Source organism: Paracidovorax valerianellae, assembly GCF_900102625.1.
GTDB lineage: Bacteria > Pseudomonadota > Gammaproteobacteria > Burkholderiales > Burkholderiaceae_C > Paracidovorax > Paracidovorax valerianellae.
In genome coordinates, this window is record NZ_FMZC01000003.1 from 113,479 (window position 1) to 169,806 (window position 56,328).

General features: G+C 64.0%; 52 protein-coding genes, 2 tRNA genes and 1 pseudogene (2 of these 55 cut by a window edge). 28 read left to right on the forward strand and 27 right to left on the reverse strand.

Going from position 1 to position 56,328, the window contains the following annotated elements:
• Both BLT03_RS05775 and serA read right to left on the reverse strand, forming a co-directional pair.
• Nucleotides 1-722: the 5' end (the start) of a DUF3683 domain-containing protein gene (locus tag BLT03_RS05775; protein ID WP_092741267.1), read on the reverse strand. Its footprint begins 3,193 nt before the window's first position; 722 of the gene's 3,915 nt are visible here — the first part of the coding sequence; it begins with the start codon at nt 720-722; its stop codon lies beyond the left edge, outside the window.
• Between the two features lie 237 nt (nt 723-959).
• The gene (gene serA, locus BLT03_RS05780; protein WP_092741269.1) at nt 960-2,189 is read right to left on the reverse strand and encodes a phosphoglycerate dehydrogenase; all 1,230 of its coding nucleotides are present in this window, start codon (nt 2,187-2,189) and stop codon (nt 960-962) included.
• 358 nt (nt 2,190-2,547) lie between these two features.
• Here serA and ugpB point away from each other — a divergent pair, with 358 nt between their 5' ends.
• From ugpB to BLT03_RS05815, 7 genes are all read left to right on the forward strand, one after another.
• On the forward strand, nt 2,548-3,858 hold the full coding sequence (gene ugpB / locus BLT03_RS05785) for a sn-glycerol-3-phosphate ABC transporter substrate-binding protein UgpB (protein WP_092741271.1): 1,311 nt from the start codon (nt 2,548-2,550) through the stop codon (nt 3,856-3,858).
• A gap of 99 nt (nt 3,859-3,957) precedes the next feature.
• Nucleotides 3,958-4,839 (forward strand): sn-glycerol-3-phosphate ABC transporter permease UgpA, encoded by an 882-nt coding sequence (gene ugpA / locus BLT03_RS05790; protein ID WP_092741273.1) that lies wholly within the window; start codon nt 3,958-3,960, stop codon nt 4,837-4,839.
• Between the two features lie 24 nt (nt 4,840-4,863).
• Entirely contained in the window at nt 4,864-5,715 is an 852-nt protein-coding gene (ugpE, locus tag BLT03_RS05795; protein ID WP_092741275.1) for a sn-glycerol-3-phosphate ABC transporter permease UgpE, read from the forward strand.
• A 44-nt stretch (nt 5,716-5,759) separates the two neighbouring features.
• Entirely contained in the window at nt 5,760-6,764 is a 1,005-nt protein-coding gene (locus tag BLT03_RS05800) for a sn-glycerol-3-phosphate import ATP-binding protein UgpC (RefSeq protein ID WP_092741277.1), read from the forward strand.
• A gap of 1 nt (nt 6,765) precedes the next feature.
• The gene (locus BLT03_RS05805) at nt 6,766-7,140 is read left to right on the forward strand and encodes a bleomycin resistance protein (protein WP_217640144.1); all 375 of its coding nucleotides are present in this window, start codon (nt 6,766-6,768) and stop codon (nt 7,138-7,140) included.
• Nucleotides 7,141-7,260: 120 nt separating this feature from the next.
• Nucleotides 7,261-8,100, forward strand: coding sequence for a glycerophosphodiester phosphodiesterase (gene ugpQ, locus BLT03_RS05810; protein ID WP_092741279.1), 840 nt, complete (start codon nt 7,261-7,263; stop codon nt 8,098-8,100).
• Nucleotides 8,101-8,213: 113 nt separating this feature from the next.
• Complete coding sequence (locus tag BLT03_RS05815; protein WP_092741965.1) at nt 8,214-10,682, forward strand: DUF3772 domain-containing protein; 2,469 nt, start codon at nt 8,214-8,216, stop codon at nt 10,680-10,682.
• Between the two features lie 121 nt (nt 10,683-10,803).
• Here BLT03_RS05815 and BLT03_RS05820 read toward each other — a convergent pair whose 3' ends face one another.
• A complete protein-coding gene (locus tag BLT03_RS05820) occupies nt 10,804-11,769 on the reverse strand; it encodes a Bug family tripartite tricarboxylate transporter substrate binding protein (RefSeq protein ID WP_092741281.1) in 966 nt (321 codons plus the stop codon).
• Nucleotides 11,770-12,025: 256 nt separating this feature from the next.
• Here BLT03_RS05820 and BLT03_RS05825 point away from each other — a divergent pair, with 256 nt between their 5' ends.
• Nucleotides 12,026-12,664 (forward strand): LysE family translocator, encoded by a 639-nt coding sequence (locus BLT03_RS05825; RefSeq protein ID WP_092741283.1) that lies wholly within the window; start codon nt 12,026-12,028, stop codon nt 12,662-12,664.
• Between the two features lie 31 nt (nt 12,665-12,695).
• Here BLT03_RS05825 and BLT03_RS05830 read toward each other — a convergent pair whose 3' ends face one another.
• A complete protein-coding gene (locus BLT03_RS05830) occupies nt 12,696-13,004 on the reverse strand; it encodes a hypothetical protein (RefSeq protein ID WP_434802333.1) in 309 nt (102 codons plus the stop codon).
• A 40-nt stretch (nt 13,005-13,044) separates the two neighbouring features.
• Between BLT03_RS05830 and hemA the strand changes: the two genes are divergently transcribed.
• The 6 genes from hemA to paeA all read left to right on the forward strand — a co-directional run bounded on the left by hemA (nt 13,045) and on the right by paeA (nt 19,589).
• A complete protein-coding gene (gene hemA, locus BLT03_RS05835; RefSeq protein WP_092741285.1) occupies nt 13,045-14,343 on the forward strand; it encodes a glutamyl-tRNA reductase in 1,299 nt (432 codons plus the stop codon).
• Nucleotides 14,344-14,443: 100 nt separating this feature from the next.
• Nucleotides 14,444-15,535 carry a peptide chain release factor 1 gene (gene prfA, locus BLT03_RS05840; RefSeq protein WP_092741287.1) on the forward strand — a complete coding sequence of 364 codons (1,092 nt, stop codon included), beginning with the start codon at nt 14,444-14,446 and terminating at the stop codon, nt 15,533-15,535.
• Nucleotides 15,536-15,631: 96 nt separating this feature from the next.
• Entirely contained in the window at nt 15,632-16,480 is an 849-nt protein-coding gene (gene prmC, locus BLT03_RS05845; protein WP_092741289.1) for a peptide chain release factor N(5)-glutamine methyltransferase, read from the forward strand.
• A 158-nt stretch (nt 16,481-16,638) separates the two neighbouring features.
• Nucleotides 16,639-16,965: a Grx4 family monothiol glutaredoxin gene (grxD, locus tag BLT03_RS05850; RefSeq protein ID WP_092741291.1), complete on the forward strand. Its 327-nt coding sequence runs from the start codon at nt 16,639-16,641 to the stop codon at nt 16,963-16,965.
• Nucleotides 16,966-17,131: 166 nt separating this feature from the next.
• Nucleotides 17,132-18,139 carry an AAA family ATPase gene (locus BLT03_RS05855; protein ID WP_092741293.1) on the forward strand — a complete coding sequence of 336 codons (1,008 nt, stop codon included), beginning with the start codon at nt 17,132-17,134 and terminating at the stop codon, nt 18,137-18,139.
• Between the two features lie 124 nt (nt 18,140-18,263).
• Entirely contained in the window at nt 18,264-19,589 is a 1,326-nt protein-coding gene (paeA, locus tag BLT03_RS05860; RefSeq protein WP_092741295.1) for a polyamine export protein PaeA, read from the forward strand.
• 69 nt (nt 19,590-19,658) lie between these two features.
• On the opposite strand, the gene BLT03_RS05865 is transcribed toward paeA, so the two are convergent.
• Together BLT03_RS05865 and BLT03_RS05870 are read right to left on the reverse strand one after the other, a co-directional pair.
• Complete coding sequence (locus BLT03_RS05865; RefSeq protein ID WP_092741297.1) at nt 19,659-20,327, reverse strand: lytic transglycosylase domain-containing protein; 669 nt, start codon at nt 20,325-20,327, stop codon at nt 19,659-19,661.
• A complete protein-coding gene (locus tag BLT03_RS05870) occupies nt 20,324-22,066 on the reverse strand; it encodes a proline--tRNA ligase (RefSeq protein ID WP_092741299.1) in 1,743 nt (580 codons plus the stop codon). Before BLT03_RS05870 ends, BLT03_RS05865 begins: the two co-directional genes overlap by 4 nt.
• A gap of 91 nt (nt 22,067-22,157) precedes the next feature.
• On the opposite strand from BLT03_RS05870, the gene BLT03_RS05875 reads away from it, so the two are divergent.
• Nucleotides 22,158-22,865 (forward strand): RNA pyrophosphohydrolase, encoded by a 708-nt coding sequence (locus BLT03_RS05875; RefSeq protein WP_245711258.1) that lies wholly within the window; start codon nt 22,158-22,160, stop codon nt 22,863-22,865.
• 51 nt (nt 22,866-22,916) lie between these two features.
• On the opposite strand, the gene proB is transcribed toward BLT03_RS05875, so the two are convergent.
• The 4 genes from proB to rplU all read right to left on the reverse strand — a co-directional run bounded on the left by proB (nt 22,917) and on the right by rplU (nt 25,920).
• Nucleotides 22,917-24,062: a glutamate 5-kinase gene (gene proB / locus BLT03_RS05880; protein WP_092741301.1), complete on the reverse strand. Its 1,146-nt coding sequence runs from the start codon at nt 24,060-24,062 to the stop codon at nt 22,917-22,919.
• 84 nt (nt 24,063-24,146) lie between these two features.
• On the reverse strand, nt 24,147-25,217 hold the full coding sequence (gene cgtA, locus BLT03_RS05885) for an Obg family GTPase CgtA (RefSeq protein ID WP_092741303.1): 1,071 nt from the start codon (nt 25,215-25,217) through the stop codon (nt 24,147-24,149).
• Between the two features lie 119 nt (nt 25,218-25,336).
• The gene (gene rpmA, locus BLT03_RS05890) at nt 25,337-25,594 is read right to left on the reverse strand and encodes a 50S ribosomal protein L27 (protein ID WP_092741305.1); all 258 of its coding nucleotides are present in this window, start codon (nt 25,592-25,594) and stop codon (nt 25,337-25,339) included.
• Nucleotides 25,595-25,608: 14 nt separating this feature from the next.
• On the reverse strand, nt 25,609-25,920 hold the full coding sequence (gene rplU / locus BLT03_RS05895; protein ID WP_092741307.1) for a 50S ribosomal protein L21: 312 nt from the start codon (nt 25,918-25,920) through the stop codon (nt 25,609-25,611).
• Nucleotides 25,921-26,163: 243 nt separating this feature from the next.
• Here rplU and BLT03_RS05900 point away from each other — a divergent pair, with 243 nt between their 5' ends.
• From BLT03_RS05900 to BLT03_RS05935, 8 genes and pseudogenes are all read left to right on the forward strand, one after another.
• Nucleotides 26,164-27,093 (forward strand): polyprenyl synthetase family protein, encoded by a 930-nt coding sequence (locus BLT03_RS05900; protein ID WP_092741309.1) that lies wholly within the window; start codon nt 26,164-26,166, stop codon nt 27,091-27,093.
• 12 nt (nt 27,094-27,105) lie between these two features.
• Nucleotides 27,106-27,182 (forward strand) — tRNA-Pro (locus BLT03_RS05905).
• A 113-nt stretch (nt 27,183-27,295) separates the two neighbouring features.
• Nucleotides 27,296-29,030 (forward strand): annotated as a pseudogene (gene pilB, locus BLT03_RS05910) (type IV-A pilus assembly ATPase PilB).
• A 20-nt stretch (nt 29,031-29,050) separates the two neighbouring features.
• A complete protein-coding gene (locus BLT03_RS05915; protein ID WP_092741311.1) occupies nt 29,051-30,268 on the forward strand; it encodes a type II secretion system F family protein in 1,218 nt (405 codons plus the stop codon).
• Nucleotides 30,268-31,152: a prepilin peptidase gene (locus BLT03_RS05920; protein ID WP_092741313.1), complete on the forward strand. Its 885-nt coding sequence runs from the start codon at nt 30,268-30,270 to the stop codon at nt 31,150-31,152. Before BLT03_RS05915 ends, BLT03_RS05920 begins: the two co-directional genes overlap by 1 nt.
• A gap of 1 nt (nt 31,153) precedes the next feature.
• The gene (gene coaE / locus BLT03_RS05925) at nt 31,154-31,774 is read left to right on the forward strand and encodes a dephospho-CoA kinase (protein WP_092741315.1); all 621 of its coding nucleotides are present in this window, start codon (nt 31,154-31,156) and stop codon (nt 31,772-31,774) included.
• Between the two features lie 63 nt (nt 31,775-31,837).
• Nucleotides 31,838-32,593: a cell division protein ZapD gene (zapD, locus tag BLT03_RS05930; protein ID WP_092741969.1), complete on the forward strand. Its 756-nt coding sequence runs from the start codon at nt 31,838-31,840 to the stop codon at nt 32,591-32,593.
• Nucleotides 32,594-32,606: 13 nt separating this feature from the next.
• Nucleotides 32,607-32,864 carry a DNA gyrase inhibitor YacG gene (locus tag BLT03_RS05935; protein ID WP_092741317.1) on the forward strand — a complete coding sequence of 86 codons (258 nt, stop codon included), beginning with the start codon at nt 32,607-32,609 and terminating at the stop codon, nt 32,862-32,864.
• Nucleotides 32,865-32,904: 40 nt separating this feature from the next.
• On the opposite strand, the gene BLT03_RS05940 is transcribed toward BLT03_RS05935, so the two are convergent.
• From BLT03_RS05940 to BLT03_RS05970, 7 genes are all read right to left on the reverse strand, one after another.
• The gene (locus tag BLT03_RS05940; protein WP_092741319.1) at nt 32,905-33,360 is read right to left on the reverse strand and encodes an NUDIX domain-containing protein; all 456 of its coding nucleotides are present in this window, start codon (nt 33,358-33,360) and stop codon (nt 32,905-32,907) included.
• Nucleotides 33,353-34,225, reverse strand: a complete 873-nt coding sequence (locus tag BLT03_RS05945; protein WP_092741321.1) for an ATP-binding protein — start codon at nt 34,223-34,225, stop codon at nt 33,353-33,355. Before BLT03_RS05945 ends, BLT03_RS05940 begins: the two co-directional genes overlap by 8 nt.
• 23 nt (nt 34,226-34,248) lie before the next feature.
• The gene (gene argJ / locus BLT03_RS05950) at nt 34,249-35,478 is read right to left on the reverse strand and encodes a bifunctional glutamate N-acetyltransferase/amino-acid acetyltransferase ArgJ (RefSeq protein ID WP_092741323.1); all 1,230 of its coding nucleotides are present in this window, start codon (nt 35,476-35,478) and stop codon (nt 34,249-34,251) included.
• Nucleotides 35,479-35,547: 69 nt separating this feature from the next.
• A complete protein-coding gene (locus tag BLT03_RS05955) occupies nt 35,548-36,879 on the reverse strand; it encodes an ABC transporter ATP-binding protein (RefSeq protein ID WP_092741325.1) in 1,332 nt (443 codons plus the stop codon).
• A gap of 22 nt (nt 36,880-36,901) precedes the next feature.
• Nucleotides 36,902-38,629, reverse strand: coding sequence for an ABC transporter permease (locus BLT03_RS05960; RefSeq protein ID WP_092741327.1), 1,728 nt, complete (start codon nt 38,627-38,629; stop codon nt 36,902-36,904).
• A gap of 145 nt (nt 38,630-38,774) precedes the next feature.
• On the reverse strand, nt 38,775-41,531 hold the full coding sequence (gene secA, locus BLT03_RS05965; protein ID WP_092741329.1) for a preprotein translocase subunit SecA: 2,757 nt from the start codon (nt 41,529-41,531) through the stop codon (nt 38,775-38,777).
• 135 nt (nt 41,532-41,666) lie between these two features.
• On the reverse strand, nt 41,667-42,674 hold the full coding sequence (locus tag BLT03_RS05970; RefSeq protein ID WP_092741331.1) for a M23 family metallopeptidase: 1,008 nt from the start codon (nt 42,672-42,674) through the stop codon (nt 41,667-41,669).
• A 4-nt stretch (nt 42,675-42,678) separates the two neighbouring features.
• On the opposite strand from BLT03_RS05970, the gene BLT03_RS05975 reads away from it, so the two are divergent.
• Nucleotides 42,679-42,978, forward strand: a complete 300-nt coding sequence (locus tag BLT03_RS05975) for a hypothetical protein (RefSeq protein WP_092741333.1) — start codon at nt 42,679-42,681, stop codon at nt 42,976-42,978.
• A 41-nt stretch (nt 42,979-43,019) separates the two neighbouring features.
• On the opposite strand, the gene BLT03_RS05980 is transcribed toward BLT03_RS05975, so the two are convergent.
• The 6 genes from BLT03_RS05980 to petA form a co-directional block, all read right to left on the reverse strand.
• Nucleotides 43,020-43,095: transfer RNA gene (locus BLT03_RS05980), tRNA-Thr, on the reverse strand.
• Nucleotides 43,096-43,144: 49 nt separating this feature from the next.
• On the reverse strand, nt 43,145-43,675 hold the full coding sequence (locus tag BLT03_RS05985; RefSeq protein ID WP_175537693.1) for a ClpXP protease specificity-enhancing factor: 531 nt from the start codon (nt 43,673-43,675) through the stop codon (nt 43,145-43,147).
• 33 nt (nt 43,676-43,708) lie between these two features.
• On the reverse strand, nt 43,709-44,320 hold the full coding sequence (locus BLT03_RS05990; RefSeq protein ID WP_092741337.1) for a glutathione S-transferase N-terminal domain-containing protein: 612 nt from the start codon (nt 44,318-44,320) through the stop codon (nt 43,709-43,711).
• 98 nt (nt 44,321-44,418) lie between these two features.
• On the reverse strand, nt 44,419-45,174 hold the full coding sequence (locus BLT03_RS05995; protein ID WP_092741339.1) for a cytochrome c1: 756 nt from the start codon (nt 45,172-45,174) through the stop codon (nt 44,419-44,421).
• 16 nt (nt 45,175-45,190) lie between these two features.
• The gene (locus BLT03_RS06000; RefSeq protein WP_092741341.1) at nt 45,191-46,606 is read right to left on the reverse strand and encodes a cytochrome b; all 1,416 of its coding nucleotides are present in this window, start codon (nt 46,604-46,606) and stop codon (nt 45,191-45,193) included.
• A 10-nt stretch (nt 46,607-46,616) separates the two neighbouring features.
• Nucleotides 46,617-47,216 carry a ubiquinol-cytochrome c reductase iron-sulfur subunit gene (gene petA, locus BLT03_RS06005; RefSeq protein WP_092741343.1) on the reverse strand — a complete coding sequence of 200 codons (600 nt, stop codon included), beginning with the start codon at nt 47,214-47,216 and terminating at the stop codon, nt 46,617-46,619.
• 136 nt (nt 47,217-47,352) lie between these two features.
• Between petA and mscL the strand changes: the two genes are divergently transcribed.
• Complete coding sequence (gene mscL, locus BLT03_RS06010) at nt 47,353-47,781, forward strand: large conductance mechanosensitive channel protein MscL (RefSeq protein ID WP_092741345.1); 429 nt, start codon at nt 47,353-47,355, stop codon at nt 47,779-47,781.
• A gap of 61 nt (nt 47,782-47,842) precedes the next feature.
• On the opposite strand, the gene pdxA is transcribed toward mscL, so the two are convergent.
• The 3 genes from pdxA to BLT03_RS06025 all read right to left on the reverse strand — a co-directional run bounded on the left by pdxA (nt 47,843) and on the right by BLT03_RS06025 (nt 51,032).
• Entirely contained in the window at nt 47,843-48,904 is a 1,062-nt protein-coding gene (gene pdxA, locus BLT03_RS06015; protein WP_092741347.1) for a 4-hydroxythreonine-4-phosphate dehydrogenase PdxA, read from the reverse strand.
• Nucleotides 48,905-49,003: 99 nt separating this feature from the next.
• The gene (gene lolD, locus BLT03_RS06020; RefSeq protein WP_092741349.1) at nt 49,004-49,786 is read right to left on the reverse strand and encodes a lipoprotein-releasing ABC transporter ATP-binding protein LolD; all 783 of its coding nucleotides are present in this window, start codon (nt 49,784-49,786) and stop codon (nt 49,004-49,006) included.
• Nucleotides 49,779-51,032 carry a lipoprotein-releasing ABC transporter permease subunit gene (locus BLT03_RS06025; RefSeq protein WP_092741351.1) on the reverse strand — a complete coding sequence of 418 codons (1,254 nt, stop codon included), beginning with the start codon at nt 51,030-51,032 and terminating at the stop codon, nt 49,779-49,781. The genes lolD and BLT03_RS06025 overlap by 8 nt, the downstream gene beginning before the upstream one ends.
• Nucleotides 51,033-51,113: 81 nt before the next feature.
• On the opposite strand from BLT03_RS06025, the gene BLT03_RS06030 reads away from it, so the two are divergent.
• The gene (locus BLT03_RS06030) at nt 51,114-52,082 is read left to right on the forward strand and encodes a phosphoglycerate mutase (protein WP_092741353.1); all 969 of its coding nucleotides are present in this window, start codon (nt 51,114-51,116) and stop codon (nt 52,080-52,082) included.
• On the forward strand, nt 52,079-53,794 hold the full coding sequence (gene recJ / locus BLT03_RS06035) for a single-stranded-DNA-specific exonuclease RecJ (RefSeq protein ID WP_092741355.1): 1,716 nt from the start codon (nt 52,079-52,081) through the stop codon (nt 53,792-53,794). The genes BLT03_RS06030 and recJ overlap by 4 nt, the downstream gene beginning before the upstream one ends.
• Nucleotides 53,795-53,968: 174 nt before the next feature.
• Here the strand turns inward: recJ and BLT03_RS06040 are convergent, their stop codons facing one another.
• Complete coding sequence (locus BLT03_RS06040) at nt 53,969-55,831, reverse strand: methyl-accepting chemotaxis protein (protein ID WP_092741357.1); 1,863 nt, start codon at nt 55,829-55,831, stop codon at nt 53,969-53,971.
• Nucleotides 55,832-56,013: 182 nt separating this feature from the next.
• On the opposite strand from BLT03_RS06040, the gene BLT03_RS06045 reads away from it, so the two are divergent.
• Nucleotides 56,014-56,328 carry the 5' end (the start) of a 3',5'-nucleoside bisphosphate phosphatase gene (locus BLT03_RS06045; RefSeq protein WP_092741359.1) on the forward strand. It continues 549 nt past the right edge of the window, so the window shows 315 of its 864 coding nt (coding positions 1-315); it begins with the start codon at nt 56,014-56,016; its stop codon lies off the right edge, out of view.

Consider the following 56,328-nt stretch of genomic DNA (forward strand, 5'->3'; position numbering starts at 1 on the left):
ATGGCCTCCAGCTTTTCGGTGTTGATGACCACGCTGCGCCAGGTGAGCGGGATCGCGCCGCCGGTGTAGCCGGTGCCGCCGCCGCGCGGAATGATGGTCAGCTCCAGATCGATGCAGGCCTTCACCAGCGCGGCCATCTCGGCCTCGGTATCGGGGGTGAGCACCACGAACGGGTACTCGACGCGCCAATCGGTCGCATCGGTCACGTGGGAAACGCGCGAAAGCCCGTCAAATTTGATGTTGTCCTTGGCCGTGTGCCGGCCCAGGCGCTTTTGCACCTGGCGGCGCAGCTGGGCGGCCTCCACGAACGTGGCGTCGAACTCGGCGATGGCGCGGCGGGCGGCATCCACCAACTGGCCCACTAGCTGGTCGCGGCTGGAGTCGTCGGCCGGCGTGCGGCGCTTGCCGATCTCGGCCAGGCGGTGCTCCAGCGCATCGACCAGAAGCTTGCGCCGGTCGGGATTGTCCAGCAGGTCGTCCTGCAGATAGGGGTTGCGCTGCACGACCCAGATGTCGCCCAGCACTTCGTAGAGCATGCGGGCCGAGCGGCCGGTGCGGCGCTCGCGGCGCAGTTGGTCGAGCACGTCCCAGGAGGGAGACCCGAGCAGCCGGATGACGATTTCCCGGTCCGAGAACGAGGTGTAGTTGTAGGGAATCTCTCGCAGGCGGGCGGGCTCGGCGGCCTGCGCCTGCAGGGCAGCCAGCGCTATGGGAACGTTCATGGGGTCAACCTGGGTCGGGCGCTGAAAAGCGCCCCTGTGCCTCGGGGCCGCGATTTTATGCCAGGGCCCAGGGAGGCCCGGGGCGTTACGGGGCGCGGCCCGAGACCATGGAAGCCCATGCGCGGCATTTGCTATTATTTTTATAGCAATACACCGGCGTATTCATTGCGCTGGAGCCCTTTTTGGCTCTGATGAAAAAGACCGGGCCGGCAGGCTGGGCCGCCGGCCCCGTGGGACTCAGAACAGCACGCGGCTGCGGATCGTGCCCGGCACCTGGGCCAGCTTGTCCTGCGCCAGGTCGGACGACTGGGCATCGATGTCGATCACCACGTAGCCCACCTTCTCGTTGGTCTGCAGGTACTGGGCCGCGATGTTGATCTGGTTGTCCGAGAAGATCTGGTTGATCTGCGACAGCACGCCCGGCACGTTCTGGTGGATGTGCAGCAACCGGTGCTTGCCCGGGTGAGCCGGCAGCGCCACCTCGGGGAAGTTGACCGACGAGATCGAGGTGCCGTTGTCGCTGTACTTGACCAGTTTTTCGGCCACTTCCAGACCGATGTTGGCCTGCGCCTCCATCGTGGAGCCGCCGATGTGCGGCGTGAGGATCACGTTGTCCAGCCCGCGCAGGGGCGAGAGGAATTCGTCCTTGTTGGTGCGTGGCTCGACCGGGAACACGTCGATGGCGGCGCCCAGCAGCTTCTTGGCCTTGAGCGCCTCGGCCAGCGGTTCGATCTCGACCACCGTGCCGCGCGCGGCATTGATGAGAATGCCGCCCGGCTTCATGGCCGCGATCTCGGCCGCGCCGATCATCCACTGGGTGGACGGCAGCTCGGGCACGTGCAGGCTCACGATGTCGGCCTGGCCCAGCAGCGCGTGCAGCGAAGGCGCCTGGCGCGCATTGCCCAGCGGCAGCTTGTTGACCACGTCATGGAAGATCACGTGCATGCCCAGGCCTTCGGCCAGCACCGACAGCTGCGTGCCGATGGAGCCGTAGCCCACGATGCCCAGCGTCTTGCCGCGGATTTCGTAGGCGTTGTCGGCCGACTTGAGCCAGCCGCCGCGGTGCGCCACCGCGTTCTTCTCGGGAATGCCGCGCAGCAGCAGGATGGCCTCGGCCAGCACCAGTTCGGCGACCGAGCGGGTGTTGGAATACGGTGCGTTGAACACGGCGATGCCGCGCTCGCGGGCGGCGTTCAGGTCCACTTGGTTGGTGCCGATGCAAAAGCACCCCACGGCCACCAGCTTGTGCGCATGGGCGAAGACCTCGGCCGTCAGTTGCGTGCGCGAGCGGATGCCCACGAAGTGCGCATCGGCGATCTTGCGCTTGAGTTCATCGTCGGGCAGCGCCCCGGAGAGGGCCTCGATCTGGGTGTAGCCCGCGCCGCGCAGCACGTCGAGCGCGGAAGGGTGGATGCCCTCGAGCAACAGGAACTTGATCTTGCTTTTGTCCAGAGATGTTTTGGCCATGGAAAGGTCCGGGAGGATCGTGAAACGAAGAAGCGGATGGGGCGGGGGCACGGGCCCTCCACCCAGGGCCCCAGAACGGGGACACAGATCATTGTGCACTGCACAAAACCCTGCTGGCATCCCCGCAATTCGCCAATCTGGTGCGACCGATGAGTCGCCAAGGTGACTTGCCGTGTCACGGAATTGTCACGAAATTGCCATTGTTCACGGCCGCTTAGGTGCGATTTCGGCTACTTCGGCGCGACGGGTTTCCCCGCTTGATCGCCATGCAGGCCTATGCGACAACGACACATTCGTGTCACGAAATGCGTCCTACCATCGGCGCTTCGTGCATTTCGTATCGATTCGAGGAGTTTTCATGCAATTCAAGCATTTGGCAGCGGCTGCTGCCATTGCCGCGTCGTTCTGCGCCACGGCGCAGGCACAGACCGAGATCCAGTGGTGGCATTCGATGACTGCGGTCAACGGCGAATGGGTAAACGACCTGGCCAAGCAGTTCAACGAAAGCCAGAAGGACTACAAGATCGTGCCGACCTACAAGGGCACGTACGACGAATCCATGACGGCCTCCATCGCCGCCTTCCGCGCCGGCAACGCCCCGCACATCCTGCAGGTTTTCGAAGTGGGCACCGCCACGATGATGGCCAGCAAGGGCGCCATCGTGCCCGTGGGCAAGGTCATGCAGGACGCGGGCGCCCAGTTCGACCCAGCGGCCTACATCCCCGCCGTGGCCGGCTACTACACGGCCCCCAACGGCCAGATGCTGAGCTTCCCGTTCAACAGCTCCACGACCATCTTCTACTTCAACAAGGACGCCTTCAAGGCGGCCGGCCTGCCCACCGACAAGGCGCCGTCCACCTGGCCCGAAGTGGTCAACGCGGCGGCCAAGCTCAAGGCGTCGGGCCACAAGTGCCCGTTCACCACGGCCTGGCAGAACTGGACGCAGGTCGAAAGCTTCTCGGCCTGGCACAACGTGGAGTTCGCCAGCAAGTCCAACGGCCTGCAGGGCCTGGACGCGCGCCTGAAGGTGGATTCGCCACTGCACGTGCGCCACATCGAGAACCTGGCCAACATGGCCAAGCAGGGCCTGTTCGTCTACAAGGGCCGCGGCAACGTGCCTGAAGCGAGCTTCGTGTCGGGCGAGTGCGCCATGATCAACACGTCCTCGGGCTTCTACGGCAACGTGGCCAAGAACGCCAAGTTCGCCTACGGCCTGGCACCCCTGCCCTACTACCCCGATGTGCCGGGCGCTCCGCAGAACACCGTGATCGGCGGCGCGAGCCTGTGGGTCATGGCCGGCAAGAAGCCTGCCGAATACAAGGGCGTGGCGCAGTTCTTCCAGTTCATCTCGACGCCGGAAGTGCAGTCCGCCAGCCACAAGCGCACGGGCTACCTGCCCGTCACCAAGGCCGCTTACGAGCTGACCGAAAAGTCGGGCTTTTACCAGCAGAACCCCGGCACCGACGTGGCCGTGACGCAGATGATCCGCAAAGTCACCGACAAGAGCCGCGGCATCCGCCTGGGCAACTACGTGCAGATCCGCGCGATCGAGGACGAAGAGCTCGAACAGGTCTGGTCCGGCAAGAAGACCGCCAAGGAAGCGCTGGAGACGATCGTCAAGCGCGGCAACGAACAGCTGGAGCGTTTCCAGAAGGCTAACAAGTCGTAATCGTTTTAAACTGAACGTTTCGCCAACCGTAAAAAGCAGATGGGTCATCCATCTGCTTTTTGCTTTGGGAAGCGCCTATTTCTCTCAACCTTCCGCTCCATGGAAAAACGCGTCCGATTCAAATCTGCATGGCTGCCCTGGGTGCTTATTGCACCGCAGATGGCCATCATCCTGGTCTTCTTTTTCTGGCCGGCCAGCCAGGCGCTGGTGCAATCCATGCAGTTGCAGGACGCCTTCGGCACCTCCACCGAATGGGTGGGCCTGGAGAACTTCAAGCAGCTCTTCAACGACGGCAGCTATGTCGAGTCGTTCAAGACCACCGCGATGTTCTCCGTGCTGGTGGCGGGCATCGGCATCACGCTGTCGCTGATGCTGGCGGTCTTCGCCGACCGGGTGGTGAAAGCCGCCATGTTCTACAAGACCATGCTGATCCTGCCCTACGCCGTGGCGCCCGCCGTGGCCGCCGTGCTGTGGGTCTTCATGTTCTCGCCGTCGCTGGGCGTGGTCGCCTATGGCCTTGAAAAAGTCGGCGTGCACTGGAACCACCTGCTCGATTCAGGCCAGGCCATGACGCTGATCGTGATGGCCTCGGTGTGGAAACAGATCTCCTACAACTTCCTGTTCTTCCTGGCCGGGCTGCAGTCGATTCCGAAGTCGCTCATCGAAGCCGCGGCCATTGACGGTGCCGGCCCGTGGCGGCGCTTCTGGACGGTGCAGTTCCCGCTGCTGTCGCCCACCACCTTCTTCCTGCTGGTGATCAACGTGGTGTACGCGTTCTTCGACACTTTCGCCATCGTCGATGCGGCCACGCAGGGCGGCCCCGGCAAGGACACGGCGATCCTCGTTTACAAGGTCTATTACGACGGCTTCAAGGCCATGGACCTGGGCGGCTCGGCCGCGCAGTCGGTGGTGCTGATGCTGATCGTCGTCGCGCTCACGGTGGTGCAGTTCCGCTACGTCGAGAAGAAAGTCCAATACTGATGATGCCGTCCGGAGCACCCCACCATGGTTGAACGCAGCCCCACCCTCGGCATCCTCGCGCATGCCATCATGATTCTCGGCGTCGTGATCGTCGCCTTTCCGCTCTACCTGGCCTTCGTGGCCTCCACGCACACCGCGCAGGAAATCGTGCAGGCGCCCATGCCGCTGCTGCCCGGCACACACATGTGGGACACCTACAAGGCCGCGCTGTTCGGCCGCGACGCGGGTGCGGGCTCCACGGCCCCGGTCGCCCGCATGATGTGGGTCAGCCTGGTGTCGGCGCTGGTCATCACGTTCGGCAAGATCGCGATCTCGCTGCTGTCGGCATTCGCCATCGTGTACTTCCGCTTTCCCTTCAAGGGCCTGTGCTTCTGGCTGATTTTCATCACGCTGATGCTGCCGGTGGAAGTGCGCATCGGCCCCACCTACCAGGTGGTGTCCGACCTCGGCATGCTCAACAGCTACGCCGGCCTGACCGTGCCACTGATCGCTTCGGCGACGGCCACGTTCCTGTTCCGCCAGTTCTTCCTGACGGTGCCGGACGAGCTGGTCGAGGCCGCGCGCATGGACGGCGCCGGTCCCATGCGGTTCTTCAAGGACGTGCTGATTCCGCTATCGAAGACGTCGATCGCCGCCCTGTTCGTGATCCAGTTCATCTACGGCTGGAACCAGTACCTGTGGCCACTGCTCGCGACCACCAGCGAAGACATGTACCCCGTGGTGATCGGCATCAAACGCATGATCGCCGGCGGCGACGGGCAGAACGAATGGAACATCGTCATGGCGACGGCCATCCTCGCCATGCTGCCGCCCGCCGTGGTCGTCATGCTCATGCAAAAGTGGTTCGTCAAGGGCCTCGTGGACACCGAGAAATAACGATCAACGATCACCGATCGATCTGACAAGCATCCCAAAAAGATATGGCATCCCTCTCGCTTCGCAACGTCATCAAGCGCTACGGCGCAGGCCCCAAGGCCAACCAGGTCATCCACGGCGTGAACGCCGAAATCCAGGATGGCGAATTCATCGTGATCGTCGGCCCCTCGGGCTGCGGCAAATCCACGCTGCTGCGCATGGTCGCGGGCCTGGAAGAGATCAGCGGCGGCGAGATCGCCATCGGCCCGCGCGTGGTGAACGACCTCGAACCCGCCGAGCGCGACATCGCCATGGTGTTCCAGAACTACGCGCTGTACCCGCACATGACGGTGTACGACAACATGGCCTACGGCCTGAAGATCGCCAAGGTCCCCAAGGACGAGATCAAGACGCGCGTGGACAAGGCCGCCAAGATCCTCGAACTGGGCCACCTGCTGGAGCGCAAGCCGCGCGAGCTGTCCGGCGGCCAGCGCCAGCGCGTGGCCATGGGCCGTGCCATCGTGCGCCAGCCCCAGGTCTTTCTGTTCGACGAGCCGCTGTCCAACCTGGACGCCAAGCTGCGCGCACAGACCCGCCTTGAAATCCAGAAACTGCACCGCGAGCTCGGCATCACCAGCCTGTTCGTCACCCACGACCAGGTCGAGGCCATGACGCTGGCCCAGCGCATGATCGTCATGAACGGCGGCGTGATGGAGCAGTTCGGCACGCCCGAAGAGGTCTATCACACGCCCGCATCGACGTTCGTCGCCAGCTTCATCGGCTCGCCGCCCATGAACCTGCTGAAGAACGCCCCTGGCGGCAAGGACGGCGCCATCCTCGGCGTGCGCCCGGAGCACCTGGACATCGGCAGCGACGGCTGGGCCGTGCAGGTCGAGACGGTCGAGCTGCTGGGCGCCGAGCGCCTGGTGTACGCCCGCATGAATGGCGAATCGCTCATCGTGCGCGTGGAAGAAGGCACGCATTCGCCCCAGCCCGGCGACACCATCCACATCGCGCCCCGCATGGCTCGCCTGCACTGGTTCGACGCCGCCACCGGCAAGCGGATGTGACGTGACGCGCGCCGCGAGCGACACCGCACCCGCAGCGGGGCCCGTGCTGGCGACGGTGCCGGTGCTGGCGTCGCTCGACCTGGACGAAAGCGCGGCGTTCTACGCCGACCGCCTGGGCTTCGCGCCCCGGCTGCGCACCGAGGACTACCTCATCGTCGAGCGCGACGGCTGCGAACTGCATTTCTGGCGCTGCACCGAGCGTCACATCGCCGAGAACACCTCCTGCTACGTGCGCGGCGACACCCGCGCGCTGCATGCCGACTTCGCCGCACGCGGGCTCGTGCTCGATCCCCCGCGCGAGCAGCCCTGGGGCATGCGCGAGCTGTATGTGATCGACCCGCACGGCAACCTGCTCAAGTTCGGAGAGAGCACATGACGCTCCCCGCATCGCCTTCGGCGCCTTCTGGCGCGGCCTGCTTTGCGGCCACCAGACGGGAGACAGGCCGTGTGCCGGTCTCGAACGCCGCGACAGCGTTCCCACCCATCGCTCACTGACATGACTGCCCCTCTCGCTGCTCCTGCCGTTTCCGGTATTTCCGCCGTGTCTGCCGTGTCTGCCGTGTCTGCCGTGTCTGCCGTGTCTGCATCTTCTGCATTCGCCGCCGACTGGCCCTATCCCCGCTGGATCGCCCACCGCGGCGCCGGCAAGCTGGCGCCCGAGAACACGCTGGCCGCCTTCCGCCTGGGCGCGCACCACGGCTACCGCATGTTCGAATGCGACGCCAAACTCAGCGCCGACGGCGTGCCCTTCCTGCTGCACGACGCCACGCTGAATCGCACCACCAGCGGCACCGGCACGGCCGGCGACCTGGCCTGGAGCGACCTGTCGCGCCTGGACGCCGGCGCCTGGCACTCGCGCGCCCACGCGGGCGAGCCGCTGCCCACACTGGACAGCGTGGCCCGCTTCTGCCGGGCCAACGGCCACCTGCTGAACATCGAGATCAAGCCCACGCCCGGCACCGAGGAAGAAACCGGCCGCGTCGTGGCCTCGCACGCGTCCCGCCTGTGGGCGGATGCCACCGTGCCGCCCCTGCTCACGTCCTTCCAGGTGCGCGCCCTGTCCGGCGCGCGCGACGCGGCGCCGCTGCTGCCGCGCGGTCTGCTGCTGGACACGCTCACCCCCGGCTGGCTCGACACCGCGCAGCAGCTCGGCTGCGTGGCCGTGGTCTGCAATCACGCCCTTTGGACGGCCGAGACGGTGGCCCAGGTGCACGGCGCCGGCCTGCGTGCGCTGAGCTACACGGTGAACGACGAATGGGCCGCGCAGCGCCTGATCGAGCTGGGCACCGACGGCATCATCACCGACCGGGTGGACCTGTTCAGCCCCGCGCAGTGATACGCTTTCGGGTCCTCGTCAGCACGGACCCGCCCTTGCCTCCTTCCTTTTCACGCATCCCGCCCGGCCTGCGCGCCTGGCTCTCCGGTCTGGTGCTGCTGGCCTGCCTGCTCATGGGCCTGGCCGCAGTCCACCCCGCCTCGGCCCAGGACCGCGCCGGGGCGAATGCTCCCGCTTCCTCCGCCAGTGCCACCGCGTCCGCCCCGCGGGCCGGCGACCCGGTGCCGCGCTCGGTGGACGACCTGCGCAAGCAGCTCGACGCCGTTCCGAAGAAGCTCGATCCCGACGACGACGGCCGCAAGCGGGTCAACGAGGTCTATGCCATTGGCACCGCGGCCGAGCAACTCGTCGCGCAGCGCACCGAAGAGCTGGCCGACCTCGACACCCGCCTGGCCGGACTCGGCCCCTCGCCCGAAAAAGGCGCCCCCGCCGATGCCCCCGACGTGGCGCAGCAGCGGGCCGCGCTCGCCAAGCAGCGGGCCATCGTGGATGCCGACCTCAAGCTCGCGCGGCTCATCGTGGTCGATTCCGACCAGCGCAGCGCCGACCTCGTGCGCCAGCGCCGCCAGCAGTTCAAGGACGCGCTGACCGCCCGCATCGACTCCCCGCTCGGCCCCACCTACTGGCGCGCCCTGCGCAACGCCTGGCCTTCGGACACCGCCCGCCTGTCGATGCTGGCGATCGAAGCGCGCCAGGCCCTGGAACGGGCGATGGAGCCCGCACGGCGCGCCACCTTCCTCGGCAGCCTGGCCGGCGCGCTGCTGCTGGCCGTGCTGGGCAACTGGGTGGCCAAGCGCGTGCTGGTGCGCGTGGCGCCGACGCGGCTGCCATCGGGGCGCCTGCGGCGCTCCCTGCTGGCCGCGGTGTCGGTCGTGGTGCACGTGCTGCTCATCGGTCTGGCGGCGCAGTTGGCGCTGAGCGGCGTCGATGTGGGCGACAACCTGGGCGAGCGGCTGCACGGCCTGGGCAGCACCGCCGTTCGGCTGGCGATCTTTTCCTCGTTCGCCATCGGCCTGGGGCATGCGCTGCTGTCGCGCCGGCGCAGTTCGTGGCGGCTGCCTTCGCTGTCCGACGACCTGGCGCGGCGCCTGAGCCCCTATCCCTGGTGGATCGCCATCGTGGCCTCCACCAGCGGGCTCGTCACCGAGATCAACACCGCCGTGGGCGCGAGCCTCGCGGCCGAGGTGACCACGCAGGCCGTCACGGCGCTGCTCGTCGCGCTCATCGCCATCGCCTGTCTGCGGCACCTGCATTCGCCGCCCGTCGCCAACAAGGACGAACATGCCAGCGGCGACAAGGGCGCCGCGGCAGACAGCGCCCCCGCCGCCACGCCCCGGCCGCTGTGGGTGGGCCTGCTCGTGGCCTGCGCGGGCTTTGCCTCGGTGGCCACGCTGGTGCTGGTCGCGCTGGGCTTCGTGGCCCTGGCCAGCACGCTCGCGCGCCAGATGGTGTGGAGCGCGATCGTCTTCGCCACCGCCTACCTGCTCTACCAGTTGGCGGACGACGTGTGCGAAGCCGTGCTGTCGTCCAAGGGCAGCTTCGGCCGCCGCCTGCACTCGGGCATGGGCATCGACGCGAGCCTGCTCGACCAGGCCGCCGTGCTGGGCTCGGGCGTGCTGCGCGTGGTGCTGTTCTTCTACATGGTGATCGGCCTGATGGCGCCGTTCGGCACCGGGCCGGACGAAGTCTTCCGCCGCGGCAGCAGCCTCAACAACGGCCTGCAGGTGGGCAACTTCGCCTTCGCGCCCCAGGCCCTGCTGACCGCGCTGGCCGTGATCGCTGCGGGGTTCGTCGGCATTCGCGTGCTCAAGCGCTGGCTGAGCGACCGCTACTTTCCCAACACGACCCTGGAGCCCGGCATGCGCAGCTCCATCGTCTCGCTGCTCGGCTACGTGGGCGCGGTGCTGGTGGTGGCGGCCGCGCTGGCGGCCCTGGGCATCAGCGTGGAGCGCATCGCCTGGGTGGCCAGCGCGCTGTCGGTGGGGATCGGCTTTGGGCTGCAGGCCATCGTGCAGAACTTCATCTCGGGCCTGATCCTGCTGGCCGAGCGCCCTGTGAAGGTCGGCGACTGGGTGGTGCTGGGCGACACCGAGGGCGACGTGCGCCGCGTGAACGTGCGCGCCACCGAAATCCAGCTGGGCGACCGGTCCACGGTGATCGTGCCCAATTCGGAGTTCATCACCAAGACCGTGCGTAACATGACGCTGACCGGCGCGCCGGGCCGCGTGCTGCTGCGCCTGCCGGCCCCGCTCGATACCGACGCGCAGCGCATGCGCGAGGTGATCCTGCAGGCCTTCCACGCGCACGAAGGGATCATGGAAGACCCCGAACCCATCGTGCAGCTGGAGGGCATCCTGAACGGCACGCTTACCTTCCTGGCGATCGGCTACGTGAGCAATCCGCGCAACGCGGGCGGCGTCAAGAGCGACCTGCTGTTCACCATCCTCGACAACCTGCGCGGCGCGGGCCTGGCGCTGTCGCCGCCAGCGACTACCTCGCTGGCTCACCCCACGCTGGCGTCGCCCACCGTGGCGGTGCCGCAGCCCCAGGGCAGCAACGGCCCGGCCACCACGGTGGTCTGACCCGCCAGCGCGGCCAGCGCACCGTGGCCGGCTGAGCCGGCAAGCAGAATGCTATTAATTCAATAGCACACTGCCCTAGGTAATCATGCGCTGGAGGCCGATTTGACTTGAAGCCTTTCCATCAGTCCAGCTTGGCACCGGACTGCTTGACCGCGATGGCCCAGCGCGGCATTTCGCCCGCCAGGAACGCCGCGAACGCGTCCGCGCCCAGGTACGCCGGATCGGCCCCCTGCGACACCATGCGGTCGCGCACCTCGGGCGACTGCAGCACCTGGCCGAAGGCATCGCTCAGCTTGGCGACCACGTCCTTGGGCGTGCCGGCCGGCGCCAGAAAGCCGTAGAAGCCCACCACCTCGAAGCCTTTGAGCCCGCTCTCGATGGCCGTGGGCACGTCCGGCATGGCCGGGTTGCGCTGCCGGCTGGTGACGGCCAGGGCGCGCACCTTGCCCTGCTTGTGGTACGCGGCCGCCTGCGGAATGCTTTCGGCCATGAACTGCACCTGGCCCGCCATCAGGTCGGTGAAGGCCGGGGCGCTGCCGCGGTAGGGAATGTGCACCATGAAAAGGCCGGTGGCCGTCTTGAACATCTCGGGCACCAGGTGGCTGATGCCGCCATTGCCCGCCGAGCCGAAATTGACCTGGCCGGGCTTGCCGCGCGCGTACTGGATGAATTCGGGCAGCGTCTGCACCGGCAGCTTCGGGTTGACCAGCAGCGCCAGCGGCTGCATGGCGGTGCGCGCGATGGGCGTGAAATCCTTGAGCGTCTGGTACGGCAGCCGGCTGTACAGCGCGGGGTTGATCACCATCACGCCGGTGTTGGCGAGCATCAGCGTGTGGCCGTCCGGCGCCGCCTTCATCACGTCCTGCGCGCCGACCGTGCCGCCCGCGCCGGACTTGTAGTCCACCAGCACCGGCTGGCCCAGCACGGCCTGCAGCTTGTCGGTCAGCAGGCGCGCATGCTGGTCGAGCGGACCGCCTGCAGGAAACCCCACGACGATGCGGATGGGCTTGGAAGGAAAGCCCTGGGCCACGGTGGCCGCGGACAGACAGGCCAGGGCGGCGGCGGCAAGACAGTTGCGCAGGCGCATTCGAACGTCTCCTTTTATTTTTGCGAAGGCCGCAGCTTAGAACCAGCACAGCTCGCTGGGCAGGGGTGTTACCCGCAAAAAGCCCGGCGCTGGAAAGGGCCGTGGCGGCCTGCCCACTCAAGCACGGCGCACTGCCACGGGCGGTGGTCAGGCGGTGGACAAGCGGTGGACAGGCGGCGCTCAAGCGGCGCTTGGCCCCGGCCTGTCCGGCTCGGTGAAAATACCCGCTGTTCGCAGCGACCGAAGGCACCCCACCATGACTCTCACCCACTGGCTTCTTTTCTGCGGCGTCTCGCTGATCATGTGCTTCACCCCCGGCCCGGCGGTGCTGCTGGCAGTATCGAACTCGGTGGACGTGGGCGCGCGGCGGACGGCGTTCAGCTCGCTGGGCAGCTCGGTCGGCATCTTCGCGGTGTCGGGGCTGGCGATGATCGGCATGGGGACCATCCTCAGCATGTCCGCCAACGCGTTCCTGGTGATGAAGGTGGCCGGCGCGATGTACCTGATCTGGCTGGGCGTCAAGCGCTGGCGCAGCAAGGACGCGCTGATCGGCAGCGATGCGGGCCTGGCGCCCACCGAGCGGCGCGAGCGCAAGAACTGGCAGTTGGTGGCGCAGGGGCTGGGCGTGTCGCTGACCAACCCCAAGGCCATCCTGTTCTTCTCCGCCCTGTTTCCGCAATTCGTCGTGCCGGGCGAGCCGCTGGTCACGCAGTACCTGCTGCTGACGACCACGTTCGCCGTCTGCGCGCTGATCTCGCACGCTTTCTACGTGGTGCTGATCTCGCTGGTCAAGGGCCACATCGTGGCGCGCGCCAAGCTGTTCAACCGCATCGTGGGCGGCACCTTCATCGCGCTGGGCCTGGGCCTGCTGAAGACGCGGCACAAGCTGGGCTGACGACCGGGGCCGCCGAAGAAAGCGGCCTTTTTCAGCGCCAGCCGCGCAGCAGGAACCACTGGGTGCTGGCGCAACCGACGGCCAGCGCCGCGTAGGTGAGCATCTTTCCGTCGCGTCCCCACCACGCCAGCCCCGCCGCGAGGATGAGGCAGCCGACCGCGAAATTAAGGGCCACCTGGACCGTCATCCCGCGCGTGGCGGCACGCTTTCGCAGGAAGAGCTTGCACCCGCCCACCAGCAGCAGCGCTACGGCGAAGGCGGGCAGCACGAAATTCAGCAGATGGTTGACGGCGGACAAAGCATCCATGGACATGACCCAGATCAAGACTATTACGAGCATAGCCCCCTGCATGGGGCCGGCAATTTTATAATCGCGGCTTATGGCAGTCTGGGCCCTTGGCATCAACCACACGACCGCGCCGCTCGATCTGCGCGGTCGTTTTGCGTTCGCGCTCGATCAGATCGCGCCGACGCTCCAGGGTTTGCGCCAGTCGCTGGGCGGCGCGAACCGCCACCCCAGCGTCGAGACGGCCATCATCTCCACCTGCAACCGCACCGAAATCTACTGTGCCGGCGGCGAGCCCGCGCTGGACCACACGCTGGGCTGGCTGGCCGAAAGCGGCGGCGTCAGCCCCGCGCTGCTGCGCTCGCACTCCTATTCGCTGGAAGACGGCCTCGTGGCGCGCCATGCCTTCCGCGTGGCCAGCGGGCTCGATTCCATGGTGCTGGGCGAGGCCCAGATCCTCGGCCAGATGAAAGACGCGGTGCGCGCCGCCGAAACCGCCGGCGCCCTGGGCACCACGCTCAACCAGCTTTTCCAGCGCAGCTTCGCCGTTGCCAAGGAAGTGCGCACCAGCACCGAGATCGGTGCCCACAGCATCAGCATGGCCGCCGCGGCCGTGCGGCTGGCGGGCCAGCTCTTCGAGGACTTGTCCGAGATCCGCGTGCTGTTCGTCGGTGCGGGCGAGATGATCGAGCTGGCCGCCACCCATTTCGCCGCCAAGAACCCCAAGGCCATCGCCGTGGCCAACCGCACGCTGGAGCGCGGCGAAAAGCTCGCCACGCGCTTCGGCGGCGAGGTCATGCGGCTGGCCGACCTACCCGACCGCCTGCACGAGTTCGACGCCGTGGTGAGCTGCACGGCCAGCAGCCTGCCCATCATCGGACTGGGCGCCGTGGAGCGCGCCCTGAAAAAGCGGCGCCACCGCCCCATGTTCATGGTCGATCTGGCCGTGCCGCGCGACATCGAGCCCGAGGTCAAGGCGCTGGAGGACATCTACCTCTACACCGTGGACGACCTGGCCGGCGTGGTGCAGACCGCGCAGGCCCACCGCCAGGCCGCCGTGGCCCAGGCCGAGGCCATCATCGACGCGGGCGTGCAGAGCTTCATGCACTGGATGGACCAGCGCAGCCCCACGGGCGGCGTGGTGCCGCTGATCCAGCAGCTCAACGCGCAGACGGACGAGTGGCGCGCGCTGGAGATCGCCCGCGCCAAGAAGCTCCTGGCCAAGGGCGAAGACATGGATGCTGTCCTGGAGGCGCTGTCTCGCGGCCTCACGCAGAAGATGCTGCACGGCACCCTGGCCGAACTGCGGGCCGGCGACGCCGAAACCCGCGCCCAGACGGCCCAGACCGTCTCGCGCCTGTTCCTGCGCTCGCAAAGCAAAAGCGGCCTGTAGCGACGCGGCCGCGCGGCCTTCGGGCCAAACAAGCCTCCAGCGCTTTATCCATAAGCGCAAGCAGCTACAAAAATCGTAGCAAACCCAATTTTCCCCGACGATGAAGCCCTTTCTCAGAACCCAGCTGGAGCGCTATGCCCAGCGCCTCGAAGAGCTTGATTTCCTGCTCTCGCGCGAGGACATCATGTCCGACATGGCCCAGTACCGGACCATCTCGCGCGAGCATGCCGAAGTGACGCAGATCGCCGGCCGCTACGTGCGCCACCAGCAGCGCGAGGCCGACCTGGCCGGCGCGCGCGAAATGCTCGCCGACCCCGACATGGCCGAGATGGCGCAGGAAGAAATCGCCGCCGCCGAGGCCGAGCTGACGCAGCTGGAAGACGAACTCCAGCGCCTGCTGCTGCCCAAGGACCCCGACGACGCCCGCAATGCCTTCGTCGAAATCCGCGCAGGCGCGGGCGGCGACGAATCCGCCCTGTTCGCGGGCGACCTGGCGCGCATGTACACGCGCTATGCGGCCACGGTGGGCTGGAAGGTCGAAATCATGAGCGCCAACGAGAACGAGATCGGCGGCTACAAGGAAGTCGTGCTGCGCGTGGAAGGCGCGAGCGACAGCGGCGTGTATGGCGCGCTGCGCTTCGAATCCGGCGGCCACCGCGTGCAGCGCGTGCCCGCCACCGAAACGCAGGGCCGCATCCACACCAGCGCCTGCACCGTGGCAGTGATGCCCGAGCCGGACGAGCACCAGGCCATCACGCTCAACCCCGCCGACCTGCGCATCGACACCTTCCGCGCCAGCGGCGCGGGCGGCCAGCACATCAACAAGACCGACTCCGCCGTGCGCGTGGTCCACTTGCCCACCGGCATCGTGGCCGAGTGCCAGGATGGCCGCAGCCAGCACAGCAACAAGGCCAAGGCGCTGCAGGTGCTGCAGGCCCGCCTGCAGGAAAAGGAACGCAGCGAGCGCGCCGCCAAGGAAGCCGCGCTGCGCAAGGGCCTGATCGGCAGCGGCGACCGCAGCGACCGCATCCGCACTTACAACTTTCCGCAGGGCCGGTTCACCGACCACCGCATCAACCTCACGCTCTACAAGCTGCTCGCCATCATGGAAGGCGACCTGGGCGACGTGCTGGACGCCCTGCGCCACGCGCGCGAAGCCGAGCAGCTGGCCGATCTGGAAACCTCGGCCTGAGCAAGCCTTGGCGGGCACGACGGGCCTGCGCGAGCAAGTTGAGAGCCGAATCGCCCCTCTGCCGCCGTATCCATTGCCTGTACTGCTATCGATTTCATAGTGACCACCTCCCTCACACTGGCTCAGGCGCTGGCGCAGGCCCACACCCTGGGGCTGGCGCGCATCGACGCCCAACTGCTGCTGCTGCACGCACTCGACCGTCCCGACGCCGGCCGTGCCTGGCTTCTGGCGCACGACACCGATGCACTGTCCGCCTCCGCACAGGCGAATTTTCTGGCGCTGTGCCAGCGCCGTGCGGCCGGGGAGCCGGTGGCCTACCTCACGGGCCGCAAGGAGTTCTACGGGCTGCCGCTCCAGGTCGATGCCCGGGTGCTCGACCCACGCCCCGACACCGAAACGCTGGTCGACTGGGCGCTGCAGGTGCTGGAGCCCATCGCTACCCCTCGCGTGGCCGACCTGGGCACCGGCAGCGGCGCCATCGCGCTCGCGCTGCAAAGCCAGCGGTCCGATGCGCAGGTGCTGGCGGTCGATGCCAGCCCCGAAGCGCTGGAGGTGGCCCAGGCCAATGGCGAGCGGCTGGCCCTGCCGGTGCGCTTCGCGCAGGGCGACTGGCTGCTCGGCCTGGGGGAAGGCGCCGTGTTCGATGCCATCGTCTCGAATCCGCCCTACATCGCGGCGGACGACCCGCACTTGGCCGCCCTCACCCACGAACCGCTGGATGCCCTGGCCAGCGGCGCTGACGGGCTGGACGATATCCGCACCATTGCGGGGCAAGCCCTGCCCCATCTGGTGCCGGGCGGCTGGCTGCTGCTGGAGCACGGTTGGGACCAGGCCGACGCGGTGCAGGCACTGCTGCGCGCCACCGGCTTCGCCGAGGTGCAAAGCCGCACCGATCTGGCGGGCCATGCCCGCTGCACCGGCGGGCGCCGGCCGGCCGCCGAATGAGGGCTGGTGCGGGATTGGAAAGCGCGCGGCCGTCCCCATGTGAGCGGGAGCGCTGCTGGCCAGGCCTTGCCGCGGATGACCGCGGCCCCCAAAGCCTTCGCCGACAGTGAAATAATCACGCCTTGCCGCCGATCCACGGCCATTTCCAGGAGCAACCCATGAGCGACACCCAGCAACGCATCGACGCCCTCGTCAAATCCAACGACATCCTGCTGTTCATGAAGGGCAGCGCGAGTTTTCCGATGTGCGGCTTCTCCGGCCGCGCCATCCAGCTCCTGAAGGCCTGCGGCGTGGACCCGAAGAGCGTGGCGACCGTGAACGTGCTGAACGACCCGGAAATCCGCCAGGGCATCAAGGAATACAGCAGCTGGCCCACGATTCCCCAGCTCTACGTGAAGGGCGAATTCATCGGCGGCTCGGACATCATGATGGAGATGTACGAGTCGGGCGAGCTCAAGCAGGTGCTGGGCGCGCAAGGCGAATGACCCGGCGGCCCGCAAGCGCCGGGCTGCACCACTGACCGAAAGCCGCCTCAGGGCGGCTTTTTGCATGGGCGCAACAAGGCCGGGTTGACGGGGTTTTTCCGCCGTTGAGGGCAGGCATGTTGTGTGCTTGAATGGATGCGTGACTTCCCTGAAACAGGAGCGCGCCATGACGACACACAGCCTTGTTCCGCAAACGCCGGCCCTGAGCATGCCGGTCGCCCAGATGCGCAACGTGTTCCACCCCGGCGACGTCGAGCGCAAGCTCACGCGGATGCAGGACAGTGGAAGCCAGCGCGAATACGAGAATCTACGCTCCGTCTATGAACGCATGCTGGAACGCGGCCCCGAACGCTTCCAGGTCAAGCCCGCCGGCGTGCCGGACATGGCCCACCTCTACGACCAGTTGCCCAACTTTACCGATGTGCTCGACGACGTGAAGCGCCATGTGGCCCTCGCACAAGACAGCCGCGATGGCCTCGAAGTCACGCCCATGCTGCTGCTGGGCCCGCCGGGCATCGGCAAGACGCATTTCGCACGGCATCTGGCTGAACTGCTCGGTACGGGCATGAACCTGGTGCCGATGAGTTCGATGACCGCCGGCTGGCTGCTGTCGGGCTCGTCCTCGCAGTGGAAGGGCGCGCGGCCCGGCAAGGTGTTCGAGGCGCTGGTGGAGGGCGAATACGCCAATCCCGTCATCGTCGTGGACGAGATCGACAAGGCCGCCAGCGATGCGCAGTACGACCCGCTCGGCGCGCTCTACGGCCTGCTGGAGCACGATACGGCGCAGAGCTTCACCGACGAGTTCGCCGAGGTGGCCATCGACGCGAGCCAGGTGATCTGGATCACTACGGCCAACGACGAGCGCGGTATTCCCGACCCCATCCTCAACCGCATGAACGTGTTCGAGGTGCAGGCCCCGACGCCGGAGCAAGCACGAGCGATCGCCCGCATCCTGTACCAGGGCATCCGCAACGGCCACGACTGGGGCCGCATGCTCGATCCCGAGCCGCAATCCGACGTGCTGGACCAGCTCGCCCAGATGCCGCCGCGCGAAATGCGCCGCGCCCTGATGACCGGCTTCGGCAACGCGCGCCTGCAGCGCCGGGGCACGGTGGAGGTGAGCGACCTGCCGCGCGGCGGCGCCGGCAAATCGCGCATTGGCTTCCTGCAGTAGCGCACTGCCCTCGCCCGCCCGGCCCGCTGCGCTTGCGGGCCGGCGAAGCTGCGGCGGTGCGTGACGGGGCAGCTACACTCGGCACGCTGGCGCACGGCACGATCATGGCGGCGCCTGACGTCCCATGACCCTCTCCCAAAGCCTCTTTGTCATCGGCCTCCTCATCGTGGCCAGCGCGTTCTTCTCCATCGCGGAAATCTCCCTGGCGGCATCGCGCCGCCTGCGCCTGCGCCAGATGGCCGACGAAGGCGACAACCGTGCGGACCGCGTCATGCGCATGCAGGAGCAGCCGGGCGACTATTTCACCGTCGTTCAGGTCGGGCAGAACGCCGTGGCCATCCTGGGCGGTATCGTGGGCGAAGGCGCGCTGAGCCCCCATTTCACCGAACTGTTCGCGTACTGGCTGAGCAACCCGCGGGCGGAAACGGCAGGGTTCCTGGCGTCGTTCACCATCATCACCTCGCTGTTCATCCTGCTGGCCGACCTGTTTCCGAAGCGGCTGGGCATGGCGAACCCGGAGCGCCTGGCACTGCGCGTGTCTGCGCCCATGAAGCTGCTCATGACGGTGCTGCGGCCCGTTGTCTGGCTGTACAGCCGCGGCGCCGACCTGCTGTTCCGCGTGCTCGGGCTCTCGTCGCTGCGCGACGACCGTGTGACTTCCGACGACATCCTGGCCATGATGGAGGCCGGCGCCCGTGCCGGCGTTCTGGCCGCCCGCGAGCAGCAGGTGATCGAGAACGTGTTCGAACTGGACACGCGCATGGTGGGCAGTGCCATGTCGCAGCGCGACCGCATCGCGTACTTTCTGCGCGACGACCCCGACACCGTGATCCGCGCCCGCATCGCCGAAGAGCCGTTCTCGACCTATCCCGTGTGCGACGGCGACATCGACCACGTCGTGGGCTACGTGGATGCCAAGGACCTCTTCCAGCGTGTGCTGAACAACCAGCCCATCTCACTGGCCGACGAAGGGCTGGTGCGCAAGGTGCTCATCGTGCCGGACCGGCTGTCGCTGTCGGAGGTGCTGGAGCAGTTCCGCCAGGTCCACGAAGACTTCGCCGTCATCGTCAACGAATACAGCCTGGTGGTGGGCGTCGTCACGCTGAACGATGTGATGAGCACCGTGATGGGCGACCTCGTGGTGGGCCCGGCCGACGAAGACCAGATCGTGCGCCGCGACGAGAACTCCTGGCTCATCGACGGCGTAACCCCGGTCGAAGACGTGTTGCGTGCGCTGAATCTGGACGAACTGCCGCACGCCGAAGAGTACGAAACGCTGGCCGGCTTTCTCATGGTGATGCTGCGGCGCGTGCCACGCCGCACCGACAGCGTGAACTGGGGCGGCTACAAGTTCGAAGTGCTGGACGTGGACAGCTACCGCATCGACCAGGTGATGGTCTCCCGGCTGCAAGACGCCAACGGTGTCGCCATCGCGCCCAGCACCGCCTGAGCGGCGCCGGCATTCCGCGGCCAAGTCACCGCAGCCAAGTAAACCAGCAGAAAGCCTAAAGGCCTTGCGTCAGGCCGCTGCGGTCGTGATGCGGTCCTGAAAAATCCAATTGCGCTGTGCGCCGAACACTGCATCGGGGTACTGCGGCCGGCCCCGGCTGCCGTTGTATCGGCCCAGCGTCATGAACAGATCGCCGCGCTCGCGGTCCAGGTAATGGCGCAGGATCACGCAGCCGAAGCGCAGGTTGGTCTGCATGTGAAACAGCTTGCCCGCGTCGCCATCGCCGATCACGCGCGTCCAGAACGGCATGACCTGCATGTAGCCCCGGGCGCCCACGCTGGACACGGCAAACTTGCGGAAAGCGCTCTCGACCTGGATCAACCCAAGCACCAGGGACACATCCAACCCCGCCCGCTTCGACTCGTACCAGACGGTCTGCAGAAAGTCGCGACGCACTTCCCATTCCGGCTTGCGCCGGCGCAGCCGGTCGCTCATGGTGCCGAGCCAGCGCAGGTACAACAACCGGGCCTCGGTCGTACCGAATTGGGGCTCGGGGGGCGCCTGGTTCAGAACGGCGGAACTCAGCGCAGTGCGCACCGAATCGATCAGCGGCTCCTCCAGCTGTCCGCCCGCATGAGCGGCCTGCGGAGCCGCGAGCCAGGCGGCAGGCCCGGCGGACAAAGATACGAGGCAGGCCCGGCGCGAAACGGCCCCGGCCTTTCCTGGCAGTGCGCTCATGGTGCCAGCCGGCCCTTGACGTGCGCCAGGATGTCGGCCGTCGCCACCTTCGTGGCCGCGGTGTCGCGGCGGTGCTGGTACTCCAGTTGGCCTTCCTTGAGCCCGCGATCGGAGATCACCACGCGGTGGGGCACGCCGATCAACTCCCAGTCGGCAAACATCGCGCCGGGGCGCTCGCCACGATCGTCCAGAAGCACATCCACTCCCGCCGCCAGCAGATCGGTGTAGAGCTGTTCGGCTGCAGCCTTGACCTCCGCACTGCGGTCCATGCCGATGGGGCAGACGACCACCGTGAACGGAGCGATGGCGTCCGGCCAGATGATGCCGCGGTCGTCATGGTTTTGCTCGATGGCCGCAGCAGGCAGGCGCGTGATGCCGATGCCGTAGCAACCCATCTCGAAGAAAGCGGGCTTGCCGTCTTCGCCCAGGAACGTCGCGTTCATGGCCTTGCTGTACTTGGTGCCGAGATAGAACACATGGCCGACTTCGATGCCACGCTCGATCGCGAGTTCCCCCTGGCCGTCGGGCGAACGATCACCCGCCACCACGTTGCGCAGGTCGGACACCACTTCGGGCTCGGGCAGGTCACGGCCCCAGTTCACGCCCGTCATGTGGAAGTCAACGGCGTTGGCGCCGCAGATCCAGTCCGCCATCACGGCCACTTCGCGGTCCACCACCAGCTTCACGGGCTTTTGCAATTGCAGCGGGCCCAGATACCCCGGCTTGCAGCCGAAGTGATCTTCGATCTCGCCCACGGTCGCAAAGCGGAAGCCCGCCAAGCCGGGGACCTTCGACACCTTGATCTCGTTCATGTCATGGTCGCCGCGCAGCAGCAGCAGCCAGACCTGCGTCTTGGCGATCTCGCCGGCTTCGTTCGTCTCGTCGGTGGCCAACACCAGGGACTTCACGGTGGACTGCAGCGGCACGTCCAACAGTTGCGCCACATCGGCGCAGGTGCTCTTGCCGGGCGTCGCCGTCTTGGCCATGGGCTGCGTGGCTGCAGGGCGAGGGCCGGCCGGGGGCAATGCCTCGGCTTTTTCCATGTTCGCCGCATAGCTGCTCTGGGGGCAGTAGACGATCGCGTCTTCACCCGTGGCGGCGATGACCTGGAACTCTTCGCTCAAATCGCCGCCGATTGCACCGCTGTCCGCAGCGACGGCGCGGTAGGTCAACCCGAAGCGATCAAAAATGCGCCGGTATGCCTGGGCCATCACCTGGTAGCTGGCCTTGGCTGCATCCTGGTCGCGGTCAAAGGAGTAAGCGTCCTTCATCGTGAATTCACGGCCGCGCATCAGCCCGAAGCGTGGGCGGCGCTCATCCCGAAACTTGGTCTGGATCTGGTACAGGTTCTTGGGCAACTGCTTGTAGCTGCGCAGCTCCTGGCGCGCGATGTCAGTAACCACCTCTTCGCTGGTCGGCTGAATCACGAAATCCCGGCCATGGCGGTCTTGAATCCGCAGCAATTCGGGGCCCATCTTGTCAAACCGGCCGGTTTCCTGCCAGAACTCAGCAGGCTGGACTACGGGCATGGATACCTCCACAGCGCCAGCCCGGTTCATTTCCTCACGAACGATGGCTTCCACCTTGCGGATGACGCGCAATCCCATGGGCATGTAGTTGTAAATGCCTGCCCCCAGCTTCTTGATGAGGCCCGCCCGGGTCATCAGCTTGTGGCTGACCACTTCCGCATCTGCCGGGGCTTCCTTGAGGGTGGATACGAAGAATTGGGACGCTTTCATTGGGGGGATTTCATGCAATTGCGCCCGGTCTGCTTGCTGCGCACAAGGCGCCGTGCATAATGGTCACAGTTTAAAAAATTGGGGTTAGATTATGCTTGACCGGGACGGCTTTCGGCCGAACGTCGGCATCATCCTGCTCAACCAGAAAAACCAGGTATTCTGGGGCAAGCGCATCCGCACCCACAGCTGGCAGTTCCCGCAGGGCGGCATCGACCGGGGGGAAACTCCCGAGCAGGCAATGTACCGCGAACTGCATGAAGAAGTGGGATTGCATCCGGGCCATGTGCGCGTGGTTGCCCGTACCAGGGACTGGTTGCGCTATGAGGTGCCTGACCGGTACATCCGCCGCGATGCACGCGGACATTACAAGGGCCAGAAGCAAATCTGGTACCTGCTGCAGTTGCTGGGGCACGACTGGGACCTGAACCTGCGCGCCACGAACCATCCTGAATTCGACGCATGGCGCTGGAACGATTACTGGGTCCCGCTGGACGTGGTCGTGGAGTTCAAGCGCGGCGTGTATGAGATGGCGCTGACCGAGTTGGCGCGCTTTCTGCCACGCCACGAGCAACGCAATCGCTACCTGCGCAGCGGCATGCGCTCCCGCGAAGGCGAAAGTCTTCCAAGCGGTATGCCGATGCACCGTGCGGGGTCACTGTTGGTCAGTCCTGGTATGGAAATGCCTCCTGGTGCCAGCTTCGATCCTGATCCACAAAAGAGCAAATCATCGTCTGCGCCTCCCGAGCAGGCCACAGGAATTCAGCTCTCTCCCGTCCAGCTGTCACCCAAGCTGGTTTGATGTTTACGGCCTTGTATCGAAGGCCGTAAACATTTCTGCCGAGTCTGGATTTCAGCTGGCCACCGCAGCAAGGACCATGTTGTCTCGGTGCACCATCTCCGGCTCTGCAACGTAGCCAAGCAGGCGCTCGAACTCAGTGGAAGGCTTGCGGCACAGCAAACGCGCCTCCGCACTCGCATAGTTGGCGAGGCCGCGCGCCACTTCCGTGCCAGCTTCATCACGCACCGCGATGACATCACCACGGGAGAAATCGCCCTCCACTCCCACCATGCCAATAGGGAGAAGGCTTTTACCCTCCGCCCGCAATTTGGCTGCCGCTCCAGTGTCCACGGTCACCGAGCCTCTGAGTTGCAAGTGGTCCGCCATCCATTGCTTGCGAGCCTGCTTTTTCTGCGTCTGCGCTACCAGGAGAGTGCCGATCGCTTCCCCTTTGGTGAGCCGCACCAGCACGTCGGGCTCTCGCCCCCAAGCGATCACCGTTGAGGCGCCAGATCCCGCAGCCCGCTTGGCCGCGATGATCTTGGTGATCATTCCTCCGCGGCCAATGCTGGAGCCCACGCCGCCCGCCATGGCTTCCAGCGAAAGATCACCCGCCTGGGCCTCATGCACAAATTGCGCATCGGGATTGCGCCGAGGGTCTGCGGTGTAAAGCCCTTTTTGATCCGTCAAGATGATCAGGGCATCTGCCTCGATGAGGTTCGCCACCAGCGCGCCCAGCGTATCGTTGTCGCCAAACTTGATTTCGTCCGTGACCACCGTATCGTTTTCATTGATCACCGGCACGACGCCCAGGCGCAGCAACGTGAGCAAGGTGGACCGGGCGTTCAGGTAGCGCTCTCGATCGGCCAAGTCGGCGTGGGTCAGCAGCACCTGGGCACTTCCCAATCCCTGCTCACGCAACTTGGTTTCGTACATTTGCGCGAGCCCCATTTGGCCAACCGCAGCTGCCGCCTGGAGCTCATGGATTTCGTGAGGACGAGTCGCCCAGCCCAAGCGTTTCATGCCTTCCGCGATCGCACCGCTGGAGACCATGACTACTTCACGCCGGGCGCCCGATTCACCACGCGCCAACGTAGCCAACTGGCGGCTCCATTCGCCAATCGCTGCCTCATCCAAACCTCGCCCTTCATCCGTCACAAGGCTGGAGCCCACCTTGACGACAATGCGGCGTGCGTCACGCAATATGCTGGAAACCATATGAAGAATAGTGACTGCTAGCGCACGCCAGGCAAGCGCTAGCAGCTATTAAATGAAGAGCATCAGAGAGGCAGAATTGCCTTGCTATTCAGGCCGATCACCCACAAACCGGAGATCCACCTCCTCAGGCACTTGCTCCGCCTTTTGCTGCGCTTGCACGTGCTTGAAAATGGCGTGGATCAATGATTCGCAGCCTTCACGCGTCAAGGCTGAAATCTCAAAGACCGGCCCTTTCCACTTGAACCGCTTCACGAAATCCTTCACCCGGGCTTCGCGCTCTTCCGTTGGCACCATGTCCAGCTTGTTGAGCACCAGCCAGCGCGGCTTTTCATAAAGACCCGCGTCGTACTTCTTGAGTTCGCCCACGATCGCTTTGGCCTGGGCGACAGGGTCCACCGCCTCATCGAAAGGCGCCATATCGATCACATGGAGCAACAGCCGAGTGCGCTGCAAGTGACGCAGAAACTGATGCCCAAGCCCAGCCCCTTCAGACGCGCCCTCGATCAATCCAGGAATATCCGCGACAACGAAGCTCTGTTCAGGACCCACGCGCACAACGCCCAGATTAGGGTGCAGGGTCGTGAATGGATAGTCAGCGATCTTGGGGCGCGCATTGGAAATGGCGGCGATTAAGGTGGACTTGCCAGCGTTGGGCATTCCCAGAAGGCCCACATCGGCGAGCACCTTCAATTCCAGCTTGAGACTTTTTCTTTCGCCAGGCCACCCTGGTGTTTTTTGGCGCGGTGCACGGTTGATAGCGCTTTTGAAACGCATATTTCCGAAACCCCCGTCACCACCCTTGGCGATCGTGATCACCTCGCCCGGGACCAACAATTCATAAAGCACTTCACCCGTTTCCGAATCGCTGATGATGGTGCCCACCGGCATCTTGAGCGTGATGTCGTCGCCTGCGGCACCGAACATGTCCGAGCCCATTCCATGTTCTCCGCGGCGGGCTTCATGACGTCGCGAATAACGGAAATCGACGAGCGTATTCAAATTGGGATCGGCCACGGCAAAGACGTGCCCGCCTCTGCCGCCATCCCCGCCGTTGGGTCCGCCGAACTCCTTGTATTTCTCATGCCGGAACGACACACAACCATTCCCGCCGTCTCCGGCAGAAATGTCGATAAAGGCTTCGTCGACGAACTTCATGGGTATCCAGTTTACAAAACAGAGTTCAGAAGGTACGCGCCATCGCTATCCGCGGCAAGCACTTCCAAAACGACAAAGCCCCGACAGGTCGGGGCTTCGAAAGCGTCAAAGGACGGGCTTTAAGCCGGCGTCACATTGACCGTGTGCTTGGACAGTGCGCCCTTGGTGCCGAACGACACGTGGCCCTCGACCAGTGCAAACAGCGTGTGGTCCTTGCCAACACCTACATTGGTGCCGGGATGGAACCGCGTGCCACGCTGACGCACGATGATCGAGCCTGCGCTGATCAATTCGCCACCGAAAGCCTTCACACCGAGCATCTTGGGCTTGGAATCGCGCCCGTTTCGCGTAGAGCCGCCGCCTTTTTTCTGTGCCATGACATCAACTCCTTTTAACCGGCGATCGCACCGATTTGCAGTTCGGTGAACTGCTGGCGATGGCCTTGGCGTTTCTGATAGTGCTTACGACGGCGCATCTTGAAGATGTGCACTTTGTCGTGTTTGCCGTGCGCCACGACAGTAGCCGTAACGGTTGCGCCGGACACCAGGGGTGTGCCAACCTTGATTTCAGCGCCGTTTCCGACAGCCAGAACCTGGTCAATCACAATTTCCTGGCCTACGTCCGCAGCAATCTGTTCTACTTTAATTTTTTCGCCGGAAGCAACGCGATACTGCTTGCCGCCGGTTTTTATGACCGCGTACATGTAAACCTCTTTGGATGGAGTTCTGCGGACGAATTTCCACAGAGCCTGCGACTATAGCACGGAGCTCTTTTTTAGCCAACTCAGCCACATCGTCCCCTAACGGACTTTTAGCAGCGGCGAGCGAACGAGACGTCAGGCTCACGCAAAGCGATTCCTATAATCCATTTTTCGTCGCTGCACACGATCATCTTGTCCACCACCACTTCCAGCACTTCTGCAACTCTTGCCCTGATCGCCGACGACATGCACGAGGTGGACAAAGTCATCGCCGCCCGGCTCGACTCGTCAGTCTCTCTCGTTGGAGACATCGCGCGGTACATCATTTCCGCGGGCGGCAAACGTTTGCGACCAGCTTTGCTGCTTTTGATGTGTGGATCGCTGGGGTACAAAGGCTTTCAGCGTTTCAATCTGGCAGCCGTGGTGGAGTTCATTCATACCGCAACCCTGCTGCACGACGATGTCGTTGACGAGTCCACTCTGCGGCGCGGACGCCCCACGGCCAACGAGAATTTTGGCAATCCCGCCAGTGTGCTGGTAGGTGACTTTCTGCACTCCCGCGCTTTCCAGATGATGGTCGATGCGGATGACATGCGCGTGATGCAGATTCTTTCCGAAGCCACTAACGTGATTGCAGAGGGTGAGGTCCAGCAACTCATGAACACTCACGATGCCACGCTGGATGAGCAAGGCTACCTGGATGTCATTCGATCAAAAACGGCAAAGCTCTTCGAAGCGAGTGCACGTCTGGCAGCCATTCTGGCCCGCAGTTCACCAGAATTGGAACGGGCCTGTGCGGCCTACGGACAGGCGCTCGGAACCGCCTTTCAAGTCATCGATGATGTACTGGACTACGACGGCGACTCAACAGAAATGGGCAAAAACCTTGGCGACGATCTTCGCGAAGGCAAGGTCACTCTGCCATTGATCATTGCGATGCAACGTGGGACCAATGACCAACGCGCCCTGATCGAAAGCGCAATCCAAACGGGGGCTGTAGAAAAACTGCCAGCCATCGTGCAAATCGTCAAAAGCACCGGGGCACTTGAGGCGACGCGGCATGCTGCGGCGCTGCAGGCACAGCAGGCTATTGATGCAGCCCTGCAATTACCCTCCAATCTCTACACAGAGGGCTTGATAGAATTGGCATCTCAGCTACTAGGAAGGCGGCTTTAACCGCCTTCAATTCGGGGTGTAGCTTAGCCTGGTAGAGCGCTACGTTCGGGACGTAGAGGCCGGAGGTTCGAATCCTCTCACCCCGACCACCTTAGTGCGCAGTTTCGTGGTTTAGCTGCAATCCTCCCACTTGATCCGTGGCCTGAACACCTCGGCAATGTTAGGATGGTTTCCTTTCCATCCACATGATTCTGCTGGTTACATGGCCGTTGATATCGCACCCAAAGAAGGCGCCGCAATTGCCTTGCCCGGCTTAGGCCGAGCTTTGATGTCAGCCGGCAAGCTGAGTCAGAAGTCAGCGGAAGACATCTTCCGCAAATCACAGATCAGCAAGACCAGCTTTATCGCTGAGCTGACAGGGTCTGGAGCTGTTTCAGCAGCAGAGCTCGCACACACTGTCTCGGCCGTGTTTGGTGCACCTCTGCTGGATCTTGAGGCGATCGATCCTCTTCGCATCCCAAAAGATTTACTTGACCCCAAGATTTGCCAAGCCTATCGGGTGGTAGCGCTCAGCAAACGCAACAATAGATTGATTGTTGCCACTGCAGATCCCACTGATCAGGAGGCTGCGGAAAAAATTAAGTTCACGACTCAGATGGGCGTGGACTGGATCATTGCCGAATACGACAAACTCATCAAACTCGTCGAAGCCAATACCAAATCAGTTGGCGAATCGATGGAGAGCCTGTCGAGCGGCGGCGATTTTGAGTTTGATGATGTCAAGGTAGAAGAGGCTCCTGATAACTCAGATGCAGGAGCCAATGACGTCGAAGACGCCCCCATTGTCAAGTTTCTTCACAAAATGCTGGTGGACGCATTCAATATGCGTGCTTCCGATCTGCATTTCGAGCCTTACGAACATCAATACCGAGTGCGATTTCGCATTGACGGAGAACTTCGCGAAATCGCATCTCCGCCGATAGCCATCAAAGACAAACTGGCATCACGCATCAAGGTTATTTCACGCCTAGACATTTCGGAAAAACGCGTTCCGCAAGATGGCAGGATGAAGCTCAAAGTCGGGCCTGATCGGGTCATTGACTTTCGAGTAAGTACTTTGCCAACCCTCTTTGGGGAGAAGATCGTTATTCGGATTTTGGATCCGAGCAGCGCGAAATTAGGAATTGATGCACTGGGATACGAGCCTGAGGAAAAAGAAAGGCTCATGCATGCGATTGGCCGTCCTTACGGCATGATCTTGGTGACAGGACCAACTGGATCAGGAAAAACTGTTTCCCTTTATACCTGCCTCAATTTATTGAACAAGGCCGGTGTCAATATTGCCACTGCCGAAGACCCTTCGGAAATCAACTTGCCTGGCGTCAACCAAGTCAACGTCAACGAGAAGGCTGGTCTGACTTTTGCCACAGCACTGAAGTCATTCCTGCGCCAAGATCCTGACATTATTATGGTCGGTGAAATTCGCGATCTTGAAACGGCAGATATTTCCATCAAGGCCGCACAAACTGTGCCACTTGGTATTGTCCACACTGCACACCAATGATGCGCCTACGACATTGACTCGAATGCGCAACATGGGCATTGCGCCGTTCAACATTGCCTCCAGCGTCATTTTGATCACTGCCCAGCGCTTGGCGCGCAGGTTATGCCCCGCTTGCAAAACACCTGCAGACATTCCTCATGAAACATTGCTTGAAGCGGGTTACAAAGACGAGGAAATCGACGGTACGTGGGTCACTTATAGACCTGTGGGTTGCTCCGCCTGCAACAACGGGTATAAAGGACGATTGGGTATCTATCAGGTGATGCCGATTTCAGAAGAAATTCAACGCATCATTTTGAGAGATGGGAGTGCCTTGGAAATTGCAAAGCAGGCAAAGGCGGAAGGTGTACGCTCCTTACGCGACGCAGGGCTTCACAAAGCCAAAATGGGACTGACCTCTCTTGAAGAAGTTTTGGCCGTTACCAACGAATAACGCGAGTCGCGAGGAATATTATGGCAACCGCCGCATCGAGGGATATCAAGGACTTCGTCTACGAGTGGGAGGGTAAAGACAGAAGTGGCAAGATTATTCGTGGAGAGGTGAGAGCGGCTGGTGAAAACCAAGTTCAAGCCACTTTACGCAGGCAAGGCGTGTTGCCAACCAAGATCAAAAAAAGGCGCATGCGCTCGGGCAAGAAGATCAAGCCCAAAGATATTGCATTGTTTACTCGTCAGATGGCCACGATGATGAAGGCCGGGGTGCCACTGCTTCAATCGTTCGATATTGTTGGTCGAGGCAATACCAATGCCAGCGTGACCAAATTGCTCAACGATATTCGAAGCGATGTGGAAACCGGCACCTCGCTGAATGCGGCGTTTCGCAAATACCCTATGTACTTCGACAGTCTCTACTGCAATCTGGTGGAAGCTGGCGAAGCGGCTGGTATTTTGGAAGCACTGCTAGACCGGCTGGCCATGTACATGGAAAAGACCGAAGCCATCAAATCGAAGATAAAATCTGCGTTGATGTATCCTATTTCGGTGGTGATAGTTGCTTTTGTGGTAGTGACCGTGATCATGATTTTTGTGATCCCAGCGTTCAAAGAAGTCTTTACCTCATTTGGCGCAGAATTACCAGCACCGACTCTCATAGTAATGGGGATAAGTGAAATATTCGTAAAATGGTGGTGGTTGATTTTTGGAGTAATAGGCGGTGGGTTTTATTTTTTCATGCAGGCTTGGCGGCGTAGCGAGAAGATGCAAATCTTTATGGATCGGTTGTTATTGCGCATTCCTGTTTTTGGTACGCTGATCGATAAATCCTGCGTTGCTCGTTGGACACGGACCTTGTCCACGATGTTTGCAGCGGGTGTGCCGCTTGTTGAAGCATTAGACTCCGTTGGCGGAGCTTCTGGTAATTCAGTCTATTCCATGGCCACGGAAAAAATTCAGCAGGAGGTATCTACAGGTACCAGCTTGACTGCCGCAATGGGCAATACCAATGTATTCCCGTCGATGGTGATTCAGATGTGCGCGATCGGTGAAGAATCTGGCTCGATCGATCACATGCTGGGCAAGGCTGCTGACTTCTACGAAGCTGAAGTTGACGAAATGGTCGCTGGATTGTCCAGCCTGATGGAGCCAATCATCATCGTATTTTTGGGGACCATTATTGGTGGCATCGTGGTTTCGATGTACCTCCCAATCTTCAAACTGGGCCAAGTCGTCTAATGGAATTAGGTGTCTGGGAGAACGCAGCCGTCTTAGGCCTGCTGGGTCTACTGATCGGTAGCTTCCTGAATGTGGTAATTCATCGCTTGCCAAAAATGATGGAGCGCCAATGGGCAGCAGAGTGCGCGGATTTTGTCGCGCTCACAGATAAGAATGAGGCCTCGGTACAAGCGCCGGTAGCGAATACTGAATCGTTCAACCTAGCGACCCCGCCATCACGCTGCCCATCATGCGAGCACATCGTGAGATGGCACGAGAACATTCCAGTTCTGAGTTATCTGTGGCTCAGAGGCCGTTGTTCCGCCTGCAAAATTCGAATCAGCCCCAGATACCCTCTGGTCGAGTTGGCCACGGGCAGCCTCTTTTTCTTTTGCGGTTGGCATTGGGAATTGACCCTCACGGCTGCAGCGTGGTGCGGCTTTTCGGCCGCCTTGATGGCATTGGCATTCATCGATTGGGATACCACTCTGTTGCCTGATGACATCACGCTCCCTTTGCTGTGGGCAGGCTTGATTGCCTCGGCGTTGCAATGGACCACCGTGCCACTGTTCGTATCCGTCATGGGTGCTGCGGCAGGTTATCTTTCCCTTTGGACGGTTTACTGGGCTTTCAAACTCGTCACAGGCAAGGAGGGGATGGGACATGGCGATTTCAAGCTGTTCGCTGCGCTGGGCGCATGGTTCGGCTGGCCAGCCCTGGTGCCCATCATCCTCATCGCCTCGGTGATTGGCGCGTTTGTAGGCATCGGAATGAAGTTCGCCAGCCAATTGCGTGAAGGCGGATATATCCCTTTCGGTCCTTTTTTGGTGGGCTCGGGACTCGCTGCAATGGTGTTTGGCCCAGAAACCATTCTGCAAGGATTGCTGCGCAGCTTGGGACTTTGACATGGAGTCTGAGCGACTGACTGCCCTCCGCGTGGGACTGACCGGCGGCATCGGCAGCGGAAAGAGTACGGTTGCCCAGATGCTGGTAGCCCAAGGTGCTGCTTTGATCGACGCTGATCACCTTTCGCGCCAGGTCACGGCGCCGCTCGGGGCCGCCATCGGCCCTATTCGTGAGGTCTTCGGAGATTTGCTGATCGACGAGCACGGAGCAATGCATCGCGAACGGATGCGAGAATTGGTGTTCAACGATCCAATAGCGCGCCAGCGGCTGGAGAGCATCGTCCATCCCTTGGTATCACAAGCGACCCAGACGGCAGTGGCGCATGCCACCCAAAACGGCACTACGGTGATCGTCTTCGACATTCCCCTGCTGGTCGAGTCGGGCCGCTGGACAAAGCAGCTCGACCAGATCTTAGTGGTCGATTGTTCGACCGAAACGCAAATCCAGCGCGTTCAGCAGCGCAACGGCTTGCCGCGCGCGACGGTGGAGGGCATTTTGGCCTCCCAGGCATCTCGAACGGCTCGGAGGGCGGCCGCGGATATCGTGCTGCACAACGATGGGGTTACTCTGGAAGGGCTGCAGACTGCGGTCCTGCAGATCGCCCGGCGGTTCGGGCTATGATGCGCGGCATATCGGATGCGCGAAGCTGGCAGCGCCAGCCGTGTGCCCCAGGAACCCTGCAGCGTGATCCTTTACGAATATCCCTTCAACGAACGACTGAGAACCTATTTGCGGCTTGAGCAGCTGTTTCGCCGCTTGGGTGAGTTGATTCCGCGCCACCATCCGCTGGACCATCACTATGCTCTGGTGACGGTCTTCGAAATCATGGATGTCGCGGCGCGCGCCGATCTGAAATCTGACGTGCTCAAGGATCTGGAAAAGCACAAGCACCAACTGGATGGCTATCGGGGCAATCCGTCGATCTCCGAAGCCGTGCTGGATGGAATCATTGCCCAGCTCGACCGCTGCTTTGCAGGGTTGAATGCGCAGAACGGCAAGGCAGGCCAAGCGCTGGCAGAGAACGATTGGCTGATGAGCATCCGCAGCCGGGTCGGCATCCCTGGAGGCACTTGCGGGTTCGATCTGCCCGCCTACTACGCGTGGCAGCACCATGCCCCAGAAAAACGCCAGCATGATCTGGAGTCTTGGGCGACCACCCTGGCACCGCTCGCAGAATCGCTTTACGTGCTTCTGAAACTGTTGCGTGATTCGGGTGTACCCCAGAAAGTGGCAGCCGACCACGGCCAGTTCCAGCAGACCTTGCCCCAAGGCCGCACCTTTCAACTATTGCGCCTGCGCATCGATCCTTCGCTGGATCTCATTCCGGAGATCAGCGGCAACCGCCTGATCGTCTCCGTCCGGCTGATGCGCCAGCATGCTGACGGAAAACTGCACGCCGCCAACGAAGATGCCGCTTTCGAACTGACCCTGTGCGCTTGAGCGCCCTGTGACCATGAGCCGTTCCAAGCCACAGTCCTCCGACCAGCCGGGCGCCAAATATGTGACATGTCCCGCATGCCGGGGCAAGAGCCTGTATAGCCCGTCCAACCCATTTCGTCCTTTTTGCAGTGAACGCTGCAAGCAAATCGACCTGGGCGCATGGGCCAGCGAGGAATTTCGTGTCCCAACAGAGGCTCCCCTGGAAGATCAGGAATCTTCCGAAAGGCATCCGCACCTTCCTCAACTCCCACCAAGCTCATGGGATAAATAGCCTCCAGCGCGTACTCTATAAGCGTGAATAGCTATTATTTTTATAGCAAACCCACAACAGCAGGATCGAAGACTTCTCCTCGCTCTTGGGCCAGCCATTCAAGCACGGGATAGGCACCCGGTAACACGGGCGCGACTTGCAAAGGCCACTGCTGCCAAGCCATCGTCTGGCCTTCGCGCATTTCAAAGTCGCCCTGCCACTCCCACACCTTGCACCAATGCAACCGCACCAGGGCATGGGGATAGTCGTGCTCGGTCACCTTCCACACGGAAGCGGCGCCGATGGTGACCCCCAACTCCTCGATCAGTTCACGGCGTAAGGCTTGCTCAACGGTTTCGCCAGCCTCCAGCTTACCCCCCGGAAATTCCCAATACCCTGCATAAGGTTTGCCTGGTGGTCGGGTGGACAGCAGCATGGAGCCATCCGCCCGCAGCAGGATGCCGACAGCCACGTTGGTATGCGCTCTGGCTTGGGTTACGGCAGCGGAATCAACCATGCTGCCGCCCCGCAAAGTCGCGCGCGAACTGGTAGGCCACCCGGCCGCTGCGAGAACCCCGCTCCAGCGCCCAAACCAAGGCCTGGGGACGCGCTGAGGCAATGTCGGACTCACCCACACCCAGCGACGACAACCACTGCGCCACGATGGCCAGGTATTCGTCCTGGCTAAACGGATAGAAGCTGACCCACAGGCCGAACCGCTCGGAGAGGGAGATTTTTTCCTCCACCACTTCGCCGGGATGTACTTCTCCGTCTTCCGTGTGGGTGTACGAAAGATTTTCCTTGAGGTACTCGGGCAGCAGGTGACGTCGATTGCTGGTGGCATACACCAGCACATTCGGCGTGGAAGCAGCCACTGAGCCGTCAAGGATCGATTTGAGGGCCTTGTACCCAGGCTCGCCATCTTCGAAGCTCAGGTCGTCGCAATAGACGATGAATTTCTCAGGCCTGTCGGCCACGATTTCCACGATGTCGGGCAAATCCGTCAGGTCGGCCTTGTCCACCTCGATGAGGCGCAAGCCTTTCGGCGCATAGGTGTTCAGACAAGCCTTGATGAGCGACGACTTTCCCGTGCCGCGGGCGCCGGTCAGCAGCACGTTGTTGGCGGGACGGCCCTCAACGAACTGCAATGTGTTGCGCTGGATCTTTTCCTTCTGAGCGTCGATTTCCTTAAGCTCGTCCAATCCCATGCCGGCCACATGCCGTACCGGCTCCAGCGTGCCATGGCCGCCGCTGCGCCGGCGATAACGCCACGCGATGGCCGAAGACCAATCCGGCGCCGATAAAGTCTGCGGCAGCACGGCTTCGATGCGGGAGATCAATTGCTCCGCCCGGAGCATCAGATGTTCAAAGGCTTCGTTCATAGGGGTTGTGGCGGCCACCGGAATCAGGACCGGTAATCGGCGTTGATCGTCACGTACTCGTGGCTGAAATCGCAAGTCCATACGGTGTCCGCGGCATCGCCACGGCCAAGGCCCACTCGGACGATGATTTCGCTTTGTTTCATGACACGCTGACCATCTTCCTCGCGGTAGCTGGGATTGCGCCCGCCTTGGGTGACCACGTGAACGTCATCCAGGTGCAATTCGATGAGGGTCTGGTCCAGATCGCCGATGCCTGCGTAGCCCACCGCCGCCAGAATGCGGCCCAGGTTCGGGTCGCTGGCAAAGAATGCCGTTTTGACGAGCGGCGAGTGAGCGATCGCATAGGCCACCAGCCGGCATTCCTCAGCGGTCTTTCCACCCTCGACGCGCACGGTGATGAATTTGGTAGCGCCCTCCCCGTCGCGCACGATGGCCTGCGCGAGCTTTTGAGCGACCTCCAGCATCGCCGCCTTGAGCGATTGCCCTTCAGGGCTGTCCATCGACACGATCGGCGCATGGTCGGCCTGCTGCGTGGCAATGGCCACGAACGAATCGTTGGTGGATGTGTCGCCGTCAATCGTGACCCGATTGAACGAGCGGTCCGCCAATTCGCGCAGCAGCGGCTGCAACAGCGCAGGCTCGATGCGGGCGTCGGTTGCTATAAAGCCCAGCATGGTGGCCATGTTGGGGCGGATCATGCCCGCGCCCTTGCTGATGCCCGTCACGGTCACGGTGGCCCCGTCGATCTGCACCTGACGGCTGAAGGCCTTGGGCAACGTGTCCGTGGTCATGATGCCTTCGGCAGCCTGCGCCCAGTGGTCGGGTTGCGCGTCTGCAATGGCCGCAGGCAGCCCGGCCTCGATCCGGTCCACCGGCAGAGGCTCCATGATCACGCCGGTGGAAAACGGCAGCACCTGCGATGGCGACAACCCCAGCAGGCCAGCGGCGGCCTCACAGGTGGAGCGTGCACGTGCCAGCCCTTCCGCTCCGGTGCCGGCATTGGCATTGCCCGTGTTGATCACGACGGCGCGAATGGCCTGCCCACCGGCCAGATGTTCCCGGCACACCTGCACTGGCGCGGCGCAGAATCGGTTTTGCGTGAACACGCCAGCCACGGTGGCGCCTTCATCGATCAGCAGCACGGTGAGGTCGCGGCGGTTGGCCTTGCGTATCCCAGCCATCGCTACACCCAGGCGTACGCCGGGCACAGGGTGCAGGTCTGCAGGATTCGGCGCAATCAGGTTCACGGGCATGGTGATGGATCTCGGCTGGTGAAAAAAGAAAAAAGGAGCGGGGGGAAAGCGCTGCAAAAACCGCTGATTCTAGGGTGCAGCCCTGGGGCCCGACTGCACCGCATTGCCATCGGGCAGGTGGATCAGTCCGGTGTGGAAATCGTATTCGAACACTTCGCCGTAGCGCCCCCACTCGATGACCGTCCGCAACACGCGTTCGGCCTCGGCCGCATCCAGGCTTTCATGCAGCAGGCGCAGAAAAGGCTTTTCCGGCAACTCGCCGGCAGGGTCTTGCTCCAGGCTGTGGCGCATGTGAGCGGCCAAGGGCACATGGGCAAGCAACTGTTGGCCAAACAAGGGCTGGCGGACGGTGTTGGGCGCCAGCACGTAGCGCTGTCCGAGCGCGGTGAGGTGCAGGTCGCCATCGGCCAATTGCGCAAAGCCCAACAGCGCCAGCGCCTGGGCCAGGACCAGCAATTCATCGTCGGCCAACTCGGCGTCTTCAGCGATGCGCGGCAGGTCGGCACGGCCGTTGAAAGGCGCTTCGGAAAGGCGCTCCAACAGCCCTTCCATGCGTCCCACATCGGCAGCTGGCAACTGGTCGGCAAGATGCATGCGGACTGCGTCGGCAGCGGGGCGACCGGTCCCGGGCTGACGCGCCGTCATGAGTCCATAGACCTCGTCGATGAGGGCGCGCACCTCCAGGCTGTCGGGATGGCGGGGGCGTGGCAAGCGGATGGGCAACTCGGCTCGAACACGGCCCGGGTTGCTGGCAAACACCAGAACCCGATCGGCCATGAGCACGGCTTCTTCGATGTTGTGCGACACGATGAGCATGGCGCGCGTGGGCATGCTGCCGCTGCCCCAGAGTTCGAGGATGTCATCGCGCAGGCGCTCGCCCGTGAGCACGTCAAGGGCCGAGAACGCTTCGTCCATCAGCAGCACTTCGGGTTCGACCACGAGCGCGCGCGCAATGCCCACACGCTGGCGCATGCCACCCGACAATTCGCGGGGCAGTGCCCCTTCGAAGCCGGACAGCCCGATCAGCTCGATCGCGGCACTGGCCCGGCGCGACCGCTCCGCAGGCGCGACACCGCGCGCCTCCAGGCCAAGCTCTACGTTCTGCTGCACGGTCAGCCAGGGAAACAACGCAAACGACTGAAACACCATGGCGATGCCGCGTGCCGGACCATACAGCGGTTGGCCGCGATAGCGCACGTCGCCACCGTCCACCGGAACGAGACCGGCCAGGATGCGCAGCAGCGTGGACTTACCCGACCCCGACTGGCCAAGCAGCGCGACGATCTCGCCGTCCTGCAGCACGAGATCCACCCCCTCCAGCACCGACCGTGCAGTGCCGTCGCTGGAGCGAAAGGACTTACCGACCTGAACCAGTTCTGCGATGGGGGACTCGGGTGACATTTCGATTCTTTCGTTCCAGGCCTCAGGAATGCATGCGGTTTTCCGCCATCGCATAGAGGCGCCGCCACACGAAGTGGTTCATACCCATGACGAACACGCACATCACTCCGATGCCCAGCGCGATCCGTGGGAAGTCTCCGATGGCTGTCATATGGGCGATGTAGCTGCCCAGCCCGTCCGCCTGCAGCGTCGTGTCACCCCAGGTGACGTACTCGGCCACGATGCTGGCGTTCCAAGAGCCTCCGCTGGCCGTGATGGCGCCGGTGACGAAGCTGGGAAACACCGCAGGCAACAGATAGCGCCGCCAGCGCAGCCAGCCCGTCAGCCCCAGGTTCTGCGCGGCATAGCGCAACTCGGAAGGCACGCTCGACGCCCCGGCGATCACGTTGAAGAGCAAATACCACTGCGTGCCCAGCACCATCAGCGGTGCGAGCCAGAGGTTCGGGTCAAGGTGCCAGCGGACGATCAGGACCACGGCCAGCGGAAACATCAGGTTGGCCGGAAACGCGGCCAGGAACTGCGCGACCGCCTGCAGGCGGCCGGCCCAGCGGGGATTCATGCCGATCCAGACACCCACCGGTACCCAGACCACTGCGGCCAGAAGGATCAGCACCACCACACGCACGAGCGTATAAGTCCCCAGCACGAAGACATGCCCTACTTCGCTCCAGCCGACCTCGCTGTGAATGAAGTGCACGAGCCAGATCAGTGCCAGCATCACCGCTGCCGCCAACACGGCATCGCCAGCACGGGTGAGCGCTGGATGGGGAACCGATGGCCGCGCGCGAATCGACGTGCCGTCATGGCGCCGCCGCAGCCGCGTGAGCGACCACTCCAACGGCACGACAAACAGTGCCGCCACCCGCTTGAGCTGCGCCGTGCGCCGCATCCACGAAAGCAGCCAAGAGGTTGGCTGGGCCTCGCTGCCGCCTTCTTCAAAACGGAACTTGCCCGCCCAAGCAATGAGAGGTCGGAAGAACAACTGGTCGTACAGCACGATGCCCACCAGCATGCCCACGATCGCCCAGCCGATAGCGCCCAGATCGCGTGCTTCGATGGCCAGGGCGATGTACGACCCTACGCCCGGCAGCTTGATGTCCTGGTGCGACACCGAGATGGCCTCCGACGCCACCACGAAGAACCAGCCGCCGGACATCGACATCATCATGTTCCACAGCAGCCCCGGCATGGCAAAGGGAAGCTCCAGCCGCCAAAACCGCTGCCAGCCCGAAAGCTGAAACACCGCGGCAGCTTCGCGAAGCTCGGACGGCACGGTGCGCATGGACTGGTACAGGCTGAATGCCATGTTCCAGGCCTGCGAGGTGAAGATGGCGAAGATGGCGGCGCATTCGACACCGAACAGGTTGCCCGGGAACAGCGCGATGAACCCGGTGACGGTGATCGACAAAAAACCGAGGATCGGGATGGACTGGAGAATGTCCAAGAGCGGCACCATCACCCGCTCCGCCGCCCGGTACTTAGCGGCGAGCGCGGCAAAGATGCAAGCAAACACCAGCGACGCACCAAGCGCAATGAACATGCGAAGCGTGGTGCGCAGCAGGTAATACGGCAGCATCCAGGGGTCCAGCGACAGCGGAAGCACGTCGCCCACCTGATAGGGGCGCGCCATCTGCGAACCGCCCCAGGCAAGCGCGAACAGCACTGCCAGCACCAGCGGAAGCAAGGCCCAGTCCCATCGGTTCCCGCGGGCCTCTACCACCTGCCGCGGGAAAAACCGCTTGTCGATCATCCTTGCGCCCTTCTCCCTGTGACGCGAGCCAGCCTAGCCTGCCTTCATGACGGGCCCAAGACGCAGTCTCGGCCCGCCTCGCCGAGCCTTGCAGGCAGGGCGCCTTGTCGCCACCCCGCATTCTGTGCGGGACGGCAACGGACTGTCAGTCGAGACGGCCGTGACAGCTCTTGTACTTCTTCCCGCTGCCGCAAGGACAAGGATCGTTGCGACCCACCCGAGGGACGTCGCCGGTGGCGGTATCTGCAGCCATGGCGGCCTCGGAGCGGACCTCGACCTCTCCGGTTTCGGTTGGCGCGGTATACGTCACGTTGGCGATGTTCTCGGCGCGGCTCTCCAGCGCTTCGGCCGCTTCGTCCAGCTGCGCAGGGGACTGCACCTGCACCGTCATCAGGATCTTGGTGACTTCGTTCTTGACTTGGTCGATGAGCTGGCGGAACAACTCGAACGCCTCGCGCTTGTATTCCTGCTTCGGCTGCTTCTGCGCGTAGCCGCGCAGGTGAATGCCTTGCCGCAGGTAATCCAGCGCCGCCAGGTGATCGCGCCAGTTGGAATCGAAGCTCTGCAGCAGCACGGCACGTTCGAACTGGTTGAAATTCTCTTGCCCCACCAAGGCCACCTTGGCCTGGAATGCAGCCTTGCCGGCCGTGAGCACCTTTTCGAGAATTTCTTCGTCGGTGATCGCGTGCGCGCTATCGACCTCTTGCTTCAGTGGCAACTGAATCTGCCATTCCTCGGCCAGCGATTTTTCAAGCGCTTGCAGGTCCCACTGCTCTTCCACCGATTCAGCCGGCACATATTGGCGTACCAGATCGGTGAGGCAGTCTTCCTGCATGTTGGCGATCAAGCCCGACAGATCGGTCGCATCCAAGATCTCGTTGCGTTGCTGGTAGATCACCTTGCGCTGATCGTTGGAGACGTCGTCGTACTCCAGCAATTGCTTGCGGACATCGAAGTTGCGCGCTTCGACCTTGCGCTGCGCCGACTCGATGCTGCGCGTGACGATGCCGGCTTCGATGGCTTCGCCATCGGGCATCTTGAGGCGGTCCATGATCGCCTTCACGCGGTCGCCCGCGAAGATGCGCATCAGCGAATCGTCCAGGCTCAGATAGAACCGCGAGGAGCCAGGATCGCCCTGGCGGCCGGAGCGGCCACGCAACTGGTTGTCGATGCGGCGCGACTCATGGCGCTCGGTGGCAATGATGCGCAGCCCACCCAACTCTTTGATCTTTTCGTGGTCACGCGTCCACTGCGCCCGCACTTCGGCCAGGCGGCTTTCCTTGGTGGCAGCATCGAGCGACTCGTCGTTCTCGATGGCGGCCAGCGCCTTTTCGATGTTGCCGCCCAGCACGATGTCCGTACCACGACCAGCCATGTTGGTGGCGATGGTGATCATGCCGGCGCGGCCTGCTTGCGCCACGATGTCGGCCTCACGGGCATGCTGCTTGGCATTCAGCACCTGATGCGGCAAGCCTTCTTTCTGCAGCAGCTGGTCGATGATTTCCGAGTTCTCGATCGACGTGGTGCCCACGAGCACGGGCTGGCCGCGTTCGTGGCACTCGCGGATGTCCTTGATCGCAGCCTCGTACTTTTCGCGCGTGGTCTTGTAGACACGGTCGAGCTGATCGTCGCGCTTGCTGGGGCGGTTGGGCGGGATCACCACGGTTTCGAGGCCGTAGATTTCCTGGAACTCGTAGGCCTCGGTGTCGGCCGTTCCGGTCATGCCCGCCAGCTTCTTGTACAGGCGGAAATAGTTCTGGAACGTGATGGACGCCAGCGTCTGGTTCTCGGCCTGGATCCCCACGCCTTCCTTGGCCTCGACGGCCTGGTGCAGCCCTTCGCTCCAGCGGCGGCCCGACATGAGGCGGCCCGTGAATTCGTCGACGATGACGATCTCGCCATCCTGCACCACATAGTGCTGGTCGCGGTGGTACAGATGGTTGGCCCGCAACGCAGCATACAGGTGGTGCATGAGCGTGATGTTGGCGGGATCGTAGAGCGAGGCGCCTTCGGCGATCAGCCCGCGGCTGGCCAGCACGCGCTCGGCCGTCTCGTGGCCCTGCTCGGTGAGGAATACCTGGTGCGTCTTTTCGTCGAGCGTGAAGTCGCCTGGCTTGGTCACGCCCTCGCCAGTGCGTGGATCGGCTTCGCCTTCCTGGCGCACCAGCAGCGGCACGACCTCATTCATGGCGATGTACATCGCGGTATGGTCTTCCGCCTGGCCGCTGATGATCAGCGGCGTGCGGGCCTCGTCGATCAGGATGGAGTCCACCTCGTCGACGATGGCGAAGTTCAGCCCGCGCTGCACCCGGTCACGCGACTCGTACACCATGTTGTCGCGCAGGTAATCGAAGCCGTATTCGTTGTTGGTGCCGTAGGTGATGTCGGCCTGGTAGGCGGCCTGCTTTTCTTCGCGCGGGGCCTGCGGCAGGTTGATGCCGACGGTCAGGCCGAGGAAGTTGTACAGGCGCCCCATCCACTGCGCATCACGGTTGGCGAGGTAATCGTTCACCGTCACCACGTGCACGCCCTCGTTCGACAACGCATTCAGGTACACGGGCAGCGTGGCGGTCAACGTCTTGCCTTCGCCCGTGCGCATTTCGGAAATCTTGCCGTAATGCAGCGCCATGCCGCCCAGCAGCTGGACGTCGAAATGCCGCATTTTCATGATCCGCTTGGAGCCTTCGCGCACCACGGCGAAAGCCTCGGGCAGCAGGTCGTCCAGCGATTCGCCCTTGGAGACGCGTTCCTTGAACTCGGCGGTCTTGGCGCGCAGCGCCTCGTCACTCAGCTTTTCGTAGTCGGGCTCCATCGCATTGATGCGGGCCACCGTCTTGCGGTATTGCTTGAGGAGCCGGTCATTGCGGCTGCCGAATAGTTTGGTGAGGAAATTGGTGGCCATGCGAGCAGGACCGCGCCACGTGCCCGAAGGCGCAAGGCGCGACCAGAATCCCTAAAGAAGAAGTGAGTTCAGGTGGGGCTGCGTTCTCGGGTTGCAAGTTGTGCAACCGTTGGCGGCAGTTCCGGACCGCAGATTTTACCTGCGCGGGGTGAGGGGCTGGGCATCGGCCTTCTGGGGTGGTCCGGCACTCGCCACCCGGGTCGATGGCGCCTGGGCGCCAGCCATGAGAAATTTCTGCGGATCCTGGGGAACACCTTGCACCAGGACCTCGAAATGCAGGTGCGGCCCGGTGGAGCGGCCCGTCGTGCCGACCTCGGCAATTTTCTGGCCGCGGCGCACCAGATCACCGCGTTTCACCAGGGTCTTTGAGGCATGCGCATAACGCGTGACCAGTTGGTTGCCGTGGTCCACTTCGATCATGTTGCCGTACGCAGGATGCCATTCCTGCGCGACGACCACGCCGCCGGCCGCCGCAAGAATGGCCGTGCCGGTATCCGCCTGAAAGTCAAGCCCGGTGTGCAGCGCCGAATGGCCGGTGATGGGATCGATGCGCCAGCCGAATGCCGAGCCCGGTACCTTGCCCAGCACCGGCGCCTGCGTGGGCACCATGTGCTTTCGGATGTGCTGGTCGAAAAGCCGTGACTCGACCACCGTCATCAAGTCCACGCGGCGGTCGGTGAGCTGGGCCAGATCGTCCAGCGTCCGCTGCAGCTCCTGCATGTCCATCGGATGGCCCGAAACCAGCGCCCCGCCCTGCCCTGGCGGGCGCGACAATTCCGACGCCGGCATGCCCGCCAGGCCCAGAACGCGCTCCCCCAGGGACTCCAGCTGCATGACCCGCGCCTGCATCTCGCCGACCTTGCGTGCCATGGCATCGAGATTGGCGCGCATGAAGCGATCACGCTCTTCCATTTCATCCTTGGCGACGAGCTTGACCAGCGATCCGATGACGGGCCATCCTTCACGCGCGCCCTTGAGAAAAACCCAGTGATACAGCATGGCCGCGACCAGCATGATGGTGAACGACACCAGCAGACCCGCCGCCAAGAGCCGTGTCCCCGTCAGGTGTATGGCCCGGCTTCGCGCCAGCCGGGCGTCCGTGATAATCAAGTGCACTACATTTCTCCGCGCCGCGCGGCGCATTGCCATGAACCGCCGTCACCAAGCCGTCACCCTGCTTCAAGCCACGCAGGAGTCCCCCACGTTGGCCAAGCTGGCGGCGCTGACACGCGAATCCACGGAGCGGCTCAAAGCCGTCGAGCTACTGATCCCTGCCACATTGCGGCCCGCCATTCAGGCAGGTCCGATCGAAGGCCCGACGTGGTGCCTGCTGGTGCGCAGCAACGCAGCGGCAGCCAAAGTGCGCCAGCTGCTGCCTGCCTTGCAGGCGCATTTGCGCAGTCGGGGGTGGGAGGTTAACTCCATTCGCCTCAAAATCCAAACCTGAAGTCCGCAAGGGAAGGCATGGCAAAGGGAGTCTAAAAAAGATGGCGCCGATTGTCGGAATCGAACTGACGACCTACCGCTTACAAGGCGGGTGCTCTACCAACTGAGCTAAATCGGCGAAGGCTGCATTCTAGCCGCGCGAAAGGCGGTGAAGCAGCCTGGAAACGCTATTTGATGCGTTTGAGCGAGGGCCGGCCGCCTGCGCCCGGCGATGCCGGCCGGGGTGGCGTACCACCGTCGTCCGGCGGCGAATCGGTGGAAACGAGCTGCACCACGCGATCTTCCGAGCCTGCGGAAGGCTCTGACTCTGCTGGCGAGACGGCAGCGGAGAGCACCGTGGAAGACAGCACGCCGCCTTCGCTGGGCTCGAGCACGTCCACTGGTGGCGGAAACGCCATGCCCTGGCCGTTTTCGCGCGCATAGATGGCGATCACGCGGCCCACGGGAACCATGATGTCGCGTGGCTTGCCGCCGAAGCGCGCCTTGAACTCGATGAAATCATTGCCCAGCTGCAACGCGCTGGTCGCGTCGTAGCTGATGTTGAGCACGATCTCGCCATCCTTCACATACTCGCGCGGCACCTGAACCGATTCGTCCACCCGCACCGCCACATAAGGCGTCAGCCCGTTGTCGGTGCACCACTCATACAGGGCCCGAATGAGATAGGGGCGAGTGGAGGTGGAATCCTGGGCATTCATCATGGTGGCGTGCGAGAAGGAAGGATCGCGCAATCACTTGCGCATGACTTTTTCGGAGGGCGTCAGCGCTTCGATGTACGCAGGACGCGAGAAGATGCGCTCAGCATACTTGAGCAGCGGCGCGGCGTTCTTGCTCAGGTCGATGCCATAGTAGTCCAGGCGCCAGAGCAGGGGCGCAATGGCCACGTCCAGCATCGAGAAATTCTCGCCCAGCATGTACTTGTTCTTGAGGAACACGGGGGCCAGCTGCGTGAGGCGGTCACGGATGTGGGCGCGGGCCTTCTCCAGGGCCTTTTCGTTGCCCTTGGTGGCACGCGATTCGAGAATGTTCACGTGAATGAACAGTTCCTTCTCGAAGTTCAGCAGGAACAGGCGCACGCGGGCGCGGTCCACCGGGTCGCCGGGCATCAGCTGCGGATGCGGGAAGCGTTCGTCGATGTACTCGTTGATGATGTTCGATTCGTACAGGATCAGATCGCGCTCGACCAGGATCGGCACCTGTCCGTAGGGGTTCATCACGCTGATGTCTTCGGGCTTGTTGTACAGGTCCACATCGCGGATTTCGAAGTCCATTCCCTTCTCGAACAGAACGAAACGGCAGCGATGGGAGAAGGGGCAGGTCGTACCCGAATAAAGCACCATCATGGTGAGAGGCTCCTAAAAATCAAAAAGAGTGGGCGCAGGATGCGACCACTCTGTAAACCTGAGCAGCGCCAGTCCGGCGCCGCAGGCGGTAGGTGCGATTACTTGATGTCTTTCCAGAAAGCTGCGTTCAGCCTCCAGGCAATCACCGTGAATACACCGAGGAAAATCAAAACCCAGACGCCTACGCGCAACCGGGTATTTTGCGCTGGCTCGCCCATCCACTGCAGGTAATTGACGAGATCACCCACGGCCTGGTCGTATTGAAGCGGGCTCAGGGTGCCTGGGCTCACTTGCGTCCAGCCTTTGAAAACTTCCGTCTTGTGGCCATGGCTTTCCTGCTCTTCGAACACGGGGCGGCGATCGCCCTGAAGTTGCCAGAGCACGTGTGGCATGCCAACGCTCGGGAAGGCGAGATTATTCCATCCCGTGGCCTTGGTCTCGTCGCGATAGAAAGTGCGCAGGAAGGTATAGAGGTAATCGGCCCCCGTTCCGCCGTGTCCGGCACGCGAACGGGCGATCACGGTGAGGTCGGGCGGATTGGCGCCGAACCAGTCCTTGGCCTGGCGCGGGTCGATGGTGGACTTCATGGTCTCGCCCACTTTTTCAGTGGTGAACAGCAAGTTGTCCTTGATCTGCTGATCGGTGAGGCCGATGTCCTTGAGCCGGTTGAACCGCATGAATGCGGCCGAGTGGCAGCTCAGGCAGTAGTTGACGAACAGCTTGGCGCCGTTTTGCAGCGAGGCGGTGTCGTTGGTCTGGACGGGCGCCTTGTCCCAGGCGATGCCGCCTTCGGCAGCCTGCGCACCCGTGGCGATGCCAAGGGCCGCGATCAGCGTGAGGATGATTTTTTTCATGGAATGCGTCTCCCGCTCAATGCGCCGTGAAGATCACGCGGTCCGGCACGGGCTTGGGCTCGCCGAGCCGGCTCCACCAGGGCATGAGCAAGAAGAATCCGAAATAGAACAGCGTACCCACCTGCGACACACGCTCGCCCAGCGGCGACGGCGGCTGCACGCCCAGATAGGCCAGTGCGACGAAGTTGATCACGAAGATGCCGTACATGTACTTGTGCCAGCTGGGACGATAGCGGATCGACTTCACCGGGCTCATGTCCAGCCACGGCAGGAAGAACAGGATGATGACCGCGCCGCCCATCACGACCACGCCCCAGAACTTGGCGTCGATCGACAGCATGAGCGCGATGGCTGCGGCCGCCACGGCCACGATCGCCACCTTGATGAACGCCGGCAGACGGCCCTTGACCACGCCGAAGCCGGCGGCCAGCACCACGCAGCCGATGAGGGCGTACATCATTTCGCTGGTGATGGCGCGCAGCATCGAATAGAACGGCGTGAAGTACCAGACGGGCGCGATGTGCGCTGGCGTCTTGAGCGGATCGGCCGGAATGAAGTTGTTGTACTCGAGGAAGTACCCACCGAACTCGGGCGCAAAGAACACCACGGCCGAGAAGATGAACAGGAACACGCACACCCCGAAGATGTCATGCACGGTGTAGTAGGGGTGGAAAGGAATGCCGTCGAGCGGATGGCCCTTTTCGTCGCGCGGGGCGTTGGGGCCCTTGATTTCGACGCCGTCGGGGTTGTTGGAGCCCACATCGTGCAGCGCCAGCAAATGCGCCACCACCAGACCCAGCAGCACCAGCGGCACGGCGATCACGTGGAAGCTGAAGAAGCGGTTCAGCGTCGCATCGCCCACCACGTAGTCGCCGCGGATCAGCAGCGCCAGATCGGGGCCGATGAAAGGAATCGCCGCGAACAGGTTCACGATCACCTGGGCGCCCCAGTACGACATCTGGCCCCAGGGCAGCAGGTAGCCCATGAAGGCTTCGGCCATCAGCGCCAGGAAGATGGCGCAGCCGAAGATCCACACCAGTTCGCGCGGTTTGCGGTATGAGCCGTAGAGCAGCCCACGAAACATGTGCAGGTACACCACGACGAAGAAGGCCGATGCCCCCGTGGAGTGCATGTAGCGGATGAGCCAGCCCCAGGGCACGTCGCGCATGATGTACTCGACCGACTCGAACGCCTTGGTGGCGTCGGGCTTGTAGTGCATCACCAGGAAGATGCCGGTGACGATCTGGATCACCAGCACCAGGAGCGCGAGCGAGCCGAAGATGTACCAGAAGTTGAAGTTCTTCGGAGCGTAGTACTCCGACATGTGAACGCGGTAGGCATCGAACGCGGTCGGAAACCGGTTCTCGAACCAGTTGGTGACCTTCGCGCCGGTGGAGGCGTTGGGGGAGATGTCCTTGAATTCGTGGGCCATTTGGTTCTCCCTATGCCTTCTTGTCTTCACCGATCAGGAGCTTGGTCTCCGACAGGTACATGTGGGGAGGCACTTCGAGGTTGTCCGGCGCGGGCTTGTTCTTGAAAACGCGGCCGGCCATGTCGAACGTGGAACCATGGCAGGGGCACAGGAAACCGCCCTTCCAGTCGTTGGGCAGCGAAGGCTGCGCGCCGGGCACGAACTTGTCCGAAGGCGAGCAGCCCAGGTGGGTGCAGATGCCCACGGCCACCAGGATTTCGGGCTTGATGGAGCGCGCCTCGTTGCGGGCGTATTCGGGGGTGAGTTCGCTCTGCTTGCGCTCGGACTTCGGGTCGGCCAGCTGCGCGTCGAGCGAGGGGAGCGCCGCCAGTTGCTCAGGCGTGCGCTTGATGATCCACACGGGCTTGCCGCGCCATTCGACCGTGACCTTTTCGCCCGGCTTGAGATCGGAAATGTCCACTTCGACCGCGGCGCCTGCCGCCTTCGCCTTTTCAGAAGGCTGGAACGTGCTCACGAACGGTACGGCAGTCGCTACGCCGCCCACGGCACCAGCGCAGCCAGACGCGATGAGCCACGTCCTCTTGCTGGAGTCGATTGGAGTTTCACTCATGGGTGTCCTCGTTGTACTTCGCTGGTGGGGTCAATCGCGGAATTGTAGCGGAGTGAAAATGGGTATTCCTAGGCGTTAACACCCTTAAACCTGGGCAATACTGACAGGGTTTTCAGCTATATCAAGGAGGGTCGAAATGGGCATTGCACAAGAATTCCGAGAGTTCGCGATCAAGGGGAATGTGGTAGATCTGGCGGTCGGCGTGATCATCGGCGGCGCGTTCGGCAAGATCGTGGACTCGGTCGTCAGCGACCTGATCATGCCGGTGGTGGGGCTGGTATTCGGGCGGCTGGATTTTTCCAACCTGTTCGTCGTGCTGGGCACGGTGCCACCGGGCGTTCCGCAGACGCTCGATGCGCTCAAGAAAGCCGGCGTGCCCGTGCTGGCCTACGGCAACTTCATCACCGTGGCGGTCAATTTCCTGATCCTGGCTTTCATCATCTTCATGATGGTCAAGCAGATCAACCGCCTGAAGCGCCAGGCACCGGCTCCGGCGCCTGCACCGGTGGCCACGCCGGAAGACATCGTGCTGCTGCGCGAGATCCGGGACAGCCTCAAGCGCTGACACGGAGTGGGGTCCGAGGCCGATCTAAGGGCCTCGGCGCCGCATGCCCGCGCGCGGTGACTCAGTGAGCGGCGGCCAGCCGGCGCGCCATGCGCACGGCTTCGATCAGGCTCGACGCGTCGGCCACGCCCTCGCCCGCGATGTCGAATGCGGTGCCGTGGTCGGGACTGGTGCGGACCAGCGGCAGGCCGAGCGTGACGTTCACGCCCTTGTCCACGCCCAGGTACTTGACCGGGATGAGCCCCTGGTCGTGGTACATCGCCAGCACTGCGTCGAACTCTCCCGGGCGCTGCGGCGTGCTGCGCGCTCGCATGAAGACGGTGTCGGGCGCGTAGGGGCCGTGCGCATCCACGCCCTGCTGGCGGGCAGCGGCGATGGCGGGCACGATCACTTCCACCTCTTCGCGGCCGAACAGTCCGCCCTCGCCCGCATGCGGGTTCAGCCCCGCCACGCCGATGCGCGGGGCACGGCCCAGGCTGCGCAGCAAGGCCTCGTGGGTGATGCGCAGGGTGTCCAGCACGTTGTCGTGGGTGACGGCGTCGATGGCGTCGCGCAGCGAGACATGGATGCTCACCAGCACGGTGCGCAGTTCGTCGCTGGCCAGCATCATGCGCACGGGCATGTCGCCCAGCGGCACGCCGGCATGGCGCGCGGCCTCGGCCTGCAGCAGTTCGGTGTGGCCTGGAAAGTCCACGCCCGCCGCGCTGAGGGCTTCCTTGTGCAGCGGCGCGGTGACCAAGGCTGCAACCTCGCCGCGCAGGGCCGCGCGTGCCGCCCAGACCACGCAGTCGGCCGCAGCCCGGCCCGCCTGCGCGCTCACTTCGCCGAAAGGCACCGGCCCCGGCAGCCCTGGCAGGGCCAGCACCGGCATGCAGCGCGGCGGCACCCCGGCCACCTCGGCCGGCGTTGCGATGGTGGCCACCGGCAGCAGTGGCTCGCCGGCCCGCACGATGCAGCGGACGGCGCGGCGCAGCGTGGCCAGGTCGCCCACCACGAAGCAGCCACGCAATTCGTCGGGCGCATCACGGAACGCCTTGGCGACGATTTCCGGGCCGATGCCCGCAGGATCGCCCTGGGTGATCGCCAAGGGAGGCAAAAGGGGCTCGGCAGCGACTGAGGGCATAAACAGGCTCCAGCGCAATCAAATCAACGGTATATAGCTATTAATTTAATAGCAAACAAATGAGCGGTGCGCAGGGCGCAGGCACAGCGTTTCTGCGGCTCAACCGAGCACGCCCGAAGTCAGCCGCACCACGCGGTCGCAGCGCGCGGCGAGCGATTCGTCGTGGGTCACCATGACGAACGCGGTGCCCTTGTCGCGCGCCAGTTGCAGCATGAGCTGGAACACGCCGTCGGCCGTGCTCCGGTCGAGGTTGCCGGTGGGCTCGTCGGCCAGCACGCAGGCCGGCCGCGTGACCAGCGCCCGCGCGATCGCCACCCGCTGGCGCTCGCCGCCCGACAGCTCGGCCGGCCGGTGCTGCACGCGTCCGCCCAAGCCCACGGCGGTGAGCATGTCGACGGCCTGCGCCACGCAATCGGCATACGGCATGCGGCGAATGCGCAGCGGCATGGCGACGTTGTCCTGCGCGCTGAACTCCGGCAGCAGGTGATGGAACTGGTAGATGAACCCGAGGTGCGCATTGCGCAGTTGGCCCTGGCGCTGGGCCGACAGCGTGTCGAACGCCTCGCCCTTCAGCCGCACGCTGCCGGCGGTGGGCGCATCCAGCCCGCCCAGCAGATGCAGCAGGGTGCTCTTGCCCGAGCCCGAGGCGCCGACGATGGCCAGCGTCTCGCCCGCGTGCACGTCCAGGTCCACCCCTTGCAGCACGGTGACGTCCAGCCGCCCTTCGGTGAAGCGCTTGGTCAGGCCCCTGGCCTGCAGCACCACCGGGCCACGGCCGGACCGGCCCGAAGCGCTCTGCGTTTCGAGCACCGGCGTGCCTGCGGCGGATACGCCCTGCGCCAAGGAATGGGGCAGCGTGCCGAGCGTGGACGAATCATTCATAGCGCAAGGCCTCCGCGGGGTTCACGCGGCTCGCGCGCCAGCTGGGATAGAGCGTGGCCAAAAAGGCCAGCACCAGGGAAATGATGCCGATCGGCATGATGTCGCTGCTTTGCGGCTCGCTTGGCATCTTGCTGATCAGGTAGATGTCTTTGGGTAAGAAGCTGGCATTCAACGCGCGCTCGATGGCCGGCACGATCACGTCGATGTTCGTGGCGATGCCCAGTCCCAGCAGCAGGCCGGCCAGCGTGCCGATCACGCCCACCATGGCGCCCTGCACGACGAAGATGCCCATGATGCTGCCGGGGCTCGCGCCCAGCGTGCGCAGGATGGCGATGTCGGCGCGCTTGTCGGTCACCGTCATCACCAGCGTGGACACGAGGTTGAATGCCGCCACCGCCACGATCAGCGTGAGGATGATGAACATCATTCGTTTTTCCAGCTGCACGGCGGCGAACCAGGTGCGGTTCTGCTGCGTCCAGTCGCGGATCAGCAGGTCGCCGCTGAGCGAGTGCGCCAGCTCCTGCGCCACCTGGGGCGCGCGGTGCAGGTCCTTGAGCTTCAGGCGGATGCCGGTGGGGCCTTCGAGGCGGAAGATTCGCTCGGCGTCCTCGTGGTGCAGCAGCACCAGCGCCGAGTCGTATTCGTAGTGGCCCGAATTGAAGGTGCCGGCCACCGTCATCTGCTTCAAGCGCGGCACGACGCCAGCGGGCGTCACCTGCCCGCCCGGGGCGATCAGCGTGACCGCGTCGCCGAGGCGCACGCCCAGGGCGCGGGCCAGTTCGCTGCCCAGCACCACGCGGAACTCGCCCGGCACGAGGGCCTTGAGCGCCTCCACGTTTTCCGCGGCCAGGTCGGTCACGTCGGCTTCGCGCAGCGGGTCGATCCCGCGCACCAGCGTGCCCTTCATGTCTTCGCCGCGCGCCAGCAGCGCCTGCGCCGCCACGAACGGCGCGGCGCCGACCACTTCGGGATTGGCCTTCGCCTCGGCCAGCGTGCGCGGCATGTCCACCAGCGCGGCGCCGTGCGGCGCGAAGATCTCGATGTGCGAGACCACGCTGAGCATGCGGTCGCGCACTTCTTTCTGAAAGCCGTTCATCACCGACAACACGATGATGAGGGCGGCCACGCCGAGCGCAATGCCCAGCATGGAGACGCCCGAGATGAACGAGATGAAGCCATTGCGCCGGGTGGCGCGCCCGGCCCGGGTGTAGCGCCAGCCCAGGGCCAGTTCGTAGGGAATTTGCATGGTGTGGTGGAAGGCCCGCTGCCGCTCTGGAAATGTCGGCCACCGGACGGCGCCGATTGTGGCATCCCGGACAATAGGCCCATGTCGGACACCCCCCATTTGCTCATCCCGTTCGCCGCCAGCCCCTCCGACGGATGCCAGCACGCGCTGCAGGACCTCGCCCTGCCCCACCTCGACCGGCTGCTTTCCCGCCTGCCGCCCCCTGTCACCGACCCGGGTGACGAGACCGATTTCATCCCTCCGCACGAACGCGCCCTCGCCCGCCACCTGGGTCTGCCGGCCACCGCCAGCACTGCGCCCTGGGCCGCCTGGCACCATCGCCAGGCGAGCGGCAGCGGAGATGACGATGACGGCGCAGCCCGCGCCTTCGTCACGCCGTGCGAATGGCGCGTGACCACCGAGCACGTCACCGTCGGCGACCCGGCCGCGCTGGGCCTGGACGAGGCCGCATCGCGCGAACTGCTGGGCATCGTCGCGCCCTGGTTTTCCGAAGACGGGATCGAGCTCAGCTACGAGCAGCCCACGCGCTGGCTGGCGCGCGGCGCCGTGTTCGAAGGGCTCGCCACCGCTTCGCTCGACCGCGTGATCCAGCGCGACGTGCGGGCCTGGATGCCCGATGCCGCGAGAGCCCGCGTGCTGCACCGCCTGCAAAGCGAGATGCAGATGCTGCTCTACACCCACGCCTTCAACGACACCCGCGCGGCGCAAGGGCGGGGGCCCGTCAATTCCTTCTGGGTGCACGGCACCGGATCGCTCCCGCCCGCCATGGCGAACGCAGCACCGCCGCCGCCCGCCCCCGAAATGCCGCTGGCCCTGCGCGACGCCGCCTTGGCCGAAGACTGGCGCACTTGGCGTGCTGCCTGGCAGGCGCTGGACAGCGGCCCGGTCGCCCGCCTGGCCGACCGCGTGGCCGCTGGCGGCGAGGCCCGGCTCACCCTGTGCGGCGAGCGCAATGCGCTGGCATGGCGGACGGGGCCGCGCGGCTTCGCGCAGAGGATTCAAAGCCTTTTCAGGCCCCAGCGCTTTAAAGACCTCGGCACATTGCTATGAAAATAGTAGCAAGAGACATTCCGCCCCGCGCGGCCTGGGCGCTGGAGCAGGCCGGCGTCCATCCCCTGTTGGCGCGGCTGTACGCCGCCCGCGGCGTGTGCGCCAAGGACGAGCTGGACGACGGCCTGGCCCTGCTGCTGCCCCCCGACACGCTGCGCGGCACGCGCGAGGCCGCGGTGCTGCTGGCCGACGCCATCGCGCAGGACCGCCGCCTCGTCGTCGTGGCCGACTACGACTGCGACGGCGCCACTGCCTGCGCCGTGGCGGTGCGCGGCCTGCGGCTACTGGGCGCGCGGCACGTGGACTACCTGGTGCCCGACCGCGTGGCCGACGGCTACGGCCTCACCCCCAGCATCGCCCGCCGCGTGCACGACCGGGGCGCCGACATGCTCATCACCGTGGACAACGGCATCGCCAGCGTGGACGGCGTGGCCGAGGCCAAGGCGCTGGGCCTGCAGGTCCTCGTCACCGACCACCACCTGCCCGGCCCGGCGCTGCCGCTGGCCGACGCCATGGTCAACCCCAATCAGCCAGGCTGCACGTTCGAAAGCAAATCGATCGCCGGCGTGGGCGTCATGTTCTACGTGCTGATGGCGCTGCGTGCCGAGCTGCGCCAGCGCGGCGTGTTCGACAAGGCCAGCCAGCCCAAGCTGGAGCCGCTGCTGCCGCTCGTCGCCCTGGGCACGGTGGCCGACGTGGTGCGCCTGGACAGCAACAACCGCCGCCTCGTCGCCCAGGGCCTGCGCCGCATCCGCGCGGGCGCCATGCCGGCGGGCATCGCCGCGCTGTTCGACGCGGCGGGCCGCAAGGCGCCGGTGGCCACCACGTTCGACTTCGGCTTTGCCCTGGGGCCGCGCATCAACGCCGCGGGACGGCTGGCCGACATGACCCTCGGCATCGAATGCCTGCTGACGGACGACGCCGGCCGCGCCGCCGAACTCGCCCGCACGCTGGATACCATCAACCGCGAACGCCGCGAGATCGAAGGCGGCATGCGCGAACAGGCGCTGCTCATGGCCGAAAGCCTGTTCGAAGAAGGCACCGAGCCCCCGCCGGCGATCAGCGTGTTCGACCCCGACTTCCATGAAGGCGTGGTCGGCATCGTGGCCTCGCGCATCAAGGACAAGCTGCACCGCCCCACCTTCGTCTTCGCCGCCAGCGCTGCGCCGGGCAAGGGGCACGAACTCAAGGGCTCGGGGCGCTCCATTCCCGGCTTTCACCTGCGCGACGCGCTCGACCTGGTGGCCAAGCGCCATCCGGGCACCCTGCTCAAGTTCGGCGGCCATGCCATGGCCGCAGGCTGCACCGTGGCCGAAGAACACTTCGCCACCTTCGAGCGCGCCTTCGCCCAGGTCGCCCAGGAATGGCTGGACGCCGCCACGCTCACCCGCCGGCTCGACACCGACGGCCCTCTCGCCCCCGAATACTGCCGTGCGGAAATGGTGGACACGTTGCACCGCGAAGTCTGGGGCCAGGGCTTCGCGCCGCCCACCTTCAGCGAAGAGGTCGAAGTGCTGTCGCAGCGCCTGGTGGGCGAGAACAAGCACCACCTGTCGCTCAAGCTGCTGCACCAGGGCAAGCCGGTGGACGGCATCTGGTTCGGTCACACCGAGCAGTTGCCGTCACGGGTGCTGCTGGCCTTCAGGCTGGATGTGAACGAGTGGAAGGGGGAGCGGCGGGTGCAGTTTCTGGTGGAGGGGGCACAGCTTTAAAGAGCGGCCCGCCGCTGACGGGGCGGGCGCCCCAATCCTTGAATTACATACCAAACAGGCTTCCTGCCGCCGTATCTATTGCGCTGACAGCTATTAATTTCGTAGCAGCAGGCTGATTTTTACGTCGATTAGCCGGCCATTGTTTTCATGGCCGGCTACGGGTTCACCGCAATTTCAGAACGTTTCCCAGTCGTCCTCGGAACCGGAAGCCGTCCGTGCCGGGGCGGAACGCGGCGCTGCGGCCGCGTTGCCATTGCCAAGGCGGGGCGCTGGCGCAGTGGTCGCCGATGCCTTGGAAGGGGCTGGCTTGGGCGCAGCAGCGGCTTTCTTGGCCGGCGCCGCCGCGCCAGCGCGGGCAGCGGGAGGGGTGAGCGCTACGGGGGCAGCAGCCCGGGCGGCGGCGGGCGCTCCCGCAGAGCGGCTCAGTGCCGCAGCAGGCGCTGCCCTTGGCGCCGCAGTCCGCACCGGTGCCGCGATGGGCGCGCGCGCTACCGTCACGGCGCCCACGTTGAATACCGACACCACCTGCGACAGGCGCTGCGCCTGGTCGCGCATGGCGCTGGCTGCGGCGCTCGACTGCTCGACCAGGGCGGCGTTCTGCTGCGTCATCTGGTCCAGGTTGCTCACGGCCTGATTGACCTGGGCGATGCCGTCGCGCTGCTCGGTGGACGAGGCGGTGATCTCGCCGATCAGGTCGGACACGCGGCGCACGCTGCCCACGATCTCTTCCATGCTCTGGCCGGCCTGCGCCACTTGCTGAGAGCCGGACTCCACGTTCTGGACCGACGTATCGATCAGCAGCTTGATCTCCTTGGCGGCCTCGGCCGAGCGCTGCGCCAGGCTGCGCACTTCGGATGCCACCACCGCAAAGCCCCGGCCCTGCTCACCGGCCCGTGCTGCCTCGACGGCGGCGTTCAGCGCGAGGATGTTGGTCTGGAAGGCGATGCTATCGATCACGCCGATGATGTCGCCGATCTTGCGCGAGCTGTCGGTGATCTGCTGCATGCTCGTGACCACCTGGCCCACCACTTCGCCGCCCCGCCCGGCCGCTTGCGCGGCGGTGGACGCCAACTGGTTGGCCTGTCGTGCGGTTTCAGCCGATTGGGTGACGGTGGCGGTCAGCTCTTCCATGCTGGCCGCGGTTTCTTCAAGGTTGGCCGCCGTCTGCTCGGTGCGGGCGGACAGGTCCTGGTTGCCCGTGGCGATCTCGCTGGAGGCCGACGAGACCGATTCCACCCCCGACCGCACCTCGGCCACCACGCCGCGCAGGCGCGCGGCCATGGCAGACAGCGAGCGCAACAGGTGGCCCAGCTCATCCTTGCGGTCGTCATGCACTTCCACGGTCAGGTCGCCCTCGGCGATGGCATCGGCCACGCCCACTGCGCGGTCCAGCGGCAGGGTGATGGAACGCACGGTCAGGCGTGCGAGGAACACGCCGAGCAGCACCACCAGCGCTGCGATGCCGACGCCGATCCAATGCGCCCGCTGGCGCTGGCGCCGGCCTTCGCTCTTGGCGGCTTCACGCTGGGCTTCCTGCTGTTCGATGAAGGTTTCCTGGGCGCGGATGTATTTGGCGACGGCTGGCAGCAGGGCGTCGTCCACCAGCTTGCGGGTGGCGTCGATGTCCGCGCGGCCTTCCTGGGCCTGGGCGGTGATCTTCAGCACGCCGCTGCGCTCGGCGGCGATGCGCTCGAGCTGCGCCTTGTCTTCGGGGCTGACCGCCTGTTCGACGATCTTCTTTTGAATCTCGGTGATGGCCGCGATGTCTGCCTTGACCTGCGTTTTCATGCGGGCGCTCAGCACCTCATCGGTCGCCACAGCGCTGACCACGACCCGTTCGACGGCCAACTGGGTCATGCCCTTCCATCGCAGCGCCAGCGAGATGCGGTCTTCGTTGGCCTGCACGTTGGCCGTGGTTTCGGCATCGACGCGGGCCGTGTAGTTCACGAGCGCGTAGACCAGCACCAGCATGCTGCCCATGAGGCCGAGGATGATGAGCCACAGCTTGCGGCTGACGGAAAGGTTTTGGAATTTCATGGGGATGCAACGATGGAAAAAATGGCGCACGAATGCACGGTAGGGGGTTCAACGCGCCGCCTCGCCTCTGCGTGCACTCTTTTTTACATTTTGCGCATTCCAGGGGTTTATGGCAGTGGGGTTTTCCGTACTTGGTGCCATATTGCGACACGGGTCATGCCCGCCGGTCCTAGAATCGCCACGTGTCCATCCTTCTCAACGCCGACCTGCACTGCCATTCCGTGGTTTCCGACGGCACGCTCACGCCGGAGGAACTCGCGGCCCGGGCGCACGCCAACGGCGTCGAGCTCTGGGCGCTGACCGACCACGACGAGATCGGCGGCCAGCACCGCGCCATGGCCGCCGCCGCATTGCATGGCCTGCCCTACCTCACCGGGGTAGAGATTTCGGTCACTTTCGCCGACACCACGGTGCACATCGTCGGCCTGGGTTTCGATCCGGACGATGCGCAGCTCAGCCATGGGCTGGCAGCCACCCGAGGCGGCCGCGGCGAACGC

Bases quoted from the DNA above. Each gene is read 5' to 3' on its own strand.
- serA (WP_092741269.1), bottom strand. From the start codon at position 2,189: ATGGCCAAAACATCTCTGGACAAAAGCAAGATCAAGTTCCTGTTGCTC.
- ugpB (WP_092741271.1), top strand. From the start codon at position 2,548: ATGCAATTCAAGCATTTGGCAGCGGCTGCTGCCATTGCCGCGTCGTTC.
- ugpA (WP_092741273.1), top strand. From the start codon at position 3,958: ATGGAAAAACGCGTCCGATTCAAATCTGCATGGCTGCCCTGGGTGCTT.
- ugpE (WP_092741275.1), top strand. From the start codon at position 4,864: ATGGTTGAACGCAGCCCCACCCTCGGCATCCTCGCGCATGCCATCATG.
- BLT03_RS05800 (WP_092741277.1), top strand. From the start codon at position 5,760: ATGGCATCCCTCTCGCTTCGCAACGTCATCAAGCGCTACGGCGCAGGC.
- ugpQ (WP_092741279.1), top strand. From the start codon at position 7,261: ATGACTGCCCCTCTCGCTGCTCCTGCCGTTTCCGGTATTTCCGCCGTG.
- BLT03_RS05815 (WP_092741965.1), top strand. From the start codon at position 8,214: ATGGGCCTGGCCGCAGTCCACCCCGCCTCGGCCCAGGACCGCGCCGGG.
- BLT03_RS05820 (WP_092741281.1), bottom strand. From the start codon at position 11,769: ATGCGCCTGCGCAACTGTCTTGCCGCCGCCGCCCTGGCCTGTCTGTCC.
- BLT03_RS05825 (WP_092741283.1), top strand. From the start codon at position 12,026: ATGACTCTCACCCACTGGCTTCTTTTCTGCGGCGTCTCGCTGATCATG.
- BLT03_RS05830 (WP_434802333.1), bottom strand. From the start codon at position 13,004: ATGCTCGTAATAGTCTTGATCTGGGTCATGTCCATGGATGCTTTGTCC.
- hemA (WP_092741285.1), top strand. From the start codon at position 13,045: ATGGCAGTCTGGGCCCTTGGCATCAACCACACGACCGCGCCGCTCGAT.
- prfA (WP_092741287.1), top strand. From the start codon at position 14,444: ATGAAGCCCTTTCTCAGAACCCAGCTGGAGCGCTATGCCCAGCGCCTC.
- grxD (WP_092741291.1), top strand. From the start codon at position 16,639: ATGAGCGACACCCAGCAACGCATCGACGCCCTCGTCAAATCCAACGAC.
- BLT03_RS05855 (WP_092741293.1), top strand. From the start codon at position 17,132: ATGACGACACACAGCCTTGTTCCGCAAACGCCGGCCCTGAGCATGCCG.
- paeA (WP_092741295.1), top strand. From the start codon at position 18,264: ATGACCCTCTCCCAAAGCCTCTTTGTCATCGGCCTCCTCATCGTGGCC.
- BLT03_RS05865 (WP_092741297.1), bottom strand. From the start codon at position 20,327: ATGAGCGCACTGCCAGGAAAGGCCGGGGCCGTTTCGCGCCGGGCCTGC.
- BLT03_RS05870 (WP_092741299.1), bottom strand. From the start codon at position 22,066: ATGAAAGCGTCCCAATTCTTCGTATCCACCCTCAAGGAAGCCCCGGCA.
- BLT03_RS05875 (WP_245711258.1), top strand. From the start codon at position 22,158: ATGCTTGACCGGGACGGCTTTCGGCCGAACGTCGGCATCATCCTGCTC.
- proB (WP_092741301.1), bottom strand. From the start codon at position 24,062: ATGGTTTCCAGCATATTGCGTGACGCACGCCGCATTGTCGTCAAGGTG.
- cgtA (WP_092741303.1), bottom strand. From the start codon at position 25,217: ATGAAGTTCGTCGACGAAGCCTTTATCGACATTTCTGCCGGAGACGGC.
- rpmA (WP_092741305.1), bottom strand. From the start codon at position 25,594: ATGGCACAGAAAAAAGGCGGCGGCTCTACGCGAAACGGGCGCGATTCC.
- rplU (WP_092741307.1), bottom strand. From the start codon at position 25,920: ATGTACGCGGTCATAAAAACCGGCGGCAAGCAGTATCGCGTTGCTTCC.
- BLT03_RS05900 (WP_092741309.1), top strand. From the start codon at position 26,164: ATGCACGAGGTGGACAAAGTCATCGCCGCCCGGCTCGACTCGTCAGTC.
- BLT03_RS05915 (WP_092741311.1), top strand. From the start codon at position 29,051: ATGGCAACCGCCGCATCGAGGGATATCAAGGACTTCGTCTACGAGTGG.
- BLT03_RS05920 (WP_092741313.1), top strand. From the start codon at position 30,268: ATGGAATTAGGTGTCTGGGAGAACGCAGCCGTCTTAGGCCTGCTGGGT.
- coaE (WP_092741315.1), top strand. From the start codon at position 31,154: ATGGAGTCTGAGCGACTGACTGCCCTCCGCGTGGGACTGACCGGCGGC.
- BLT03_RS05935 (WP_092741317.1), top strand. From the start codon at position 32,607: ATGAGCCGTTCCAAGCCACAGTCCTCCGACCAGCCGGGCGCCAAATAT.
- BLT03_RS05940 (WP_092741319.1), bottom strand. From the start codon at position 33,360: ATGGTTGATTCCGCTGCCGTAACCCAAGCCAGAGCGCATACCAACGTG.
- BLT03_RS05945 (WP_092741321.1), bottom strand. From the start codon at position 34,225: ATGAACGAAGCCTTTGAACATCTGATGCTCCGGGCGGAGCAATTGATC.
- argJ (WP_092741323.1), bottom strand. From the start codon at position 35,478: ATGCCCGTGAACCTGATTGCGCCGAATCCTGCAGACCTGCACCCTGTG.
- BLT03_RS05955 (WP_092741325.1), bottom strand. From the start codon at position 36,879: ATGTCACCCGAGTCCCCCATCGCAGAACTGGTTCAGGTCGGTAAGTCC.
- BLT03_RS05960 (WP_092741327.1), bottom strand. From the start codon at position 38,629: ATGATCGACAAGCGGTTTTTCCCGCGGCAGGTGGTAGAGGCCCGCGGG.
- secA (WP_092741329.1), bottom strand. From the start codon at position 41,531: ATGGCCACCAATTTCCTCACCAAACTATTCGGCAGCCGCAATGACCGG.
- BLT03_RS05970 (WP_092741331.1), bottom strand. From the start codon at position 42,674: ATGCGCCGCGCGGCGCGGAGAAATGTAGTGCACTTGATTATCACGGAC.
- BLT03_RS05975 (WP_092741333.1), top strand. From the start codon at position 42,679: ATGAACCGCCGTCACCAAGCCGTCACCCTGCTTCAAGCCACGCAGGAG.
- BLT03_RS05985 (WP_175537693.1), bottom strand. From the start codon at position 43,675: ATGAATGCCCAGGATTCCACCTCCACTCGCCCCTATCTCATTCGGGCC.
- BLT03_RS05990 (WP_092741337.1), bottom strand. From the start codon at position 44,320: ATGATGGTGCTTTATTCGGGTACGACCTGCCCCTTCTCCCATCGCTGC.
- BLT03_RS05995 (WP_092741339.1), bottom strand. From the start codon at position 45,174: ATGAAAAAAATCATCCTCACGCTGATCGCGGCCCTTGGCATCGCCACG.
- BLT03_RS06000 (WP_092741341.1), bottom strand. From the start codon at position 46,606: ATGGCCCACGAATTCAAGGACATCTCCCCCAACGCCTCCACCGGCGCG.
- petA (WP_092741343.1), bottom strand. From the start codon at position 47,216: ATGAGTGAAACTCCAATCGACTCCAGCAAGAGGACGTGGCTCATCGCG.
- mscL (WP_092741345.1), top strand. From the start codon at position 47,353: ATGGGCATTGCACAAGAATTCCGAGAGTTCGCGATCAAGGGGAATGTG.
- pdxA (WP_092741347.1), bottom strand. From the start codon at position 48,904: ATGCCCTCAGTCGCTGCCGAGCCCCTTTTGCCTCCCTTGGCGATCACC.
- lolD (WP_092741349.1), bottom strand. From the start codon at position 49,786: ATGAATGATTCGTCCACGCTCGGCACGCTGCCCCATTCCTTGGCGCAG.
- BLT03_RS06025 (WP_092741351.1), bottom strand. From the start codon at position 51,032: ATGCAAATTCCCTACGAACTGGCCCTGGGCTGGCGCTACACCCGGGCC.
- BLT03_RS06030 (WP_092741353.1), top strand. From the start codon at position 51,114: ATGTCGGACACCCCCCATTTGCTCATCCCGTTCGCCGCCAGCCCCTCC.
- recJ (WP_092741355.1), top strand. From the start codon at position 52,079: ATGAAAATAGTAGCAAGAGACATTCCGCCCCGCGCGGCCTGGGCGCTG.
- BLT03_RS06040 (WP_092741357.1), bottom strand. From the start codon at position 55,831: ATGAAATTCCAAAACCTTTCCGTCAGCCGCAAGCTGTGGCTCATCATC.